This window comes from Microbacterium gilvum, from assembly GCF_039543865.1.
GTDB classification, from domain to species: domain Bacteria; phylum Actinomycetota; class Actinomycetes; order Actinomycetales; family Microbacteriaceae; genus Microbacterium; species Microbacterium gilvum.
Genome location: NZ_BAABKO010000004.1, coordinates 226,193 through 282,791, shown reverse-complemented (window position 1 = coordinate 282,791; position 56,599 = coordinate 226,193). Strand labels below are relative to the sequence as shown.

The 56,599-nt window shown below is 73.2% G+C and carries 49 protein-coding genes and 1 tRNA gene (2 of these 50 cut by a window edge); 28 read left to right on the top strand and 22 right to left on the bottom strand.

Translation table 11 applies throughout. The annotated features are described in order from the left end of the window. The 3 genes in view from ABD998_RS12510 to add are tightly spaced (each overlapping or abutting the next) and all read right to left on the bottom strand, a layout consistent with a single transcriptional unit that may run on beyond the window. A protein-coding gene (locus tag ABD998_RS12510; RefSeq protein ID WP_345439624.1) for an amidohydrolase family protein crosses the window boundary here: on the bottom strand, window positions 1–1,139 show its 5' portion. It extends 61 nt beyond the left edge of the window; only the first 1,139 of its 1,200 coding nucleotides appear in the window; the start codon lies at window positions 1,137–1,139; its stop codon lies off the left edge, out of view. Further along, the gene (locus tag ABD998_RS12505) at window positions 1,136–1,849 is read right to left on the bottom strand and encodes a GntR family transcriptional regulator (RefSeq protein ID WP_345439622.1); all 714 of its coding nucleotides are present in this window, start codon (window positions 1,847–1,849) and stop codon (window positions 1,136–1,138) included. Before ABD998_RS12505 ends, ABD998_RS12510 begins: the two co-directional genes overlap by 4 nt. Then, window positions 1,846–2,904 (bottom strand): adenosine deaminase, encoded by a 1,059-nt coding sequence (add, locus tag ABD998_RS12500; protein WP_345439620.1) that lies wholly within the window; start codon window positions 2,902–2,904, stop codon window positions 1,846–1,848. The genes ABD998_RS12505 and add overlap by 4 nt, the downstream gene beginning before the upstream one ends. Before the next feature lie 221 nt (window positions 2,905–3,125). Between add and ABD998_RS12495 the strand changes: the two genes are divergently transcribed. The 7 genes from ABD998_RS12495 to ABD998_RS12465 are packed head-to-tail and all read left to right on the top strand — an operon-like array spanning window position 3,126 to window position 10,324. Next, window positions 3,126–4,190, top strand: a complete 1,065-nt coding sequence (locus tag ABD998_RS12495) for an ABC transporter substrate-binding protein (protein WP_345439618.1) — start codon at window positions 3,126–3,128, stop codon at window positions 4,188–4,190. After that, window positions 4,187–5,011 (top strand): ABC transporter ATP-binding protein, encoded by an 825-nt coding sequence (locus tag ABD998_RS12490; RefSeq protein WP_345439616.1) that lies wholly within the window; start codon window positions 4,187–4,189, stop codon window positions 5,009–5,011. The genes ABD998_RS12495 and ABD998_RS12490 overlap by 4 nt, the downstream gene beginning before the upstream one ends. Continuing rightward, a complete protein-coding gene (locus ABD998_RS12485) occupies window positions 5,001–5,774 on the top strand; it encodes an ABC transporter permease (protein ID WP_345439614.1) in 774 nt (257 codons plus the stop codon). Before ABD998_RS12490 ends, ABD998_RS12485 begins: the two co-directional genes overlap by 11 nt. Beyond that, window positions 5,771–6,565: an ABC transporter permease gene (locus tag ABD998_RS12480; protein ID WP_345439612.1), complete on the top strand. Its 795-nt coding sequence runs from the start codon at window positions 5,771–5,773 to the stop codon at window positions 6,563–6,565. The genes ABD998_RS12485 and ABD998_RS12480 overlap by 4 nt, the downstream gene beginning before the upstream one ends. Window positions 6,566–6,579: 14 nt before the next feature. Further along, window positions 6,580–7,701, top strand: a complete 1,122-nt coding sequence (locus ABD998_RS12475; protein WP_345439610.1) for an acyl-CoA dehydrogenase family protein — start codon at window positions 6,580–6,582, stop codon at window positions 7,699–7,701. Beyond that, window positions 7,698–9,083 (top strand): NtaA/DmoA family FMN-dependent monooxygenase, encoded by a 1,386-nt coding sequence (locus ABD998_RS12470; RefSeq protein WP_345439608.1) that lies wholly within the window; start codon window positions 7,698–7,700, stop codon window positions 9,081–9,083. The genes ABD998_RS12475 and ABD998_RS12470 overlap by 4 nt, the downstream gene beginning before the upstream one ends. After that, window positions 9,080–10,324 carry an acyl-CoA dehydrogenase family protein gene (locus tag ABD998_RS12465; protein WP_345439606.1) on the top strand — a complete coding sequence of 415 codons (1,245 nt, stop codon included), beginning with the start codon at window positions 9,080–9,082 and terminating at the stop codon, window positions 10,322–10,324. Before ABD998_RS12470 ends, ABD998_RS12465 begins: the two co-directional genes overlap by 4 nt. A 9-nt stretch (window positions 10,325–10,333) precedes the next feature. On the opposite strand, the gene prfA is transcribed toward ABD998_RS12465, so the two are convergent. From prfA to argS, 8 genes are all read right to left on the bottom strand, one after another. Next, entirely contained in the window at window positions 10,334–11,407 is a 1,074-nt protein-coding gene (prfA, locus tag ABD998_RS12460) for a peptide chain release factor 1 (protein ID WP_345439604.1), read from the bottom strand. A gap of 1 nt (window position 11,408) precedes the next feature. Continuing rightward, on the bottom strand, window positions 11,409–13,565 hold the full coding sequence (gene rho, locus ABD998_RS12455; RefSeq protein ID WP_345439602.1) for a transcription termination factor Rho: 2,157 nt from the start codon (window positions 13,563–13,565) through the stop codon (window positions 11,409–11,411). Between the two features lie 156 nt (window positions 13,566–13,721). Continuing rightward, window positions 13,722–14,654, bottom strand: coding sequence for a homoserine kinase (gene thrB / locus ABD998_RS12450; RefSeq protein WP_345439600.1), 933 nt, complete (start codon window positions 14,652–14,654; stop codon window positions 13,722–13,724). Further along, window positions 14,651–15,739, bottom strand: a complete 1,089-nt coding sequence (thrC, locus tag ABD998_RS12445) for a threonine synthase (protein WP_345439598.1) — start codon at window positions 15,737–15,739, stop codon at window positions 14,651–14,653. Before thrC ends, thrB begins: the two co-directional genes overlap by 4 nt. A gap of 2 nt (window positions 15,740–15,741) precedes the next feature. Further along, entirely contained in the window at window positions 15,742–17,043 is a 1,302-nt protein-coding gene (locus ABD998_RS12440) for a homoserine dehydrogenase (RefSeq protein WP_345439596.1), read from the bottom strand. Then, entirely contained in the window at window positions 17,040–18,470 is a 1,431-nt protein-coding gene (gene lysA / locus ABD998_RS12435) for a diaminopimelate decarboxylase (RefSeq protein ID WP_345439594.1), read from the bottom strand. The genes ABD998_RS12440 and lysA overlap by 4 nt, the downstream gene beginning before the upstream one ends. A gap of 135 nt (window positions 18,471–18,605) precedes the next feature. Beyond that, on the bottom strand, window positions 18,606–19,373 hold the full coding sequence (locus tag ABD998_RS12430) for an LmeA family phospholipid-binding protein (protein ID WP_345439592.1): 768 nt from the start codon (window positions 19,371–19,373) through the stop codon (window positions 18,606–18,608). Between the two features lie 2 nt (window positions 19,374–19,375). Beyond that, window positions 19,376–21,046 (bottom strand): arginine--tRNA ligase, encoded by a 1,671-nt coding sequence (gene argS, locus ABD998_RS12425; protein WP_345439590.1) that lies wholly within the window; start codon window positions 21,044–21,046, stop codon window positions 19,376–19,378. Between the two features lie 60 nt (window positions 21,047–21,106). Here argS and ABD998_RS12420 point away from each other — a divergent pair, with 60 nt between their 5' ends. Both ABD998_RS12420 and ABD998_RS12415 read left to right on the top strand, forming a co-directional pair. Beyond that, window positions 21,107–21,934: an SGNH/GDSL hydrolase family protein gene (locus ABD998_RS12420; RefSeq protein ID WP_345439588.1), complete on the top strand. Its 828-nt coding sequence runs from the start codon at window positions 21,107–21,109 to the stop codon at window positions 21,932–21,934. A 16-nt stretch (window positions 21,935–21,950) separates the two neighbouring features. Then, a tRNA-Arg gene (locus ABD998_RS12415) sits at window positions 21,951–22,026 on the top strand. Between the two features lie 56 nt (window positions 22,027–22,082). Here ABD998_RS12415 and ABD998_RS12410 read toward each other — a convergent pair. The 3 genes from ABD998_RS12410 to ABD998_RS12400 are packed head-to-tail and all read right to left on the bottom strand — an operon-like array spanning window position 22,083 to window position 24,933. After that, window positions 22,083–22,976, bottom strand: coding sequence for a ThuA domain-containing protein (locus tag ABD998_RS12410; RefSeq protein WP_345439586.1), 894 nt, complete (start codon window positions 22,974–22,976; stop codon window positions 22,083–22,085). Further along, window positions 22,973–23,953, bottom strand: a complete 981-nt coding sequence (locus ABD998_RS12405) for a sugar phosphate isomerase/epimerase family protein (protein WP_345439584.1) — start codon at window positions 23,951–23,953, stop codon at window positions 22,973–22,975. The genes ABD998_RS12410 and ABD998_RS12405 overlap by 4 nt, the downstream gene beginning before the upstream one ends. After that, on the bottom strand, window positions 23,950–24,933 hold the full coding sequence (locus ABD998_RS12400) for a sugar phosphate isomerase/epimerase family protein (protein ID WP_345439582.1): 984 nt from the start codon (window positions 24,931–24,933) through the stop codon (window positions 23,950–23,952). The genes ABD998_RS12405 and ABD998_RS12400 overlap by 4 nt, the downstream gene beginning before the upstream one ends. Window positions 24,934–25,169: 236 nt before the next feature. On the opposite strand from ABD998_RS12400, the gene ABD998_RS12395 reads away from it, so the two are divergent. The 3 genes from ABD998_RS12395 to hrpB are packed head-to-tail and all read left to right on the top strand — an operon-like array spanning window position 25,170 to window position 31,679. Beyond that, a complete protein-coding gene (locus ABD998_RS12395) occupies window positions 25,170–27,491 on the top strand; it encodes a molybdopterin-dependent oxidoreductase (RefSeq protein ID WP_345439580.1) in 2,322 nt (773 codons plus the stop codon). Window positions 27,492–27,542: 51 nt separating this feature from the next. Then, window positions 27,543–29,069: a molybdopterin-dependent oxidoreductase gene (locus ABD998_RS12390; RefSeq protein WP_345439578.1), complete on the top strand. Its 1,527-nt coding sequence runs from the start codon at window positions 27,543–27,545 to the stop codon at window positions 29,067–29,069. 12 nt (window positions 29,070–29,081) lie between these two features. Next, window positions 29,082–31,679: an ATP-dependent helicase HrpB gene (hrpB, locus tag ABD998_RS12385; protein WP_345439576.1), complete on the top strand. Its 2,598-nt coding sequence runs from the start codon at window positions 29,082–29,084 to the stop codon at window positions 31,677–31,679. Window positions 31,680–31,886: 207 nt separating this feature from the next. Here hrpB and ABD998_RS12380 read toward each other — a convergent pair whose 3' ends face one another. Beyond that, complete coding sequence (locus tag ABD998_RS12380) at window positions 31,887–33,977, bottom strand: RecQ family ATP-dependent DNA helicase (RefSeq protein WP_345439574.1); 2,091 nt, start codon at window positions 33,975–33,977, stop codon at window positions 31,887–31,889. A 414-nt stretch (window positions 33,978–34,391) separates the two neighbouring features. Here ABD998_RS12380 and ABD998_RS12375 point away from each other — a divergent pair, with 414 nt between their 5' ends. Then, window positions 34,392–35,351 carry a hypothetical protein gene (locus tag ABD998_RS12375; RefSeq protein ID WP_345439572.1) on the top strand — a complete coding sequence of 320 codons (960 nt, stop codon included), beginning with the start codon at window positions 34,392–34,394 and terminating at the stop codon, window positions 35,349–35,351. A 167-nt stretch (window positions 35,352–35,518) separates the two neighbouring features. Here the strand turns inward: ABD998_RS12375 and ABD998_RS12370 are convergent, their stop codons facing one another. From ABD998_RS12370 to ABD998_RS12355, 4 genes are all read right to left on the bottom strand, one after another. After that, the gene (locus ABD998_RS12370) at window positions 35,519–36,634 is read right to left on the bottom strand and encodes an FAD-dependent oxidoreductase (RefSeq protein WP_345439570.1); all 1,116 of its coding nucleotides are present in this window, start codon (window positions 36,632–36,634) and stop codon (window positions 35,519–35,521) included. Between the two features lie 220 nt (window positions 36,635–36,854). Beyond that, on the bottom strand, window positions 36,855–37,739 hold the full coding sequence (locus ABD998_RS12365) for a CPBP family intramembrane glutamic endopeptidase (RefSeq protein ID WP_425562975.1): 885 nt from the start codon (window positions 37,737–37,739) through the stop codon (window positions 36,855–36,857). A 3-nt stretch (window positions 37,740–37,742) separates the two neighbouring features. After that, a complete protein-coding gene (trmB, locus tag ABD998_RS12360; protein WP_345439568.1) occupies window positions 37,743–38,468 on the bottom strand; it encodes a tRNA (guanosine(46)-N7)-methyltransferase TrmB in 726 nt (241 codons plus the stop codon). A 31-nt stretch (window positions 38,469–38,499) separates the two neighbouring features. Next, on the bottom strand, window positions 38,500–39,339 hold the full coding sequence (locus ABD998_RS12355) for a DUF3097 domain-containing protein (RefSeq protein WP_345439881.1): 840 nt from the start codon (window positions 39,337–39,339) through the stop codon (window positions 38,500–38,502). Between the two features lie 229 nt (window positions 39,340–39,568). On the opposite strand from ABD998_RS12355, the gene ABD998_RS12350 reads away from it, so the two are divergent. The 3 genes from ABD998_RS12350 to ABD998_RS12340 all read left to right on the top strand — a co-directional run bounded on the left by ABD998_RS12350 (window position 39,569) and on the right by ABD998_RS12340 (window position 43,324). Next, entirely contained in the window at window positions 39,569–41,590 is a 2,022-nt protein-coding gene (locus ABD998_RS12350; protein ID WP_345439566.1) for a TPM domain-containing protein, read from the top strand. A gap of 61 nt (window positions 41,591–41,651) precedes the next feature. Continuing rightward, entirely contained in the window at window positions 41,652–42,389 is a 738-nt protein-coding gene (locus ABD998_RS12345) for a PspA/IM30 family protein (RefSeq protein ID WP_345439564.1), read from the top strand. Window positions 42,390–42,502: 113 nt separating this feature from the next. Continuing rightward, window positions 42,503–43,324 carry an arginase family protein gene (locus tag ABD998_RS12340; RefSeq protein ID WP_345439562.1) on the top strand — a complete coding sequence of 274 codons (822 nt, stop codon included), beginning with the start codon at window positions 42,503–42,505 and terminating at the stop codon, window positions 43,322–43,324. Between the two features lie 34 nt (window positions 43,325–43,358). On the opposite strand, the gene ABD998_RS12335 is transcribed toward ABD998_RS12340, so the two are convergent. Further along, a complete protein-coding gene (locus ABD998_RS12335) occupies window positions 43,359–44,249 on the bottom strand; it encodes an NAD(P)-dependent oxidoreductase (protein WP_345439560.1) in 891 nt (296 codons plus the stop codon). A gap of 102 nt (window positions 44,250–44,351) precedes the next feature. Between ABD998_RS12335 and ABD998_RS12330 the strand changes: the two genes are divergently transcribed. From ABD998_RS12330 to ABD998_RS12310, 5 genes are all read left to right on the top strand, one after another. Further along, a complete protein-coding gene (locus tag ABD998_RS12330; protein WP_345439558.1) occupies window positions 44,352–45,410 on the top strand; it encodes a D-2-hydroxyacid dehydrogenase in 1,059 nt (352 codons plus the stop codon). Between the two features lie 28 nt (window positions 45,411–45,438). Continuing rightward, window positions 45,439–46,218: an IclR family transcriptional regulator gene (locus ABD998_RS12325; protein WP_345439556.1), complete on the top strand. Its 780-nt coding sequence runs from the start codon at window positions 45,439–45,441 to the stop codon at window positions 46,216–46,218. 176 nt (window positions 46,219–46,394) lie between these two features. Next, entirely contained in the window at window positions 46,395–47,798 is a 1,404-nt protein-coding gene (locus ABD998_RS12320; protein WP_345439554.1) for an MFS transporter, read from the top strand. Continuing rightward, entirely contained in the window at window positions 47,795–48,523 is a 729-nt protein-coding gene (locus ABD998_RS12315; RefSeq protein WP_345439552.1) for a fumarylacetoacetate hydrolase family protein, read from the top strand. The genes ABD998_RS12320 and ABD998_RS12315 overlap by 4 nt, the downstream gene beginning before the upstream one ends. 173 nt (window positions 48,524–48,696) lie before the next feature. Next, window positions 48,697–49,152 (top strand): Fe-S oxidoreductase, encoded by a 456-nt coding sequence (locus ABD998_RS12310; protein ID WP_345439550.1) that lies wholly within the window; start codon window positions 48,697–48,699, stop codon window positions 49,150–49,152. Here ABD998_RS12310 and ABD998_RS12305 read toward each other — a convergent pair. Together ABD998_RS12305 and ABD998_RS12300 are read right to left on the bottom strand one after the other, a co-directional pair. Further along, window positions 49,142–49,612, bottom strand: coding sequence for an SIP domain-containing protein (locus ABD998_RS12305; RefSeq protein ID WP_345439548.1), 471 nt, complete (start codon window positions 49,610–49,612; stop codon window positions 49,142–49,144). The two genes, ABD998_RS12310 and ABD998_RS12305, sit on opposite strands and share 11 nt — an antisense overlap. A 39-nt stretch (window positions 49,613–49,651) precedes the next feature. Beyond that, window positions 49,652–50,131: a carboxymuconolactone decarboxylase family protein gene (locus ABD998_RS12300; RefSeq protein WP_425562983.1), complete on the bottom strand. Its 480-nt coding sequence runs from the start codon at window positions 50,129–50,131 to the stop codon at window positions 49,652–49,654. A gap of 168 nt (window positions 50,132–50,299) precedes the next feature. On the opposite strand from ABD998_RS12300, the gene ABD998_RS12295 reads away from it, so the two are divergent. The 7 genes from ABD998_RS12295 to ABD998_RS12265 form a co-directional block, all read left to right on the top strand. Continuing rightward, window positions 50,300–51,226 (top strand): alpha/beta fold hydrolase, encoded by a 927-nt coding sequence (locus ABD998_RS12295; RefSeq protein ID WP_345439544.1) that lies wholly within the window; start codon window positions 50,300–50,302, stop codon window positions 51,224–51,226. Further along, window positions 51,223–52,716, top strand: coding sequence for an ABC transporter substrate-binding protein (locus ABD998_RS12290; RefSeq protein ID WP_345439542.1), 1,494 nt, complete (start codon window positions 51,223–51,225; stop codon window positions 52,714–52,716). The genes ABD998_RS12295 and ABD998_RS12290 overlap by 4 nt, the downstream gene beginning before the upstream one ends. Before the next feature lie 7 nt (window positions 52,717–52,723). Then, window positions 52,724–53,674, top strand: a complete 951-nt coding sequence (locus tag ABD998_RS12285) for an ABC transporter permease (protein ID WP_345439540.1) — start codon at window positions 52,724–52,726, stop codon at window positions 53,672–53,674. After that, the gene (locus tag ABD998_RS12280; RefSeq protein WP_345439538.1) at window positions 53,671–54,531 is read left to right on the top strand and encodes an ABC transporter permease; all 861 of its coding nucleotides are present in this window, start codon (window positions 53,671–53,673) and stop codon (window positions 54,529–54,531) included. Before ABD998_RS12285 ends, ABD998_RS12280 begins: the two co-directional genes overlap by 4 nt. 148 nt (window positions 54,532–54,679) lie before the next feature. Further along, on the top strand, window positions 54,680–55,477 hold the full coding sequence (locus tag ABD998_RS12275; protein ID WP_345439536.1) for an ABC transporter ATP-binding protein: 798 nt from the start codon (window positions 54,680–54,682) through the stop codon (window positions 55,475–55,477). Continuing rightward, a complete protein-coding gene (locus tag ABD998_RS12270; RefSeq protein ID WP_345439534.1) occupies window positions 55,470–56,267 on the top strand; it encodes an ABC transporter ATP-binding protein in 798 nt (265 codons plus the stop codon). Before ABD998_RS12275 ends, ABD998_RS12270 begins: the two co-directional genes overlap by 8 nt. Before the next feature lie 101 nt (window positions 56,268–56,368). Next, window positions 56,369–56,599 carry the start of an alcohol dehydrogenase catalytic domain-containing protein gene (locus ABD998_RS12265; RefSeq protein ID WP_345439532.1) on the top strand. 792 nt of this gene lie beyond the right edge of the window, so 231 of the gene's 1,023 nt are visible here — the first part of the coding sequence; the start codon lies at window positions 56,369–56,371; its stop codon lies off the right edge, out of view.

Genomic DNA, 56,599 nt, shown 5'->3' with positions numbered 1-56,599 from the left:
GAGGGATCGAGCACGTCGAGGTCCTCCCAGGGGCGGCCCCGGACGACCAGGAGATCGGCCGAGTACCCTCGCGCGATGCGCCCGACCGAGCCGCCGAGCCCGAGGGAGGCGGCGGCGTCGGACGTGCCGGCGACGAGCGTGCGCTCCGCCGACCATCCGAGCACGTCCCGCATGCGGCGCAGCTCCGCGTGCGCTCCCGTGTACGGGACGAGTCGCCCGTTCGCGTCGGTGCCGAGGACGAACCGCACGCCGCGGCGCGCGGCCTCGGCGAACACCGCATCGCGCTGCGCCACCACGGCGCGGGTCTGCCGGCGCGCGGCGGCGAGCAGCGGGTCGTCCCCCGCCAGGATGCGCTCGTGGACCGCGAGCGTCGGCGCGACCGGCACGCCGGCGGCGGCGAGCGCGTCGATCTGCCCTGCGGCGAGTCCCGTGGCGTGCTCGACGGAGTCCGCCCCGGCGCGGATCGCGACGTCGACGCCCTCGGCGCTGAGCGCGTGCGCGGCGACGCGGCGGCCGAGCGCATGCGCCTCGTCGACGATCGCGGCCGTCTCCTCGAACGTGTGGTTGCGCCACCCCACCTCGTCGCCGAGCGACAGGATGCCGCCGGAGGTGTAGATCTTGATCCCGTCGGCGCCGGCGCGCACCCACTCGCGGACGAGCCGCCTGCAGGCGTCGACGCCGTCGGCGACGGGAGGCCGGGCAGCCGCCCCGCGTGGAGTGAAGAGATCCCCGTGCCCCGCGGTCATGCTCACGGGTCCGTACGCGAGCAGCCTCGGACCGGGGACGACGCCGCTCGCGAGTGCCCGAGCCGCGGCGAACTGCGGCTCCGTCGCGTAGAGGTCGCGCAGCGTCGTGACGCCGTTCCGCGCGAACCGCAGGGCGCCGCCCGCGACGTGCAGCGCCTTGTCGGCCTCGCCCGTCGCGAGCGCCCATCCGGAGTCGGCCGGCTGCTCCCCCACCGCGACATCGAGATGCACGTGCGTGTCGACCAGCCCCGGGACCACCGAGAGCCCGCACGCGGGCACGCCGGGGTCGACGGCGATCTCGCCGAGCACGCCGTCGGCCCACGCGACCCCTCCCGCGCCGAGCAGGCGCTCGCCGTCCCAGATCTCGACGCCCGACAGCGCACCCGCGGTCATGACCAGGGCTCCGGGAAGCGGCGGACGACGGAGTACTGCACGATGTCGGGATGGTGCCGCTCGACGGCGTGGAACACGCGGCGCCCGGAGCGGAGCATCCCCACGATGGTCAGGACCATGCACGCCGTCCCCTCGGCGAGGCCGAGATCCGAGGCGACACGCCCTGCGGCGTTCTCGACCCCGGGCGTCGCGACCTCCCAGACGATGGGCTGCGACCACGCGTCGGCGACGAGGTCGAAGGCCGACGCGGCCGCGTCGAGCTCGCACGGCTCCGGCAGCACGATCGTGTTCTCCGCGAGCATCGCAGGGCGTCCGTCGGCCGTCCAGAGCTTGCGCGCGCGCAGGATGGGCGCGTCGGCCGGCTCCGACAGCACGTCGGCGAGCTCGGCGCCCAGCTCGCCCGTCGTGCTGTCGAGCAGGCGCACCTCCGGTCGGAAGCCGAGCCGGTCGAGCAGCTCGCTGTGCTCCACCTGCTCCTCGAGGCGGACGGTCATCCGGAGGGCGACGGGGTCGACGGTCGTCGCGGCGCCCTGATGCCGGCGGACGATCCCCTGCTGCTCCAGCGCCCCCAGCACGCGCCGCACCTGAGCCCGGTTGCCGCCGAGCCGGCGCGCCAGCTCGTGCTCGCCCGGGAGCGCCGCGCCCGCGCGGACGGTCTCCCGCGCGATCGCGAGGATCCCGCGGCGCAGCGCCTCGGAGTCGCCGGTCATGCGGCTGCCTCCTCCCGCTCCTGCAGGCGCGCGAGGGCGGAGGCCCGCTCGTCGTCGGTCGCGAAGCTCGCGAGGTGCGAGTCCCGCGCGAGTCGGAGGATGCGCGCGTCGTCCCAGCCGAAGGCGGCGGCGCACAGCGCCCATTCCGCCTCGAGGCGCGTGCCGAGCGCCGCCGGATCGTCGGTGTTCACCGTCACGCGCACGCCGGCGCGCGCGAGCGCGTCGACGGGATGGTCCTCGAGCCGGCGGAACAGCCCGAGCGCGAGATTCGAGGTGGGGCACACCCCCACGGCGATCTGCTCGTCCGCGAGCCGATCGACCAGTCGCGGGTCCTCGACGGCGCGCACGCCGTGGTCGATGCGCTCGGCGCCCAGGAGGTCGATCGCGTCGCGCACGCCCTCCGGTCCGCTCGACTCCCCCGCGTGGGCGGTGCGTCGCAGACCCGCCCGTCCCGCCGCCTGGAAGGCGCCGCGGAAGCGCCCTCCCGTGCGCCCGGAGACCCTCTCGTCGCCGTCGACGGAGACGCCGACGAGTGCGCGCGGTCTGCGCGCGACGACGGCCGACACGAGGTCCTCGGCGGTGGCCGCGTCCCATGTCCGCAGGATCGACGCGCACGTCCGCACGCGGCACAGCCCGTCGGCGGCTGCGGCGTCGAAGCCCGCGCCGAGCGCGTCGAAGAGCGCAGCGGGGTCGCTGCGCCAGGACGGCCAGTGCGCGGGATTCACGATGACATCGGCGTACACGATGCCCGACGCGCTCTGACGCGCCGCGAACCGGTAGGCGAGGCGCTCGAGCTGCTCCGCCGACGAGAACAGCGCTCCCTCCCAGTCGAGGAACCGCAGGAACGCCGACAGCGGCGAGGGGTGCGGCGGATCATCGTGGCTCGCGACGTCGAACAGGGTGGCAGCCGGCCCCGGCAGCCGGACACGCGCCTCACGCGCCGCCTCCAGCAGGTCCGCGAGCTCGATCGCCCCCTCGAGGTGGACGTGGACCTCGGCCTTGGGCAGCGCCCGGATGGCGGGAACGGTCGTGAGACCGGTGGAATCAGCGCTCACCCGGTGGGTCCCTCCTGCGTCTTCTCGTCGGAGCGCCCAGCATACAGCCTGTTGACAAGTTGTCTCGCAGCCGGCATCCCACCATGTGACACGCGGCGAAAATCCTTGTAACGCGTGGAAACATCGCGGCGTCGGCGACCGATCCCCTCGTACTGTTGCGCTACCTGTTGACACGTTGCGTCGACTGATCGGATGGTCGGCGCCCCCTCTGAGAGGCCGCCATGTCCCCCATCCGCAGCACCCGAGCTGCCCGCACCCTCGGCGCTTTCGCCGTCGCCGGCGTCGTCGCCGCCGCCCTCGTCTCGTGCGCGTCATCCGACGCGACGGCAGAGGCGTTCGGCGACGCCGACTACGGCGACATCACCGTCCAGCTCTCGTGGCTCAAGAACCACGAGTTCTCCGGCTACTTCGAGGCCGACAGCCGCGGCTACTTCCAGGAGGCGGGCTTCGACGACGTCGAGCTCGTCGCGGGCGGGATCGGCGGGGTGCCCGCGGCTTCCGCGCTCACGAGCGGGAGCGCGTGGATCGGCATCGCGTCGCCCACCGATATCGCCCAGGCGAACGCGGAGGGGGCGGATCTCCGCATCGTCGCGACGACGTACCAGAAGAACCCGTTCACGCTCGTCTCGGCAGACAGCGACCCCATCGACACGCCCGCCGATCTCGTCGGACGGACCATCGCGATCGCGGACTCGAGCGCCACCAACTGGGACGCCTTCCTCGCCGCGAACGACATCGACGCGGACGACATCGACCGCGTGCCCTACGGAGACGCGCAGAACGACCTCAAGCTCGGCAACATCGACGGCTTCATGGGATACGGCGACGGAGGGGCGCCGCTGCGCGCGACGGGCTTCGGGGCGCAGGAGTTCCTCCTCGCCGACTACGGCCTCGCCTACTCCGGGGAGGCGGTCGTCGTGACGGCCGAGACTCTCGAGAACGAGGGCGACGCGGTCGAGGCCTTCCTCACGGCCTATGCACGGGGCTGGAAGGACGCGTTCGACGATGTCGACGGGACGATCGACCTCGTCATCGACGACTACGGCAAGGACCAGAACTACGTCCGCGCCGACATCGAGCTCTCCTGGGAGCAGCAGGAGAAGCTCATCCTCACCGACGAGGCGCTCGAGAACGGCATCGGCACCATCAGCGACGACGCCGTCCAGCGGAACATCGACAGCCTGGCGCTCGTCGGCTACGACCTGGCGCCCGACGACCTCTTCGACACGACGCTCATCGCAGACGTCTACGCGGAGAACCCCGACCTCGTGATCGGCGTCGGATGACGTCGCCCACGCAGGCGTCCGGCCCCGCCTCGGCGGGGCCGGACGCCGGTCTGCACATCGCCGGCCTCCGCAAGTCCTTCGCGGGGCGTCGCGGAGTCGAGGCGCTCGCGGGCGTCGACCTCGACGTGCCGCGGGGCGGCTTCGTCTCGCTCATCGGTCCGTCCGGCTGCGGGAAGTCGACGGTGCTCCGCATCCTCGCGGGACTCGAGGAGCCGAGCTCCGGGACGGTCAGCGTGCACGGGGAGGACGTCGCCGGCGGACGCCGTCGAGACGACGTCGGCGTGGCGTTCCAGGATGCCGCCCTCCTCGAATGGCGGTCCGTCCGCCGCAACATCTCCCTCCCGCTCGAGCTCGCGGGCCGATCCCCCGACCGCGGCCGCGTCGACGACCTCATCCGGCTCGTCGGGCTCTCCGGCTTCGAGCACGCCAGGCCAGCGCAGCTGTCGGGCGGGATGCGGCAGCGGGTGTCGATCGCCCGCGCCCTCGTCGTGCAGCCTGAGCTCCTCCTGCTCGACGAGCCCTTCGGCGCCCTCGACGACATGACGCGGCAGCGGCTCAACCTGGAGCTGCAGCGGATCTGGTCGGAGCGGCCGTCGACCACGCTCATGGTGACGCACGGCATCCAGGAGGCCATCCTGCTCTCCGATGCCGTCGCGGTGATGTCGCACCGGCCGGGGCGCATCGTCGAGGTCGTGCCGATCGACCTCCCCCGCCCGCGCACGATCGAGGTCATCCGCTCTCCCGAGTTCCACGCGCTCAGCGACCGCCTCGTCGAGCTCCTCTTCCGCACCGCCCGCGACGCGGACGACCATGCGGCGTAGTGCGGCGGCGCGGTACGCGCTCGGGGCCGTCGGCTTCGCGATCGTCATCGCCGCCTGGTGGATCACCGCCGACACGACCTTCGGGGAGACGGGCGTCGTCCCATCGCCGCCCGACCTCGTGCGCCAGATCGCCGCCGACGGACCCGGATACTACGCCGCGCAGATCGGGGTCACCCTGTCGAGCGCACTGCAGGGATTCGCCTGGGGCGCGGGCATCGCGCTCGCGCTCGCTGTCGTCGTCATGCTCCTGCCGTCGCTCTCGGCACCCGTGGGCCAGCTCGCGCTGTTCGTGGAGTGCGCCCCGGCAGCGGCGATCGGCCCCGTCGTCCTCGCCGTCGTGCAGGGGCGCACGCCCTCCATCTTCCTCGCGGCGATCGCCGTGCTCTTCACGACGCTCGTCGGAGCGCTCCTCGGCTCGCGAGCCACGCGCCGCATCGAATCCGACATGATCGCCGCCTACGGAGGCAGCCGCTGGGACCTCTTCGTCAAGGTGAAGCTGTTCGCGGCGCTTCCCGCGACCCTCAACGCCCTCAAGATCGGCATCCCCGCCGCGATCCTCGGCGCCATCATCGGCGAGTACCTGGGCGGAGTCGACTCCGGGGTCGGCGTCGCGCTCGCCGTCGCGCAGCGGTCGATCCAGGTCGAGCGCACCTGGATCTTCGGCTTGAGCGCCGCCCTCGCGACGAGCCTCGGCTACGCGCTCATCGGGGCCGTCGCGCGCGTCGCGCTCCCCTGGGCGCACGGCGGGAGGAGGCTCGCATGACGCGGATCGCCGCATCCGTCGGCCGTCGCGCGGCCGTCTTCGCTGGCACCGTGATCGCGCTGCTCGTCGTCTGGCAGGTCCTCCTGGCGGTCACGGGCATCAGCCCGTTCATCGCGAAGTCGCCCATCGACGTCTGGTCGTACCTCTGGGCCGTGCCCGACGCAGCGGCGAACCGCGCGCTCGTGCTCGACGGTCTCGCCGTCACGGCCCACGACGCGGGCATCGGATACGTCGCGGGACTCGGCGGAGCCGCCGTCATCTCGACGCTCTTCGCCCTCTTCCCGGCGCTCGCGACCGCGTTCATGCCCGTCGCCATGGTGCTGCGCACCTTCCCGCTGGTGGCCCTCACTCCGCTGATCGTGCTCGTGTTCGGCCGCGGCGACGCCGGTCTCGCCGCGATCGGCTTCATCGTCGTGTTCTTCTCGGCGCTCGTCACGATCTCGTTCGGGATCGCGGGCGCGTCTCCGCAGGCGCTCGACGTGGTCTCCGTCTTCGGCGGCCGACGGTGGGCGCAGATCTGGAAGGTCGGGCTCCCCTCCGCGGTGCCCGCGCTCTTCACGGCCGCCAGGCTCGCGATCCCGCAGTCGCTCTCGGCTGCCCTCATCGCGGAGTGGCTCATCACGGGCGAGGGAGCCGGATCGCAGCTGATGCGCGCGGCCGGCACATCCCAGTACGCGGCGCTGTGGGCCACGGCGACCGTCTTCATCCTCGCGACCACGGTCGTGTACACCCTCGTGACGACGCTCGAGGAGCTCGTCCTCGCCCGGTTCTCCGGACCGGGTGCGCCCTGACACGGAAGGAACCCATGACCGTCACCGATGCGCTCGTCCGCGACGACGAACGGCACCTGCGCGACCGCCTCGACGAGCTGCTCCCCGCGTTCGCCTCCGACGCGGCCGAGAACGACGAGCACGCCCGGCTGCCGGAGGCGGCGCTGCGCCGGCTCCACGCGGAGGGCTTCGACGCGGCCGCGCTCCCGCAGCACCTCGGCGGAGGGGGCGCGTCGTACTCCTTCTTCGGCGAGGTCGTGCGCGCCCTCGCGGAGGCCGACCCCGCCGTGGCCACGATCTGGACGATGCACCTCGGCGCCGCGGTGGGTCTCGCACAGCTGACGGCGGACTCGCTCGGCTCCTACTACGCCGACGCGCTGCTCGCGGGAGACCGCTTCGCGAACGCGCTCTCCGAGCCCACGAGCGGCAACCGCTTCCTCAATCCCCAGCAGGAGGCCTCCCCCGTGGAAGACGGTCACGTGCTCGACGGGGCGAAGCGGTTCGTGTCGGGAAGCGAGATCGCCGACCACCTCCTCGTCAACGTCGCGATCGACGGTGCTCCGGCGTTCTTCGGCGTGGAGCCCGACGCCACGATCACGGTCATCCCGATCTGGGACTCGCTGGGCCTGCGCGGCACGCGCAGCCAGCTGCTGTCCTTCCACGGCACACTCCTGCGCGCCGACCGCCGAGGGGCCGCGCCCGGTCCCGACCATCGGAACTACGTCGGCGCCGGCCTCGCGGGCATCTCCCTCGGCATCGCCGACGCCGCTCTCGGCGCGCTCGTCGCGCATGCCCGCTCGCGGGTCATCGCGGGCCGGCCGCTCGCCGAGCAGCAGTGGGTCGAGTACGCCGTCGCCGACCACCACAGCCGCATCGAGGCGGTGCGCGCCTACTGGCGCCAGGCGCTCAGGCAGGCCGACGCGGGCGATCCCGCGCACGCGGGGGGCTTCGACCGCGCCAAGCTCCTGGCCAACCGCGTGGCCGTGGAGACGGCTCAGCTCGCCGTGCGCGTCGGCGGTGCGAGCGGCTATCTGCGCACCTCGCCGATCCAGCGTCATCTGCGCGACGCGGAGGCGGGTCAGCTGATGGCCTACTCGACGGAGGTGCTGTCCGGAGTGATCGGCAAGCAGGTGCTCGGCACGGAGACCGCGCGATGACCCGCCGCCGTCCCCTCATCTTCAGCGCATTCAACGAGTTCGTGCTGTCGCACCACGATCACGGGTCATGGCGGCGCGCCGACTCGCGGCAGACGGAGCTCAACACGGCCGACGCGTGGGTGGATCTCGCCCGCCTGCTCGAGCGCGGCCGCTTCGACTTCCTCTTCTTCGCCGACGTCCTCGCGCCGTACGACATCTACCGGGGCAGCAGGGACGCGGCGATCGCCACGGGGATGCAGACGCCCGTGAACGACCCGGCCGTCCTCATCCCCATCCTCGCCCACGCGACGACGGACCTGTCGTTCGTGCTGACCGAGAACATCCTCCAGGAGCCCCCCTACACCTTCGCCCGCAAGATGTCGACGCTCGACCACCTCTCCGGCGGCCGCATCGCGTGGAACATCGTGACGAGCTTCCTGCCCGGGGCAGGGCGGAACCTCGGCCATGACGGCCTGCCGAGCCATGAGGAGCGCTACGGGCGCGCCGAGGACTACGTCACGGCCGTCTTCAAACTGTGGGAGGCCAGCTGGGAGGACGACGCCGTCGTCGCCGATCGCGTGCGCGGCGTCTATGCCGATCCGTCGAAGGTCCACACGATCGACCACGTCGGTCCGTACTACACCGTGCCGGGTCCTCATCTCACGGAACCGAGCCCGCAGCGGACGCCGTTCCTCTTCAACGCCGCCGCATCGGGAACGGGCATCGGATTCGCCGGAGCCAACGCGGAGGTGCTGTTCACGTCGGGGGGCCGCGAGCAGGCGCCCGCGAGCGTGCGCCAGCTGCGCGCCGCCGCCGTCGCCCAGGGGCGCGCCGCCAGCGACGTGAAGATCCTCGGCGGGCTCGGGGTCGTCGTCGGGAGCACGGAGGAGGAGGCGCGCCGCCTGGACGCCGAGCTGCGGGAGACGCAGACGCTCGAGTCGATCCTGGTCAAGTTCAGCGGCTTCTGGCAGGAGGACCTCGACCGGTATCCCGCGCATGCGACCGTGGCGGAGATCCTCGCATCGACGGATCCCGGTCCGCTGCTGCGTCAGGTGCTCGGCTCGGCGCCGGACCCCGACGCCGACTTCGCGACGTTCGCCCGGTGGGCCGCGAACCGGCACGCCGTCGGCACGCCCGAGCAGATCGCCGACGAGATCGACGCCTGGCAGGACGCGGGAGTCGACGGGCTCAACCTGCAGTACCTCGTGTCGCCCGGATCGTTCGCCGATTTCGTCGACCATGTGCGTCCGGTGCTCGTCGACCGCGGCACCATGCGAGCCGACTACGGCTCAGGCACGGCGCGCGAGCGGGTCACCGACGGCGGCCCGTTCCTGCCGGAGAGCCATCCCGCCCGGCGCCACCGCGCCGCGCTCGCGCGTCGTCGAGAGGAGGACGCGCGATGACCTCCGATGCCGACCTCAGGGCGCGCTTCGCACCGCTGTTCGCCGAGATCGCGGATGGCGCCGCCGCGCGCGAGCGGGCGCGGGACCTGCCGCGGGACGCCGTGCGGGCGCTGCGTCGCGCAGGGTTCGGGGCGCTCCGGCTCCCCGTCGACCGCGGCGGGCACGGTGCCAGCCTGCGCCAGCTCCTCCTGCTCCTGCGCGATCTCGCCGCCGCCGATTCGAACATCCCCCAGGCCCTCCGCCAGCACTTCTTCCAGGTCGAGGTGCTGCTCCGCGACGCGGACCAGGACGAGAGCCGCCGCTGGCTGGAGCGCGTCGCGGCCGGCGACCTCTTCGGAAGCGCCACGACGGAGCCGCGGGGTTCGGCGATCGGCGAGGTGCGGACCATCCTGTCCCGCACCTCGACGGGCGCGTTCCGGCTGGACGGTCGCAAGATCTACGGGACGGGCAACGCCTACGCGCAGTGGCTGCCGGTCGGCGCGGTCGACGAGGAGGGCGCGCCGGTCGTGCCCGTCATCCCCGCCGACCGCGAAGGCGTGGAGATCGTCGACGACTGGAACGGCTTCGGACAGCGCCTCACGGCGACCGGGACGACCGTGTTCCGGGACGTCCGGGTGTCAGAGGACGAGGTGCGCCGCTTCCCCGCCGGCGGACCGGCCCGCGGCGGCGCAGGGCTGCACCAGGCGGTCCTCCTCGCCACCCTGGCGGGGATCGCGGAGTCGGCGGCGCGGGAGACGGCCGGGCAGCTCCGCTCCAAGACGCGTGTGTACTTCACGGGGACGGGAGAGCTCCCCCGCCACGATGCGGTGGTGCAGGAGCACGTCGGCCGTCTCCGCGCCGCCGCCGACGCGGTCGGCTGGATCGTCGACGGCGTGGCGCGCCGCATGGAGGAGGCGTGGGACCTCTGGCTCGACCGCGACGCCGATCCGGCGGCCGTCGACGCGGAGTTCGTCGAGGTCGAGCTCGCGGTCGCCTCGGCCCAGGTCGAGATCTCGCAGCGTGTGCTCGACGTCGCGGCGCACGCGCTCGACGTGCTGGGCGCGTCGTCGCTCGACGCCGATCTCGGTCTCGACCGGCATTGGAGGAACGCCCGCGCGGTCGCGTCGCACAACCCCTACCCGTTCAAGGCGCGACTGCTCGGCGATCACGCCCTCAACGGCGCCGAGCCCGCCGCGTTCGCGGTGGGACGGGACGTGGGCGACCGGCCGGACGCCTCCGACCGCCGCGGCGACGGCCGCTGACCGACGGCGTCAGTCGCCGATCGACGCGAGCCGCTCGGCCTCGTCGGCCTCGATGCACGAGGCGACGACGGGGCCGAGGGCGCCGTCCATGACCTGGTCGAGGTTGTACGCCTTGTACCCGGTGCGGTGGTCGGCGATGCGGTTCTCCGGGAAGTTGTACGTCCGGATGCGCTCCGAGCGGTCCATCCCGCGGATCTGCGATCTGCGCGCGTCGCTCGCGGCGGCCGCGAGCTCCTCCTGCTGACGCGCGAGCAGGCGTGCGCGCAGCACGCGCATGCCCGCCTCGCGGTTCTGCAGCTGCGACTTCTCGTTCTGCATCGACACGACGATGCCGGTCGGCACGTGCGTGATGCGCACGGCGGAGTCGGTCGTGTTGACCGACTGCCCTCCGGGCCCCGACGACCGGAACACGTCGATCTTCAGGTCGTTCGGATCGATGTGGATCTCCTCGGGCTCGTCCACCTCGGGGAAGACGAGCACACCCGTCGTCGACGTGTGGATGCGCCCCTGCGACTCGGTCGCGGGCACGCGCTGCACGCGGTGCACGCCCCCCTCGTACTTCAGGTGCGCCCACACGCCCTGGGCGGGGTCGTTCGAGGAGCCCTTGATCGCCAGCTGCACGTTCTTGAAGCCGCCGAGATCCGACTCGTCGCGCTCCAGCAGCTCCGTCTTCCAGCCCTGCGACGCGGCGTACTGCGTGTACATGCGCAGCAGGTCGGCGGCGAACAGCGCGCTCTCGGCTCCGCCCTCGCCCGCCTTGATCTCCATGATGACGTCGCGTGCGTCGTCGGGGTCGCGCGGGATGAGGAGCCGGCGGAGGCGCTCCTGCGCCTCCGCCAGGCTCTCCTCGAGCGCCGGGACCTCGGCCGCGAACGCCTCGTCCTCGCGGGCGAGCTCGCGCGCGGCGTCGAGGTCCTCACCCGCCGCCGTCCATGCCTCGTGCGCCTTCACGATGCGCGAGAGCTCGGCGTAGCGCCGGTTCACGCGCTTCGCCCGCGCGGCGTCGGCGTGCACCTCGGGGTCGGAGAGCTCTCGCTCGACCGCGCGGTGCTCGTCGATCAGGGCTTGGACCGACTCGAACACGTCAGCGGATGTCGTTCTCGTGACCCGAGCCGCGACCGCCCGTCTGGGGGATCGACTTCTGCATCTGCACGAGGAACTCGACGTTCGACTGCGTCTCCTTGAGCTTGTCGAGGATGACGCCGAGCGCGTGCTGCTGGTCGAGCCCGGCGAGGGCGCGACGCAGCTTCCACGTGATCTTGACCTCGTCGGGCGAGAGCAGCATCTCCTCGCGGCGCGTGGACGACGCGTTGACGTCGACGGCGGGGAAGATGCGCTTGTCGGCGAGCTGGCGCGACAGGCGCAGCTCCATGTTGCCTGTGCCCTTGAACTCCTCGAAGATCACCTCGTCCATCTTCGACCCGGTCTCGACGAGCGCCGTGGCGAGGATCGTGAGCGAGCCGCCGTTCTCGATGTTGCGCGCCGCGCCGAAGAAGCGCTTCGGCGGGTAGAGCGCCGACGCGTCCACCCCGCCCGAGAGCACGCGGCCCGAGGTCGGCGCGGAGACGTTGTAGGCGCGGCCGAGGCGCGTGATCGAGTCGAGCAGCACGACGACGTCGCGGCCCAGCTCGACGAGGCGCTTGGCGCGCTCGATCGCGAGCTCGGCGACCGTCGTGTGGTCCTCCGCCGGGCGGTCGAAGGTCGAGGCGATGACCTCGCCCTTGACCGACCGCTGCATGTCGGTGACCTCTTCCGGCCGCTCGTCCACGAGGACGACCATGAGGTGCGCCTCGGGGTTGTTGAGCGCGATGGCGTTCGCGATCTGCTGCAGCACGATCGTCTTGCCCGCCTTGGGGGGCGCGACGATGAGCCCGCGCTGGCCCTTTCCGATGGGGGCGACGAGGTCGATGATGCGCTGCGTGAGCTTCTCCGGCGCCGTCTCGAGACGCAGGCGCTCCTGCGGGTAGAGCGGTGTGAGCTTGCCGAACTCGACGCGGGTCGCTGCGTCCTCGACGGAGAGCCCGTTGATGGAGTCGACCTTGACGAGCGCGTTGTACTTCTGACGGCCCGACTGCTCGTTCTCGCGCGGCTGCTTGATGGCGCCGACGATGGCGTCGCCCTTGCGCAGGTTGTACTTCTTCACCTGGCCGAGCGAGACGTAGACGTCCTGCTGACCGGGCAGGTAGCCGGTCGTGCGCACGAACGCGTAGTTGTCGAGGACGTCGAGGACGCCCGCGATGGGGATGAGGACGTCGTCGTCGCCGATCTCGGTGTCGAACTCGTCATCCGCACCGCCGCGGCGCTTGTTGCGCGCGCGTCCGCGGCCGTTCGCCTGATCCTGGTTCTGACCCTGGTTCTGGTTCTGGTTCTGGTTGCGGTTCTGGCCCTGGTTCTGGCGTCCGCCGCGCTCCGGACGGTCGGACTCGTCCTCCTTGGGCTCCTCCGCACGCTGCTCGTCCGAGGCGGCGTCCGACGCCGCTCCGCGGCCCCGGCCGCGGCGGTTGCGGTTGCGGCCACGACGCGCGGTGCCCTCCTCGGGCTTGGAGTCGCCCTCCGCCTTGTCGGCGTCGGACGCGTCCGACCCGCCGTCCGTCGCGGCCTCGGCGCCATCCGTCGCGGCCTCGGCGCCCTCCGCCGCGGCCTCGGCGCCATCCGTCGCGGCCTCGGCGCCCTCCGCCACGGTCTCGGCGGCCGGCTCCTCCACGGCCGCGGATGCCGCATCGGCGGACAGCGCGTCGCCCTCGGCCGCGGGAGCCTCCTCGGGCGCCTCGACGGCCGCGTCGTCGGCGTCCGTGGACGCCTCCGCCTGCGCGGCGGCTTCGGCCTGCGCCGCGGCCTCGGCGGCAGCGGCGGCCTCCGCCTCGATGACCTTCTTGGCGCGGCGCGGCGCACGCTTGCGCACGGGCTTCGCGGGCGCCTCCTCGGCAGCGGGCTCGGCGGCGGCATCCGCTGCGGCCTCGGCCGCCGCGGGCTCGGCGGCGGCATCCGCTGCGGCGTCGGCCGGCGCGGGCTCCTCCGCAGGCGCGGAGGCCGCGTCAGCGGGCGCCGTCACCTCGGCGGGCGCCGTGCCGGCCGACTTGGCGCGGCGCGGCGCACGCTTGCGCACGGGCTTCGCGGGCGCCTCCTCGGCAGCAGGCGTCTCTGCCGACGTCTCCTGCTGGGCGGTCGCCTGCGCTCCCGCGTCTTCGGCGGGGTTCGCGGCGACGACGTCGTCGTTCTGGATCTCGGAGTGGGACTCCACGAGGGCTCCTGTCGGTGTTGCGTGGCATGACCCGAACCGCACAGGCGGGATTCGCGTGACGCGCGCCACGACGCGCGTCCATCCCGGGTCCGATCGGGTCGGATCCTCGGGAGCGTGCGGGGGCTTCGCAGAATTGCGACGGTGGTTTCGAACGTGCTACCGAGCACCCACCGGGTTGGTCCTCACTGTACCACCCTTGAAATCGACCGCGAGCATGTGCGCCTCCCACGGGGTGTCCGCCACGCTCAGGACCAGCTCTGCGGCCTCAAGGCGCCGGCCGGGGCCGTCCGCGAGCACGAGCACGCTCGGCCCCGCGCCGGAGACGACGGCGGCGAACCCCGCGCCGCGCAGCGCCCGCACGAGGCGGTTGGTCTCGGGCATCGCCTCGGCCCGGTAGTCCTGGTGGAGCTTGTCCTCCGTCGCCGCGAGCAGCAGCTCGGGGCTCTGGATGAGGGCGGCGATGAGCAGCGCGGAGCGCGACACGTTGAACACGGCGTCCTCGCGCGGCACCTGCAGCGGCTGCAGGCTGCGGGCGAGCGAGGTCGACATCGTCGTCTCCGGGACGAAGACGACGGGCGCGACGCCGCGGTGCACGAGCAGCTTCTTGTGCTGCGGGCCGTGCTCGTCGGTCCACGCGATCGTGAGTCCCCCGAACAGCGCCGGCGCGACGTTGTCGGGATGGCCCTCGATCTCGACCGCGAGGCGGAGCAGGTCGTTCTCCGACAGCTCCGCCTCGCCCTCGAGGAGTCCCTTCGCGGCGAGCACGCCCGCCGTCACGGCGGCGGCCGACGATCCGAGGCCGCGGCCGTGGGGCACGCCGTTGCGCGCGACGATCCGCAGACCGGGCGCCGTGCGCCCCTGGTCGGCGAACACGTGGCGGATGACGCGCACGATGAGGTGCGACTCGTCGCGGGGGATCTCCTCCGCGCCGGATCCGGTCACCTCGATCTCGAGCTCGCCTGCAGGGAGAGCCGTGACGACGAGCTCGTCGTAGGCCGACAGCGCGAGACCCAGGGTGTCGAATCCCGGGCCCAGGTTGGCGCTCGTCGCAGGCACGCGGACCTGCACGGAGCGCCGGGCGGTCGTCACGCGGGCGCTCCCACGGGCGCGAGGCCGAGCACCTCGGCGACGTCGCCGGTCGCGGCGTCGACGACGGTCGGCGAGACCTCGGAGCCGTCCTCCTGCTTGAGGGCCCACTGCGGGTCCTTCAGGCCGTGGCCCGTGACCGTGATCGTGACGCGCGATCCCGCGGGGATGACGCCCGCCTCCGACCGCTCGAGGAGGCCAGCGACGCCGATCGCCGACGCGGGCTCGACGAAGACTCCCGCCGTGCTCGCGAGCAGCTTCTGCGCGGCGAGGATGGCGGTGTCGGAGATCGCGCCGAAGTAGCCGTCCGTGCGGTCGCGCGCCTCGAGGGCGAGCTCCCACGATGCGGGGTTGCCGATGCGGATGGCCGTCGCGATGGTCTCGGGGTTCTTCACGACCTCGCCGCGCACGATGGGGGCTGACCCCTCGGCCTGGAAGCCGAACATGCGCGGCACGCGCGTCGTCGTCCCCGCCTCGGCGTCCTCGATGTAGCCGCGCGAGTACGCCGTGTAGTTGCCCGCGTTCCCGATCGGGATGAAGTGGAAGTCGGGAGCGTCGCCGAGCTGCGACGCGATCTCGTACGCCGCGGTCTTCTGGCCCTCGATGCGGTCGGGGTTGACCGAGTTCACGAGGTGCACGGGGTAGCTCTCGGAGAGCTCGCGGGCGATCTCGAGGCAGTCGTCGAAGTTGCCGCGGATCTGGATGAGCTGCCCGCCGTGCACGACGGCCTGGCTCAGCTTGCCCATGGCGATCTTGCCCTCCGGCACGAGCACGGCGGCCGTGATGCCCGCGTGCGCGGCGTACGCGGCGGCTGACGCCGAGGTGTTGCCCGTCGACGCGCAGATCACGGCCTTCGCGCCGTGCTCGACGGCGCGCGAGAGCGCGACCGTCATGCCGCGGTCCTTGAACGAGCCCGTCGGGTTCATCCCCTCGAACTTGATCCAGACATCCGCCCCTGTGCGCTGCGACAGCGCGGGCGCGGGGATGAGCGGCGTTCCGCCCTCCCCCAGGGTCACGACGGTCGACGCGTCGGTGACGCCCAGACGGTCGGCGTACTCGCGCATCACTCCGCGCCAGACGTGGGCCATGGTCATTCTCCTTCCACGCGCAGCACGCTCGCCACACGCTCGACGACGGCACTCTCGGCGAGGCGCGCGACGGTGTCGCCGAGCGCCTGCTCACGAGCCCTGTGGGTTCCGATCACGATGCGGGCGGTGCCCTCGTCATCGACGGTCTGCTCGACGGTCGCCGCTGACACGCCGCCGTCGACGAGGATGCCCGCGATCGTCGCGAGCACGCCGGGCTCATCCGACACCTCGAGGGTGATCTGGTAGCGCGTCATGATGCGGCCGATGGGGGCGGTCGGCAGGCTCTGCCTCGGCGACTCGCCCACGCCGACGCCGCCCGCGATGTGGCGGCGCGCGGCCGAGACGACGTCGCCGAGCACGGCCGACGCCGTCTGCACGCCGCCGGCGCCGGCACCGTAGAACATGAGCGGGCCGGCCGCCTCCGCCTCCACGAAGACGGCGTTGTTGCCGCCGTGCACGCTTGCGAGGGGGTGCTCCCGGCTGATGAGGGCGGGATAGACGCGCACCGAGATCGCCTCGTCGTCGGCGCTGCCGGCGAGACGCTCGCACACGGCGAGCAGCTTGATGACGAAGCCCGCGCGGCGCGCGCCCTCGATCATGTCGGCCGTGACGTTCTCGATGCCCTCGCGGTGCACGTCGTCCATGGACACGCGGGTGTGGAAGGCCAGGCTCGCGAGGATGGCGGCCTTCTGCGCGGCGTCGTGCCCCTCGAGGTCGAGGGTCGGGTCGGCTTCGAGGTACCCGAGGTCGGTCGCGATCGCCTGCGCCTCCTCCGCAGACAGGCCCTCGCGGTCCATCTTGTCGAGGATGAAGTTCGTCGATCCGTTGACGATGCCGAAGATGCGCGCGATCCGGTCGCCCGCCAGGGAGTCCTTGAGCGGGCGGATGATCGGGATGGCGCCGGCGACGGCCGCCTCGTACGAGACGGAGGCGCCCACCTGGTCGGCGGCGTCGAAGATCTCGGCGCCGTGCGTCGCGAGGAGCGCCTTGTTGCCGGTGACGACGTCGGCGCCCGAGTTCAGCGCCGTGAGGATGTGGGTGCGGGCGGGCTCGATCCCGCCCATCAGCTCGATGACGATGTCGGCGCCGACGATGAGGCTCTCGGCGTCGGTCGTGAGCAGCTCGCGGGGCAGCTCGACGTCGCGGGGCGCGTCGGGGTCGCGCACGAGGATGCCTGCGAGCTCGAGGCTCGCGCCGCTGCGCTCGGCGAAGTCGTCGCCGTGCTCGAGCAGCAGGCGTGCCACCTGCGATCCGACGGAACCGGCGCCCAGCAGGGCGACCCTCAGCGTGCGGTGGTCGATCATCCTTCTCCCTCCCCGGCCGGTCGGCCGGTGCCGGAATCGAGGCCCGTGTCGCGGGCGAGCAGGTCCTCGATGGTCTCGCCGCGCACGATGACGCGGGCGACGCCCCGCGAGACCGCCACGACGGGCGGGCGCGGGATGTGGTTGTAGTTGCTCGCGAGCGGCGCCGTGTAGGCGCCCGTCGCGGGGACCGCGAGCAGGTCGCCCGGCGTGACGTCGCCCGGCAGGTACTCGTGGTCGACGACGATGTCGCCCGACTCGCAGTGCAGGCCCACGACGCGGGCGAGGGCGGGCGCCCCCGTGCCCTCGCGCGAGGCGAGGCGAGCGGAGTACTGGGCGCCGTACAGGGCGGGGCGCGCGTTGTCGCTCATCCCGCCGTCGACGCTCACGTAGAGGCGCTGCGCGTCTCCGCTCTCCGTCTGCACGGTCACCGGCTTGACGGTTCCGACCTCGTAGAGGGTGACCCCTGCCGGGCCGACGATGCTGCGCCCCGGCTCGAACGCGAGCACGGGGAGCGGGATGCCACGCGCCTGGCACTCCGCGGCGACGACGTCGACGATGCCGTCGGCCAGCGCGGCGATCGGCGAGGGGTCGTCGACGCGCGTGTACGCGATGCCGAAGCCGCCCCCGAGGTTCAGCAGCGGCACCTCGCCGCCTGCCCGGAGGCGCTCGTGCAGCTCGATCACACGGGAGGCCGACTCGCGGAATCCGGCGACGCCGAAGATCTGGGATCCGATGTGGCAGTGCAGGCCGGCGAAGCGCAGCCGCGGAAGCTCTCGGATGCGCGCGACGGCGCGCTCAGCCGCGTCGAGGGCGAACCCGAACTTCTGGTCCTCGTGCGCCGTCGCGAGGAAGTGGTGGGTCTCGGCGTGCACGCCGCTGTTCACGCGCACGAGCACGGACTGCTCGGCGTCGAGGCGCTCGACGATGGCGGCGAGCCTCTCGATCTCGATCTCGGAGTCGACGACGATCGTGCCGACGCCCGCCGTGACGGCGCGCTCGAGCTCCCACACCCGCTTGTTGTTGCCGTGGAAGCCGATGCGCGCGGGGTCGACGCCCGCGGCGAGGGCGACGGCGAGCTCTCCCCCCGAGCAGACGTCGACGCCGAGGCCGGCGTCGACGACCCACCGCGCGATCGCCGTGGAGAGGAACGCCTTGCCCGCGTAGTACACGCGCGCCGTGCCGCCGTGGCGGGCGGCGGCATCCGCGAACGCACGCAGCGTCTCGACGGCGCGCGCCCGCACGGCGTCCTCGTCGATCACGAGGACGGGCGTGCCGTAGTGCTGCGCGAGGTCGACGGCGGACGCGCCGGCGACGACGAGCGCCCCCTGGGCGTCGCGATGCGCCGACTCGGGCCAGACAGCTGGCGCGAGGTCGTTGGGGTCGGCGGGGGTCGTGAGCCATTCCGGCGCGAGTGCGGACGAGGACACGGGTCACCAATCAGTGGATGGGGGTCGGCCGCGGCGCGGTGTGCTCACGCTGACGCGGTGACTGAGATTCTATGGCACCGGCCGCGCCGCTCGCGGCGCGGCCGACGCGGGGCGACCGGCGGCGACCGACCCCGCTCACGCGCACCGCGCCGCGGCGAGCGCGTCGAGGTCGGCGAAGACGCCGTCCGAGAAGGTCAGGCCGATCTCGAGACGGCCGTCCGAGACGTCGGCCGCCGTCACGTCGAGGCCGTCGGGAAGGGCGTCGCCCCGGCACAGGGTGAGCGGCTGAGCGAGCGCGCCGAGGTCGATCGGAGCCTGCGCGAGGGTATCGGCGGTGAGCTCGAGCGCGCCGATCCGGATGGCGTCGGGCGTCAGCACGACGTCGCCGTCCGCGACGCCGGGCACAGCGGTGAACTCCAGCGGGAGCGACGCGCCGAAGATCGTCAGCTCGGCGGAGAACTCGGCGGCCGGACCGGGGAGCTCCACGGCGATGTCTCCCCAGCTCGTCCACGCTCCGCCTGCCGTGGAGAGGAGCGCGTCGACGTCGTCCGCGTCCATCGAGATGCGCGCGGTGCCGCCGAGGGCAGAGAGGTCGTCGCCCGAGACCGGGACGCCGTGCGCCCGCACGGCGACGTCGCCTGTCAGCCCTTCGAACGCGACGTCGTCGGCCGAGATGGCGAGGTCGTCGAGCCGCCCCGCCAGCAGCTGCGGCAGGACGAGCCCTCCGACGGCCACGTCGACCGGGTGGTCGGCCGGCAGCGCGAGCTCCGTGACGACCGCCTCGCGGACGCGGTCCTGCACGACGGCTCTGGCGATCGCGTCGCCGACGAAGAACGCCGCGACCGCCGCGACGACCACGGCCCCCGCGATGAGCAGGGTGCGGGCAGTGCGGCGGCTGGCCATCGTCACATCCGCTCTGGCGCGCTCACGCCGAGCAGGTCGAGGCCGTTGCGCAGCACCTGGCCCGTGGCGTCGTTGAGCCAGAGGCGCGTGCGGTGCACGGTCTCGAGCGGCTCGTCGCCCTTGGGCGTCACGCGGCACGTGTCGTACCAGCGGTGGTAGAGGCCGGCGAGCTCCTCGAGGTAGCGCGCGATGCGGTGGGGCTCGCGCAGCTCGGCCGCGAACGCGACGAGCCGCGGGAACTCCTGCAGCGCGCCGAGCAGGGCCGACTCGGTCTCGTGCACGAGCAGCTCGGGGGCGAACTCCGACCTGTCGACACCCGCGTCGGCCGCGTTGCGCGCGACGTTGACGGTGCGCGCGTGCGCGTACTGCACGTAGAAGACGGGGTTGTCGTTCGTGCGCTTGCGCAGCTGCTCGGGGTCGAGGGCGAGGGGCGAGTCGGCGGGATACCGCGCGAGCGAGTAGCGCAGCGCGTCCGCCCCGATCCACGAGATGAGGTCGTCCATCTCGATGATGTTCCCCGCGCGCTTCGACAGGCGCGCGCCGTTCACCGAGACGAGCTGCCCGATGAGCACCTCGATGTCCTTCTGCGGGTCGTCGCCGGCCGCGCCGGCGAGTGCCTTGAGGCGGTGGACGTAGCCGTGGTGGTCGGCGCCCAGCAGGTAGATCTTGTGCTGGTACCCGCGGTCCGACTTCGAGAGGTAGTAGGCGGCGTCGGCGGCGAAGTAGGTGTAGATCTCGCTGTCCGAGCGGCGCACGACGCGGTCCTTGTCGTCGCCGAACGTCGTCGTGCGCACCCACACCGCGCCGTCCTCGTCGAACACGTGGCCCTGGGCGCGCAGGCGCTCGACGGCGTCGTCGATGAGGCTCGTGCCCGCGCCCTCCGCCTTCGCGTGCAGCGTGCGCTCGCTGAAGAAGACGTCGAAGTGCACGTGGAAGGCCTCGAGCGACGCCTTGATCTCCTCGAGCTGCCGGGCGTAGCCGATCTCGCGGGCGAGCGCGAGCTGCTCGCCCGCGCCGAGCTGCAGCAGGTCGGGCCGCTCGGCCAGGACGTGCGCGGCGAGGTCGGCGATGTACTGCCCCGGGTACCCGCCTTCGGGCGTCGGCTCGCCCTTCGCGGCCGCGAGCACGCTCGCGCCGAACTTGTCCATCTGCGCCCCGGCGTCGTTGATGTAGTACTCGCTGACGAGGTCGGCGCCGCTGGCCTTGAGCACGCGCGCGATCGAGTCGCCGAGCGCCGCCCACCGGGTGTGGCCGATGTGGAGGGGGCCCGTGGGGTTCGCGCTCACGAACTCGAGGTTGATCGTGTTGCCGGCCTGCGTCTCGTTGCGACCGTAGGCGGTGCCCGCATCCACGATCGTCTTCGCGAGGGCGCCCGCGGCGGCCGCATCGAGGCGGATGTTGATGAACCCGGGCCCCGCGACCTCGACCGAGGCGACGCCGTCGACGGCGGCCAGCCCGTCGGCGATGTCCTGCGCGAGCTCTCGCGGGTTCGCGCCCAGCCGCTTGGCGAGCTTCATCGCGATGTTCGTCGCCCAGTCTCCGTGATCGCGGTTCTTGGGGCGGTCGAAGACGATGTCGGCCGCGGCGACGTCGAGGGGCTCGCCGGGTCGGCGCCGCTCCGCGATGGGCGTGAGCACGGCGAGCAGGGCGGCGGCGAGGGCGTCGGGAGTCATAGCGTCACAAGTTTATGACGACGCGCGCTGGGAGCCCGTCGCGTGCTTATCCTCGTTCGCATGAGCGCGGACCGCCCGATCCGCCGACTCGCCGCGCTGGTCGCCGCGATCGGCCTCGCCCTCGCGGCCGTCGCCGCGCTCGCGCTGTGGCGTCCGTGGGCGGCGCCGTCGGCCCCGCCGGCCGCCGCGGCCGAGGGCACGGTCGTGCAGCCCGCGCCGCTCGCCGTGCCGGACGACGCCACCGTCCTCGTGTTCGGCGACTCCTGGACCTACGGTTCGGCCGCCACCGCCCCCGAGGGCGGCTACGCCTACCGCCTCGGCGAGCTCGAGGGATGGGCCGAGACGATCGTCGACGGCGTGCGCGGCAGCGGTTACCTCAAGCCGGGCATCGACGGCCCCGACTTCGGCGATCGGATCGCCGCGCTCGACCCCGACCTCGACCCCGACCTCGTGATCGTGCAGGGCTCGATCAACGACCGCCGGCAGGACCTCTCCCGGTACTCCGACGCCGTCACAGCCGCGTGGGACGACCTCGCGGCCGTCTACCCCGACGCGCAGATCGTCGTCCTCGGGCCGGCCCCGCAGGTGCTCCCCGTCGAGGAGGCGACGGCCGAGATCGACCGCCGACTCGCCCAGCTCGCCGGCGCGCGCGGATGGTGGTACCTCTCCCCCGTGCAGGGGGAGTGGATCACGGCCGCCGACTACGCGTGGATCATCGACACGTCGGAGGCCGGAGCCGACCATCCCTCGGACGACGGGCATGCCTACCTCGCCGAGCGGGTCGCCGCGGCGCTCGACGCGCTCGCCCAGCCGGTCGTCGTGGAGGCGGCGGACGAGCAGCCGGAGCCTGCCCTGCCCGACGTGTACGAGGCACCCTCCGAGCGCTGATAGCCTTGATCGGCACGCCTCCGTAGCTCAGGGGATAGAGCGCCGGTTTCCGGTACCGTAGGTCGGGGGTTCGAATCCCTCCGGGGGCACCAGCGTGCGAAGGCCCTGCTCGACGAGCAGGGCCTTCTGTCGTTCCGCTGCGCGCGTGTCAGCCCTCGCGGGCGTAGTACGGCCAGGGCAGGAAGCGGCGATCGCCGCGGCGATCGGGTCCCGTCAGCGTCACCTCTCCCGTGGCCGCCCACTCGACGCCGCGCGGGAACATCCTGATGAACTCGATGCGGCGGAACGTGTCGATGTCGTGCCCGATCGTGATCGTGAACGACCTCCCGGCCCCGTACTCGTTGATCCACGCGATCGGCTGGTCGGTGTCGATGCCCGGCAGCGCCGCGATGCCCTCGGGAGGGATGTCGACCGGGTAGTGCGCCATGGGCCATACGGGCGCCTTCTCGTACGCCTCCAGGTCGTCGAACGTGGTGAGGAGGACCCGCGCGCCCTCGTACAGCTGCACCCCCGTGAGGATGTCGTCGCCCGTGACCGTCCACCGCTCGCTGATCCCCTCGGTGATCGGATGGCGCGGCTCGACCGTGTCGAGCTGGGCCTCGCCCCACGGGCGGGGGCGCAGCCCCGTCTCCCACGCGCTGAGCTTGGCCCCCCGCATGACGTTGTACTCCTCGGGATACCCCCACGAGTCCTCCTGGGCGGCGGAGCCGTGGAACCAGACGATCCCCTTGCCGTCGTCGTGCACGAACCTCAGCAGAGCAGCGTCGGTCTCGGCGCCGAAGCCGACCGCCCTGTCGAAGTAGCCGTCGCGCCCCTCGAAGACGACGATGACGACGTCGTACCGGTCGATGACATCGGCGCCCAGCCCCCGCGGGTCCTCCACGACACGCACGCGGAACCGGCCGGTGTCCTCCAGCAGCGTCGTGAGCCACTGGTTGTGCTGGCGGAAGCTGCGCGCCTCGTTGTCGTGCTCGCGGGTCATGTGCCCGGAGAGGATGAGGACGTTCAGCACGCCGGCGGAGGAGGCGGGCACGGCGCTCATGCCGCGCCTCCGACGATCGGCCGGAGCACGTTCTGGACGTACCATCCGCTCACCATCGCGCTCTCCGCGGGGTGCGGGCTCTGATCCGACTCCACGACGATCCACCCGCCGTACCCGATGTCGTGCAGCGCGTGCGCGACACCCTCGAAGTCGACCAGCCCGCCCTCGTCGGTCGGCTCGAAGAACCACCGACCGATACGCCGCTCGCCGCCCTCCGTGCGCACGAACTGCTCGGCGTGCGGGGTGAGCGCCTCGGATTCGCCGACCGTCTCGCGGGCGTCCTTCAGCTGCACGTGGCGGATGCGCGACGGGTGCCGCCGCAGGAAGGCCACCGGGTCGATCCCCGCGATCGCGAACTCGGCCGTGTCGACGGCGAAGCCGACAGGGGCGCCGTCCGTCGCCTCGACCAGCCGCTCGAGACCGTCGCCGATCCGCAGGGCGGAGAGGAAGTCGACGTGGAGCGCGAGCCCGACGCCCTCGGCCTCGACCGCGGCCCCGACGTCGGCCCACGCGGCGGCGAGCGCGGCGATCTGCCCGTCGTCGAGCGCGCCGGTCTGCCACGCGGATCCGACGGGGCGGACGACGAGCGTGTCGCCGCCGAGTCGGACGAGCGCCGCGGCGAACCACCTGGCGGTATCGACGATGCGCGGAACGCCGGCGGGGTCGAGCGGGTCGTGGCCGCGCCCCATCTCGACGTCGAACCCGATCGCGGGGTCGTAGACGTAGCTGCTCACTCCGTCGAGCGCGCAGGCGGCGAGCACGTCGCGGAACTGCTCGAGCGACCCGTACAGATCGCGGATCTGGTCGGGGGTGCCGAGCGGCTCCCAGGCGCCGAAGCTCTCGGCCGTGAGCTCGACCGCGCCGAACCCGCTGATCGAGACGGTCTTGAAGGCCCGCTCGTGCTCGCGCCGGCGCACGAACGCGTCGATGTTCGTGTCCCACTGGTTGACGGCATAGCTCCATCGCGCGCCGCTCATGCGGAGGCCTCCTGGTAGATGCGGTCGAGCACGTTCTTCGCGTACCAGCGCGAGATCGCCGTGCTCTCGGCGTAATCGCCGCCGAGCTTGTCTGCCTTGTCGTGCTCGACGGAGATCCAGCCCGAGTAGCCGTGGCCGCGCACCGAGCGCATCATCGCCTCGAAGTCGACGAGCCCCTCGTCGGTGCCCATCTCGTAGAACCACTTCTCGGTCGTCACGGCCGACACCTCGGCGTCGGGGAAGCGACGGTAGTCGTCGTTGACGTCCTTGTGCCGCGTGTCCTTGAAGTGGAATCCGCTCACGCGCTCGTGATGCGCCTCGTAGACCGCGACCGGGTCGACGTCGGCGATGCAGTGCTGCGCCGTGTCGACGAAGAACTTCACGTATCGCGGATCGGCGTACCCGTAGAAGGCGTCGATCTGACGCCTCGTGCGGATGCCTGCATAGAACTCGTGATGGCACGTCAGGTTCACGCCGTACTGCTGCGTGATCTCCCCCACGCGCCCCCAGACATCGGCGGCATGCTTGAGGCCGTCGTCGGGCACGCCGTGCTCGTCGAAGTACCGCGACCCGGGCATGACGATGATGTTGTCGAGCTGGATCCCCGACCACCGGTCCATCGTGACGCGGAAGTCCTCGATGATCGTGGCGTGGGTGGACGGCACCTCCGGCGCGTAGCGGTCGGGCGTGTAGTAGACGCCGTGGAACGTGTTCACGATCCGCTCGAGCCCCTGCTCCTGCACGAACTCCTGGTAGTTCGCCACCGACCCGTACTGCTCGAGGATCTGCCAGTAGCGGAAATCGAACGTGTCGATGGCGTCGAACCCCACGGCCGCCACCTGCCGGAGGAAGCGGGTCATCTCGAGCCGCGAATGCCATTGGTCGCGCGGTCCGGCTGGTCCGTTCTTGCGCCAGTGGTCCATGTAGCTCCACTTGACGGCGCGGGGCGCTGCGCCCTCTGCCGGCACGTCTGTCGTCACATCAACTCCTTCGTCGATCCCGCCTCCTCGCCACGCACAGGCGACGGTGGGAGGAGGTCGGAGTCCAGCCTCACAAGCACCGTCGCCATCAGGAACCTCGAATCGCTTATCGCAGCGCATCAGTGTCGTCGATACCCGCACCCCGCATGCGCGCCTCCTCCCTCCTCCGGTGCGTCCGCGTGTCACCCCGTGCAACACGCCGATCGCGGCGCGTGCGCGCCGCGTAGCCTCGCGACGTGACCGTCAGCGAGACCAGCGCCCACTGGGGCACGTACCGCGTCGAGGTGTCGGCGGACGGCCGCCGCATCCTCGCCGCGACGCCATACGACGACGATCCCGACGCGTCGCCCGCGATCGGGAACGTCGCGGACGCCCACGACGCGCCGTCGCGCGTGCGCCGTCCGGCCGTCCGCCGCAGCTGGCTCGAGAACGGCCCGGGCGCCGACGCGTCGCGAGGCCGGCCGGGAGACGCGTTCGTGGAGGTCGACTGGGACACGGCGCTCGAGCTCACGGCTCGCGAGCTCGAGCGGGTGCGCGGCGTCCACGGCGACTCCGCGGTGTTCGGCGGCTCGTACGGATGGGGCAGCGCCGGGCGCTTCCACCATGCCCAGAGCCAGCTGCACCGGTTCCTGAACCTCACGGGCGGCTACACGCGCTCGGTCAACTCGTACTCGCGCGGCGCGAGCATCGTGCTGCTGCCGCATCTCGTCGGCCGCGCGGCCGACCTCGATCTGCGCGCCCGTCCCGTGCCGTGGCACGAGATCGAGGAGCACACCGACCTCCTCGTCACCTTCGGGGGCCTGCGCCGCTCGAACACGTGGGTCGTGCCGGGCGGCCACGACCGGCACATCGCCTCCGGGAGGGCTCGGCGGATGGCCGGTTCCACGCACGTGGTGTCGCTCTCGGCGCTGCGCGACGACGCCTTCCACGACGTGGGCGCGGAGTGGATCGGCGTCATGCCGGGAACCGACACCGCCGTCCTCCTCGCCCTCATCCACGTCCTGGATGCCGAGGGGCTCGCCGACGAGGGGTTCCTCTCGCGGTTCACGACCGGCGCGGAACGCATCCGCCGGCAGGTCAGGGGCGACGACGACGGCGTCCCGAAGACGCCGGAGTGGGCGGAGTCGATCTCGCGGACGCCGGCCGCGGCCATCCGCGATCTCGCCCGGCGGATGGCCGCGGGGCGCACGCTCGTCAACGTGGCGTTCTCGCTGCAGCGCGGCGAGCACGGCGAGCACGCGGTGCACGCCGCGCTCGCCCTCGCCGCGTTCCTGGGGCAGATCGGGCTGCCGGGCGGCGGCTTCGCGCACGGCTACGGATCGATGGGCGACTACGGCGTCGGCGTCGTCGGGGCGAAGCTGCCCGTCTTCGATCAGGGCGTCAACCCCGTGGACGCCTTCATCCCGTGTGCGCGCATCTCCGACCTGCTGCTCCACCCCGGTGAGGCGTACGCGTACGACGGGCGGACGCTGCGCTATCCCTCGATCGCCCTGGCCTACTGGGCGGGCGGCAACCCTTTCCACCATCATCAGGACCTCGGCCGGCTCCGCGCCGCGATCGCCCGCCTCGAGACGTTCATCGTGCACGAGACGCACTGGACGGCGACGGCGAAGCACGCCGACATCGTCCTCCCGGCGACGAGCACGCTCGAGCGCGACGACGTCGCGGCGGGCGCGGGCGACCGCCGGCTGCGCGCGGTCCGGGCGGCGGCGACGCCCGTCGGCGAGGCGCGGGACGAGTTCCGCATCCTCTCGGGCCTCGCCGACCGGCTCGGCCGGGGAGAGGCGTTCCACGAGGGCCGCGACGCGGGCGCCTGGCTGCGCCACCTCTACGAGCGCTGGCGGGAGGCGCCGCAGAGCCCGCCGGCGCCTCCCTTCGACGAGTTCTGGGAGGAGGGTGGTGCGCCGCTCCCCCAGGACCCCTACCCGGACGCCGTCTTCTCCCGCTTCCGCGCCGACCCCGCGGCGCACCCGCTGGAGACTCCGAGCGGGCGGATCGAGCTGCACTCCGACGTGATCGCCGGTTTCGGCCTCGTCGAGGTCCCCGGCCATCCCGTGTGGACGGAGCGCACGCAGTGGTGGGGCGCGCCGGATGCCGCGACGTTCGACATCCACCTCCTCTGCAACCAGCCGAGTCACCGCCTGCACTCGCAGCACGACATGGGCGCGGCGAGCCGCTCGACGAAGGTGGCGGGCCGTGAGCCGCTTCGTCTCCATCCCGACGACGCCGCGGCCCGGGGCATCCGCGCGGGAGACGTCGTGCGCGTGCGATCGCCACGCGGCTCCCTGCTCGCGGGCGCCGTGCTCACCCACGACGTGCTGCCCGGCGCCGCGCAGATGTCCACGGGCGCGTGGTTCGACCCGTCGCGCCCCGACATCGCCGACTGCATCGCCGGCAACGTCAACGTGCTCACGCACGACGTCGGCACGACGCCCCTCTCGCAGGGCTCGAGCGGCGCGCACGTGCTCGTCGCCGTGGAACGCTGGGACGGCGAGGTGCCGCGCGTCGCGGCATACGATCCGCCGGCTTTCGCGCCGCACGCGGCCATCGCGCAGTAGCCTGGCCATCCGATCGGCGCGCCGCGCCGAATCAGGGACATGAGGCCGAGGATGCGCACACGCCGGTACCCGCTCGCCGCGATCGCCGGCGTCGTCAGCGCCGCGGTGTTCCTCGCCGCGGCCGAGCTCGTCGCGCTGCTCGCGGCGAAGGAGGCGAGCCCGCTGCTCGCGCTCGGCGGATTCGTCATCGACATCGTCCCCCAGCCCGTCAAGGAGCTCGCGATCGCCGTGTTCGGCGCGATGGACAAGGTCGCGCTGCTCGCGGGCCTCGGCGTGGCCGTCGCCGTCGCCGCCGTGCTCGCCGGCATGCTGCAGCTCCGCTTCCCTCCCTCGGGCCTCATCGTGATCGGCGCGGCCGGCGCCGCGACGCTCGCGACGACCGTGACGCGCCCGGGTGCGACAGCGCTCGCCTGGGCGCCCTCCGTCGTCGGGGTCGTCGCGGGCGGTGTCGTGCTCGTCGCCCTCATCCGTCGGCTGCGTCCTCCCTCGTCGGCGCCTGAGGAGGGCGTCGACCGCCGCGGCTTCCTGCTCATCGCGACGATCGCGGGCGCCTCCGCCCTCGTCGTCGGCCTGGGCTCGCGCGCGCTCAACGGCGTCACGACATCGATCACGGCCATCCGCGAAGCTCTGCGCCTGCCCTCTCCGCGATCGCGCGTCACGATCCCCGACGGCGCCGAGCTGGATGTCCCCGGGCTGTCGCCGCTCTTCACCCCCAACGCCGACTTCTACCGCGTCGACACGGCCCTGACGGTGCCGACGGTCGATCCGGCGGAATGGCGCCTCATCGTCGACGGGATGGTCGGGGAGCGCATCGAGCTGACGTTCGACGACCTCCTGGCGATGGGGCTCGACGAGTACGCCGTGACCCTGACGTGCGTGTCGAACGAGGTCGGCGGCGGGCTCGTCGGCAACGCGCTGTGGCAGGGCGTGCCCGTTCGCGACGTGCTCGCGCTCGCGCGCCCGCAGGAGGGCGCCGACATGGTGCTGTCGACGAGCGTCGACGGCTTCACCGCGTCGACTCCGCTGACGTCGCTCACCGACGACGCGATCGACGCCATCCTCGCCGTCGCGATGAACGGCGAGCCGCTGCCGCTCGAGCACGGGTTCCCCGTGCGGATGGTCGTGCCCGGCCTCTACGGGTACGTCTCTGCGACGAAGTGGGTCACCGAGTTGACGGTCACGACGTTCGCGCAGGACGAGGCGTACTGGACGCCGCGCGGCTACAGCGCGAAGGCCCCCATCAAGATGTCGTCGCGCATCGACACCCCTCGCTCGGGGACGCCCGTCGACGCCGGGACCGTCGCGGTCGCGGGCGTCGCATGGGCCCAGACGGTCGGCATCTCGCGCGTCGAGGTGTCGATCGACGACGGCGACTGGCAGGAGGCCGAGCTGTCGGCGCCCGTCAACGAGGACACCTGGGTGCAGTGGAAGCTCGCGTGGGAGGCCGAGGCGGGCACGCACTACATCGCCGTGCGGGCGACCGACGCCGACGGCAACCTGCAGATCCAGGAGCGCGCCCCCATCGCCCCGGACGGCGCCAGCGGATGGCAGCGCACCCTCGTCACGGTACGGGGCTGAGATGATCTCGGGGTGACGTCCCCCGCCCCGCACCGCTTCGACCTCGCCCGCATCGGCGCCGGGCTCCCGGTGTCGACGGCCGCGGCGGAGCTGCGCACCGCGGCCCGCCGCGGAGCGATGGTCGTGACGGCGCCGCCCGGCACCGGCAAGACGACGTTCGTGCCGCCGCTCCTCGCGGATCTCCTCCCGGGCTCGGTGATCGTGACGCAGCCGCGACGTGTCGCCGTGCGCGCCGCCGCCCGCCGTATCGCCGCACTCGACGGATCCGCCGTCGGCGACGCCGTCGGCTTCACGGTGCGCGGCGAGCGGATCGTCGGCCCGGCGACGCGCATCGAGATCCTGACACCGGGTGTCCTGCTGCGGCGTCTGCTCGACGACCCCGAGCTCGAGGGCGTGTCGGCGGTCGTCCTCGACGAGGTGCACGAGCGCTCGCTCGACGGCGACCTGCTGCTGGGGCTCCTCGCCGAGGTGCGCGCACTGCGAGACGACCTGATCGTCGTCGCGATGTCGGCGACGCTCGACGCGGCGGGCCTCGCCGGGCTGCTCGGCGCAGACGGCGCTCCGGCGCCCGTCGTCGATGTGCCGTCGCCTCTGCATCCCCTCGATGTCGCTTACGCACCGCACACGGGGCCGCGTGTCGACGAGCGCGGCGTCTCGCCGGCGTTCCTCGCGCACGTCGCGGACGTCGCGCGGACCGCCGGCGATGACGGCGACGCGCTCGTGTTCGTCCCGTCGGCCCGCGACGTCGACGCCGTCGTGCGCATGCTCGGGGCGGGAGACCGCGAGGTGCTGCCGTTGCACGGGCGGCTGCCGTCGCGCGAGCAGGATCGCGCCACGGGAGGGCGCACGGGCGCCCTGCCCCGCACGATCGTGACGACGGCGCTCGCGGAGAGCTCGCTCACCGTCCCCGGCGTGCGGCTCGTCGTCGACGCGGGTCTCGCGCGCGAGGTGCGCCGCGATCGTGCCCGCGACATGACGGGCCTCATCACGGTGAGCGCGTCGCGTGCCGCCGCCGAGCAGCGCGCCGGGCGCGCCGCGCGCGAGGCGCCGGGCCGCGCCATCCGCCTCTACGGCGAGACCGATCTCGCCCGCTTGGCGCCGACGGCGCCGCCCGAGATCGCCTCGGCCGACCTCGTGGACGCCGCGCTGCTCCTCGGGGCCTGGGGCACGCCGGCGGGGCGCGGGCTCGCGCTGCTCACCCCGCCGCCGGGCGACGCGATGACGCGCGCCCTGGCCGTGCTGCGCGACCTCGGTCTCGCCGACGCCGAGGGCCGCCCGACGCCGCTCGGACGCCGCATCGCGGCGCTCCCCGTCGGCGTGCGCGACGTGCGGGCGCTGCTCGACGGCGCCGTGCGCCTCGGCGATGAGCGGCGTGCCGCCGAGGTCGTCGCCGCCGTGTCCGACGACCACCGCGCCCCCGATGCGGACCTGCCGGGTCTGCTGCGCGGGCTCCGCGACGACCGGGTGCCGGGCGCCGGGCGCTGGCGACGCGAGGCGACGCGGCTCGCACGGGTCGCGGCGGGGGCGGCGGACGCGGGCGGCGCCTCAGGGCCGGGGGCATCCGTGGGCGGCGCGGGCGGCCCGCGTGCGGGCTCCGAGCCCCGCATCCCCTCGCCGCAGGCGCCGAGTCTCGCCGATGCGGCCGGAGCCATCGTCGCCCTCGCACGCCCCGAGTGGATCGCCCGCCGCACGACGGCGGGGTCGCGGAGCTACCTGCTCGCGAGCGGCACACGGGCCGCGGTTCCCGAGGGCTCGGGGCTCGTCGGATCGGAATGGATCGCGGTCGCCGAGGTGCAGCGCGCCGAGGGCCGTGCCGCCGACGGAACGGGCGCCGTCGTGAGGCTCGCCGCCCCGATCCCCGAGGACGAGGCGCTCGCGATCGGCGCGCCGCTGGCCGCCTCGGAGCGCATCGCCCGCGTCGAGGGCGGCCGCGTGCGGGTCCGCGTGGAACGGCGGCTCGGAGCCATCCCGCTGTCGTCGACCCCCGCGACGCCCCGGCCCGACGACCTCGCACCGGCGCTCACAGCGCACCTGAGCGAGGTCGGGATCGGCTCCCTCCCCTGGACGGACGCCGCGACTGCGCTCCGGGCGCGGATGGCGATGCTGCACCGTGAGCTCGGCGCCCCGTGGCCCGACGTCGGAGAGCAGGCGCTGCTCGCGACCGCCGACGACTGGCTGGCACCAGACCTCGCACGAGCTGGGGCCGCGCTCGATCGCGTCGACACGACGTCCGCCCTGCGCCGTCTGCTGCCGTGGCCGGAGGCAGCGCGGTTCGACGAGCTGGTGCCCGAGCGCCTCGCCGTGCCGTCCGGATCGCACGTCCGCATCGCCTACGGCGAGCGGCCCGTCGTGGCGGTCAAGCTGCAGGAGGTGTTCGGCCTCGATCGCACGCCGCGGCTCGTCGACGGTCGCGTTCCCGTGCTGTTCCACCTGCTGTCGCCCGGGCGGCATCCGCTCGCCGTGACCGACGACCTGGCATCGTTCTGGAACGGGCCGTACCAGGACGTGCGCCGGGAGATGCGCGGCCGTTACCCGAAGCATCCCTGGCCGGAGGACCCGTGGAGCGCCGTCGCGACGGCGAAGACGAACCGGCGCCTGCGCGAGGGCTGATCCCCGTCGGGGTCGCGCAGGAGACAGCCGGAGTCGCCGCGGCTCTCCTGCGGTGCGGAGCAGCGGACGCTGCGCAGGAGATGCATCCAGCCACGCCACCACCCGCTCGGGAATCACGCGAGCCGGCCGACGGCGCTCGCGCGGGGTTCCTGCGGTACGTCCGCTGAGCACCCGCGCAGGCCCAGGCTCAGCCGCGCAGGGCCAGGTTCAGCTGCGCAGGGCGAGGGCGAACGGCAGCACCGCCGTCGCGCCGGCGCGACGCAGCTCACGGGCCGCGAGCGCGAGCGTCCAGCGGCTGTCGGCGAGGTCGTCGACGAGCAGGATGGGACCCGCCGGCACCTCGATGCCCTCCGCGGCCATCCGCCCATGCAGATCGGCGACGCGGAAGGCGCTGTTGCCGCCGGGACGGCCGGTCGGCGCCGCGGGGTCGAGCGCGAGCGCCCCGACATAGGGCAGGCGGCCGATGCCCGCGAGCCCGCGCGCCAGGGATTCGACGAGGAGCGGGTGCGAGCGCGACGGAACGGAGACCACCGCCACGGGGCGCTCCGACCATCCCCAGTCGGCCAGGACGCGGACGCAGGCGTCCAGAAGTCGCGCGGGGACCTCCTGATCGGGCGCGCCGGCGGCGAACAGCTCGCGGAGGGCACCGCCCCATCCGAGATCGGTGAGGCGTGCGAGGGCGCGCCCCTCGTCGGCCTGCTCGTCCGCGGGGATGCGCCCCTTGAGCGGCACGCCGAGACGGTCGAGACCCGACGGCCACTGCCGGCGCGGCTCGATCGGCACGCCGACGCGGTCGAGCGCCGAAGCCGCCGACGCCGCGACGCCCTGACCGATCTCCGCGGTCAGCCAGGCGCCCGCGCAGTTGTCGCAGCGCCCGCAGGGCGACGCGGTGTCGTCGTCGAGGCGGCGCTGCAGGAACTCCATGCGGCAGCCGGTCGTCGTCTCGTACGCGAGCATGTCGTCCTGCTCGGCGCGGCGCTCGGCGGCGATGCGCCCGTAGCGTTCGGCGTCGTACGTCCACGCGTCGCCGGTCGCGGACCATCCGCCCTTCTCGCGGCGCACGGCGCCGTCGACGTCGAGCACCTTGAGGAGCAGCTCGAGGGGCGTGCGGCGGATGTCGACGATCGCCTCGAGCGCGACGGTCGACAGCGGCCGGTCGGATGCGGCGAGCGCCGACAGCACGCGCTCGGCCCGGTCCTGGTCGGGCATCGAGGCCGTCGCGAAGTAGTGCCAGATGTCGCGGTCCTCCGGGCCCGGCAGCAGGACGACGTCGGCGGAGTCGGTCGCGCGGCCCGCGCGGCCGACCTGCTGGTAGTACGCCACGGGAGACGACGGCGCGCCGAGGTGGAGCACGAACCCGAGGTCGGGCTTGTCGAACCCCATGCCGAGGGCGCTGGTGGCGACGAGCGCCTTCACCTCGTTGCGCTTGAGCATGGCCTCCGACTCGGCGCGCTCGTCGGCGTCGCTCTGCCCCGTGTACGCCCGCACGGCATGGCCGTGGTCGCGCAGCAGCCGCGCGGTGTCGTTGGCCGCGGCGACCGTGAGCGTGTAGATGATGCCGGAGCCGGGCAGCTCGTCGAGGTGGCTGAGAAGCCAGGCCAGGCGCGCCGTCGCGTCGGGGAGGCGCAGCACGCCGAGCCGGAGCGACGCGCGGGCGAGGGGGCCGCGGATCGTCGTGACGCCCTCGGCTCCGAGCTGGTCGACGACGTCGGCGACGACGCGGCTGTTCGCGGTCGCCGTCGTCGCCAGCACGGGTACGGAGTCGGGCATCTGGGCGATGAGGTCGCGCAGGCGGCGGTAGTCGGGGCGGAAGTCGTGACCCCAGTCGCTGATGCAGTGCGCCTCGTCGACGACGAGCATGCCGATGCGTCGGACGAGCGCGGGGAGCTGCTCGTCGCGGAACGACGGGTTGTTGAGCCGCTCGGGCGACACGAGCAGCACGTCGACCTCGTCGGCCTCGAGCCGGGCGAGCACGTCGGTCCACTCGTGCGCGTTCGTGGAGTTGATGGCGACCGCCCGCACCCCCGCCCGCTCGGCGGCCGCGATCTGGTCGCGCATGAGCGCGATGAGCGGCGAGACGAGCACGGTCGGCCCCGCACCCTGGTCGCGCAGCAGCCGTGTCGCGACGAAGTAGACGGCCGACTTTCCCCATCCGGTGCGCTGCACGACGAGCGCGCGGCGGCGACCGCCGACGAGCGCGTCGATCGCCTCGAACTGGCCGTCGTGGAACACCGCGTCATCGCGGCCCACCAGTCGGCGGAGGGCGGCGAGGGCGGCGTCGTGGAGGGAGGGGGTCATGCCTCCACCCTCGCACGGAGCGGGGACACCGGGTGCGGCGGCCCCACTCCTCGGGCTCCCCCTCCTCGCCGGTGGGTGGAACGCGCCGTTTTCCCCCGTGCCATCCGGCGGAAACCGCCCAGGAACGATCGCGGGTCGACGGGAATCACCCACTCGCGGCGCCGGACGGATCGGAACCGCATCACGGCACCGGCGCGGCGCGCCACGTTCGCCGTGTGCACAGGCCGCGGAATCACGCCCGCGCGCGTGGGCGGTATCCGCTGCTCTCCTGGATTCACCTGACGCCGGTGGATGGATAACGCCGCTTTCCCGCCGTCATCACGACGGAAAGCGCCCACTGGCGTGTCGTGGGCGCCCCGGAACGGCTGTGGAGAGCGCCGGCGGCGCCTCGCCCGAACCGGCGAGCATCGAGGGATGCGCACCCCGTCCCCGCTTCCCTCCGAGCTCTCCGACCGCCCGTTCGCCGTGGGAGAGGCACGGAGCGCCGGCGTGTCGGAGTCACGGCTGCGACGGTCCGACCTCGCCGCACCGTTCCGCGGAGTGCGTTGTCCGGCCGACGACCCCGCTGTCGGTGACGCCGACGCAGACGCTGCCGCCGAATCGCTCTGGGAGCGGCTCCATGCGATCGCCCTCGCCCGCATCCGCGCCTTCGCCGTGCTGGTCGACGAAGGCGTGGCCGTCAGCCATCTCAGCGCAGCGATCGTCCACGGTCTCCCCGTGCCGGCGCGGCTGCTGCACGACCCGCTCGTTCACGTCGCGGTGACGACGCAGGCGCGACGGCGCCGTCGCAACGGCGTCGTCTTCCACCTGGTCGTGCCGAAGCGCCAGCGATCGCAGATCTCCGACGGGATCCAGGTAATCAGCGCGGTCGACACGTGGTGCATGATGGCAGCCGAGCTGACGCTGACCGAGCTGGTCGTGATGGGCGACGCGCTCGTCTGCCGGAAGCACCCGCCCGCGACGATGGACGAGCTGTCACAGGCCGTGCACGGATTCGCCGGTCGTCCGGGTGCGAAGAAGCTCAGGGCGGCACTCGCACTCGTGCGTCCGCGCACCGACTCGCCCGCCGAGACCGAGCTGCGGCTCGCGATCCTCGCCGCAGGGCTGCCGGAGCCGGAGATCAACGTCTGGGTCGTCGATCGGAAGGGCCGTCGGCTGAGGCTCGGAGACCTCGTCTACGTCGCCGAGCGCATCCTCATCGAGTACGACGGACCGCACCACTTCGCCGACCCCGCTCAGCAGAGGAAGGACATCGACGCACTCGACGCGGCTGCGGCAGACGGATGGCGCGTCATCCGCGTGCACGTCGGACATCGACGCGCAGGATTCCGGCCCGCGGTGGCGAGGATCCGCGCCGCGCTCGCGTCGGCATAGCGTGCCCTCGACCGGGCGATCCTGCTCCCTCGCGTCCAGGCGAAGCGGCGGCGCGTCCACGCACCTGGGCGCTTTCGACCGCTCCGCCCGTGGGAAAGCGACGCGTTCCACCCACTGGCGCGCAGGTCGCCCGTGCCCGCGCCACCACCCGGGCGTCCGCGACCGCCTCAGCGGCGAAGCGCGAAGAAGGGGTCGGGGCGTCCGGTGCCGGTCGCGAGGGCGGCGAGGTGCTCTCCCAGCGCGGGGGCGAACTTGAAGCCGTGGCCGGCGAACCCGGCCGCCACGACGATCGGCCCCGCGGTGTCGAGGATGAAGTCCTCGCTCCTGCGCGACGTGTAGGTGCAGCTGATCGGCTCGAACCGGTCGGGGTCGGCACCGGGCATCCACTCGCGCACGTACTGCCGGAGCGCCGCGACGACGTGCGGGACGGGCTCGAACGTGCGCGTCGCGGGCGTGACCTCGGGGCCGACGGCGTGCCATCCGACCTTGAGCCCCTCGCCCGGCGACACGAGTCCGTAGATCGGCCCGAGCCACTCGAAGCCGGACGGCTCCGCACGGTGGTTGAAGCTCGGCCATCCCGAGCCGTCATCGCCCGCGGCGAGCGCGAAGTGGGCCGGGTTCTCCTCCGTCACCCGCAGCGGCGGCAGGGTGACGACACCGTCGAGCAGCTGCGACGACCACGCGCCCGCCGCGACGATCGCCCGCCGAGCACGCACCGTGAGATGCCCCGCGACGGCCTCGACCGCGTCGCCGCCGAGCACGCGCACCCGCTCGACGCGCGCGCCGTGACGGACCACGCCGCCCTCGCGCGCCGCGATCGCGTGGAACGCCTTCACGGCGCGCTCTGCCCACAGCCGTCCGCCCGCGGGGAGGAAGAGCGAGTCGCTCGCGAAGCGCATGCCCGGCCAGCGCCGCGCCGCCTCGTCGGCGGGGATGGTCTCGACGGCGAAGCCCGCCGCGGCCGCCCGCTCGCGCAGCAGGTCGGAGCCAGGGAACGGCCCGCGGTTGACGATCCCGGTCTGCTCGAGGATGGTCTCCCCCGCCTCCGCCTCGAGCTCGCGCCACAGCGGGAGTGCGCGCTCGAGCAGCCGGAGATAGGCGGGCTCCGCGTAGGACGGGTTGAAGTTGCGGGTGGAGGCGTGCGACGCGCCGGCGGCGTGCGCCGGCTCGTGCGCCTCGAGCAGCGCCACCTCGCGGCCCGCGCGCGCGAGCGCCCATGCCGCGGAGGCGCCGACGACCCCGCCCCCGATCACGACCGTCTCGACGTCGATCCGCTCCGCCATCCGCCGTCCTTCCGCCGTCCTCGATCCATCCTCCTGCATGCGCCGCCGCACGACGCCCATGCGGACACACCGCAGGAGATCCCGCCCGGATCCATCCCAGCGCCCGCGTGATTCCGGCCACGGGCCGCCCGACGGCCGCGGAACTCCTGCGATGTGTCCGCAAGCCGAGCCGAGGCCGCGCCCGGCGCAACCCGAGCCCACCGCCGCCGTCCGCCCGGCGTCACACGAGGAAGATCGGAACCGCCCCCGGGTTGTGCGCGTGGACGAGCACGAGGAAGACGACGGCATCGAACAGCAGGTGCACCGTGACGACATAGGCGAGCGACCGGGTGCGGAGGAAGATCCACCCCTGCAGCAGCGCGAACGGGATGGTCAGCACGGGCCCCCAGGCGCGGTAGCCGAGCTCCCACAGGAAGGAGACGAACACGATCGCCTGCAGCGCGTTCGCGACGGCGACCGGGAAGTGCCGCAGCAGCAGCGCGAACACCGTGCAGATGAAGAACAGCTCGTCCCAGATGCCCACCGCGCCGACGCCGACGAAGAGCCGCGAGATGAGGTCGGGGGTGTCGACGACGGGCCAGTTGCGGTAGACGCCCGACGTCACGAAGTAGAACGGCAGGATGAACCAGCCGAGCGCGAGCACGGCGGCGAGCCAGCCCCACTGCATCGCCGTCCACCGCCCGCCTCCGCGCCAGGGGAACCGGACGGCGCGATCCCGGTACGCCCACCGCGACACCGCATACGGCACCGCCACTGCCCCGCCCAGCGCCACCGTGAACCGCACCATGGCGGCGTCGTCGAGCTCGGCCGCGAGCGGGATGGCCGACACGACGAGCAGCCCGAGCGCGATGAGCGAGAGATCCCGAGCGAGGGATGGCCCCGTCCCGGCCGGCGCCGCCCCGCCCGCGACGCGCCAGGGCGCGATGCCCTGGGTCCGGTCGGCGACGACCGCGACGGCGATCCCCGCGGCCAGCAGCAGCCACCCGAGCCACGGCGCCCGCAGCACGAAGAACGCCGGCGCGGCCAGGCACACGAGGAGGGCGGCGGCGAGCATCGGGACCCGGAGCGGGCGCTGCTCCCCTCGCGCGCGGCGTCCTGCGGCCATCCGTCAGCCCCGGGCGATGCGGCGGTAGACGAGATCGCGGATGTCGCGGCCCTTGTCGATGCCCTTGCGCTCGAACGCCGTCATGACGCGTCCGTCGAAGCGATCGGCCCACTCGCCGTCGAACGCGCGCTCGAACTCGGGCGCCGCGTCGAGCACCTCCCGCATCTGCAGCGCGTAGTCCTCCCAGTCCGTCGCCAGCCGGAGCAGCCCGCCGTCGCGGAGCGCCCGGCCGGACTGAGCGCCGAAGCCGTCGCGGACCATCCGCCGCTTGTTGTGCTTCTTCTTGTGCCACGGGTCGGAGAAGAAGATCCAGACCTCGTCGACCGACGCCTCGGGGAGGAGGGTCTCGAGCACCTCGGGTGCGTTGGCCTCGACGAGCCGCAGGTTGCGCAGGCCCGCCGCGTCGGCGTCGAGCATGGTCCGGGCGAGCCCGGCGCGGAACACCTCGATGGCGAGGAAGTCGCGCTCGGGCGCGGATGACGCGGCGTGCACGATGGCGTGCCCCTGGCCGGAGCCGATCTCCACGACGAACGGCGCCTCGCGTCCGTACGCCTCGGCGGGGACGAGGCGCGCGTCGGGGTGGACCGAGGTCGACGCGATCGCGCGCGGCACGTCGATGACGTAGCGGGGGGCGAGCTCGGCCCACGCGCGCTCCTGCGCCTCCGACATCCGCCCGCTGCGGCGGACGAACGAGACGGGATGGTCGCGGAACGTGCGGTCTTCGGGCATGGTCCCAGGGTACGTTCCGCGAGGACGCGGCCTATTCCGCCGGCTCGGTGACGAAGTCGATGAGCTCCTCGACGCGGCCGAGCAGCTCCGGCTCGATGTCGCGGAACGTCGAGACGCGCGAGAGGATGCGCTGCCACGCGAGGCCGAGGTCCTCCTTCGTCTCGGCAGGCCATCCGAGCCCGCGGCAGATGCCGGTCTTCCAGTCCGTGCCGCGCGGGACGACGGGCCATCGGGCGATCCCCACGGCCTGCGGCTTGACGCACTGCCAGACGTCGACGAATGGATGGCCGACGATGCGCACGTGCCGCCCGTGGGGTCCGCGCGCGATCGCCTCGGCGATGCGCGTCTCCTTGGAGCCCGGCACGAGGTGGTCGACGAGCACGCCGTAGCGGCGGGTCCGCGACGGCGGCTCGGCGCGCAGCAGGTCGTCGAGGAGGTCGACGCCCTGCAGGAACTCGACCGTGACCCCCTCGACCCGCAGGTCGGCTCCCCAGACCTTCTCGACGAGCTCGGCGTCGTGCTTGCCCTCGACGAGGATGCGGCTGGGCAGCGCGACCCTGGCGCGCTGGTCGTCGGCGACGAACGACCCCGACGCCGTGCGGCGCCGGCCCTGCGGCTGCGTCTTCGGCACGACGAGCGCGACCGGCTCCCCGTCGATGAGGAACCCCGCGCCGAGGGGGAAGACCCGCGTGCGGCCCTTCCAGTCCTCGAGCTCGACGCTGCCGTTCTCGACGCGCGTGATCGCCCCGCAGTAGCCGTCGCCCGCCACCTCGACGACGAGGTCGATCTCGGCGGCGACCGGCCGCGACGTCTTCCTGCCGGCCTCGCGCCATCCGGCCGCGAGCACGTCGGCGCCGTACCTGTCCTCCATCACCCGTCCATCCCACCACGAGGCCCCGACGACGGCGGGCCGCATCGCCGTGACGCCCCTCCCGCAGCTCGGCGGGGCGACCGTCCACCGCGACCGCGGGCCGCCGGGCCCGGACCCCGGCGACTCCGATGAATCCGCTGTGGGCGCAACCCGCGGGTTCCCCCGCATGCCGCCCGATGCATAGGATCGGTCTCGCGGGGCCGAGACGGCCCGCGGAGGGGATGTCGCCATGCGGGCACGGTGGACCGCGGTGCTGTGCGCCGGACTCACGATCCTGATCGGCGGGACGGCGACGGCGGCGCTCGCCGAGACGCCGGTCGCCCTCGGCTCCTCCCGCGTCTACGACGGCTCCGACGTGCTCACCGACAGCGAGGAGCAGGCGGCGGACGCGCGTCTGCGTGAGCTGTCCACGGAGGAGGGCGTCGACCTGTGGGTCGTGTACGTCGACGACTTCGAGAGCCCGTCCGACCCGCTCGCATGGGCGGATGAGACGGCGAACCGCAACAGCCTCGGCGACGGCCAGTACCTCCTCGCCATCGCGACGGATGGCCGGGCGCTCGCCCTCTCGTACCCCCCTTCCGGGTCGGTCGGCGAGGCGAGGGTGAGCGAGATCGAGGCCGCCGTCGGCGCGGCGCTCGCCGACGACGACTGGGCGGCGGCCGTCGACGTCGCGGCGGACTCCTTCATCTCGCGTGGTGGCGGCGGCGCGTGGCCGTGGATCATCGGGCTCGTCGTCGTGGCGGGCGTCGTCATCGTCGTCGTGCTCCTCTCCCGCAGGCGCCGCACACCGGCCGTCGACACCGGGAGCACTCCCCCCGACGCGGTCCCCGTCGAGGAGCTGCAGCGCCGGGCCGCCTCGCTCCTCATCGCCACCGACGACGCCGTGCGGACGAGCGAGCAGGAGCTCGGATTCGCGATCGCGCAGTTCGGCGAGGGCGCGACGGGCGAGTTCCGCGAGACGCTCGCCGCGGCGAAGGCCTCGCTCGCCAGGGCCTTCGAGCGGAAGGCGCAGCTCGACGACCACGAGAAGGACGCCGAGTCGGATGTGCGCGCCTGGAACGGCGAGATCATCGCCCTGTGCGAGCAGGCGAACGCCGCCCTCGACGAGAAGGCCCAGGGCTTCGCGCAGCTGCGTCAGCTGGAGCAGAACGCGCCGGAGGCGCTCGCCCAGGTGCAGGAGAAGCGGAGCCAGGCCGACGGCGTGGTCGCGGAGGCGCGGCAGGAGCTCGCGACGCTCTCGGCGCGCTACGCGCCTGAGGCGCTCGCGTCCGTCGCCGACAACCCGGAGCAGGCGCAGGCGCGTCTCGCGTTCGCCGACGAGCAGCTCGTCGCGGCTCAGCAGGCGATCGGAGCGGGGAAGGGCGGCGAGGCGGCCGTCGCCATCCGCACCGCCGAGCAGGCGATCGCCCAGGCACGCGGTCTCGACACCGCCGTCTCGCAGCTCGGCGCGTCGCTCGCCGAGGGCGAGAAGCAGGCGGCCGCCCTCATCGCCGAGCTCGAAGGCGACGTCGCCGCGGCCAAGCAGCTCCCGGATGGCGACGGCCAGGTCGCCGGGGCGGTCGCGCGCACCGAGCAGCAGATCGCCACGGCCCGCGAGAACCTCGCGGGCGCGGGGCGCCGGCCCCTCCTCGTGCTGGAGGCGCTGCAGAAGGCCGACGACGAGATCGACCGCGTCATCGCGGGGGGCCGCGAAGCTGCCGACCGGCAGCACCGTGCGACGCAGCTGCTCTCGCAGACCATCCTGCAGGCGCGCAGCGCCATCGCCTCCGCCGAGGAGTTCATCGCGGCACGGCGCGGCGGCGTGGGAGCCGACGCGCGCACGCGGCTCGCACAGGCCGGCGCCGACCTCGCACGCGCGGAGGGCCTGCAGCAGGCCGACCCCGCCACGGCCCTGAGCCACGCGCGGAACGCGCTCCAGCTCGCGAACGACGCGATCGCGTCGGCGCAGCGCGACGTGGGCTCGTTCGAGACGCGCTACCCGACCGCCACGCGGTCGTCGGGCGGCGACGACTTCCTGGGCGGGCTCCTCGGCGGGCTCATCGGCAGCTCGATGGGCGACCGCCGCTCGGGCTCCGGATGGGGCGGCGGCGGCCTCTTCGGCGGCGGCGGCGGATGGAGCGGCGGAGGCGGAAGCCGTTCGCGCGGCGGCTCGTTCGGCGGCGGTCGCAGCAGCAGCCGCGGCGGCCGCTCGGGCGGGCGCTCCTTCGGAGGCGGCGGCCGATCCGGACGCAGCGGAGGTCGCCGATTCTGAAGACGAACGCTCCCGCACCCCGCATCCCCCCGACACCGACCCCAACCGAAAGGGAACACCGATGACCAAGCAGTCGATCTTCGGACGCATCTCGACCCTCATCAAGGCGAACGTCAACGCCCTGATCGACCAGGCCGAGGACCCGGAGAAGATGCTCGACCAGCTCGTGCGCGACTTCACGAACAACATCGCCGACGCCGAGGCCGCCATCGCCGAGACGATCGGCAACCTGCGTCTGCTCGAGCGCGACACGGCGGAGGACCGCCAGACCGCGACCGAGTGGGGCAATAAGGCGCTCGCGGCGAGCCGCAAGGCCGACGAGCTGCGCGCGACGGGCAACACCGCCGACGCCGACAAGTTCGACAACCTCGCGAAGGTCGCGCTGCAGCGCCAGCTCTCGGCCGAGAACGAGATCAAGGCCGTCGAGCCGCAGCTCGCGCAGCAGACCGAGGTCGTCAACAAGCTCAAGGACGGCCTCAACGGCATGAAGGTCAAGCTCGAGCAGCTGAAGGGCAAGCGCGCCGAGCTGCTCGCGCGCGCCAAGACCGCCGAGGCGCAGAACCGCGTGCACGACGCCGTCAAGTCGATCGACGTCATGGACCCGACGAGCGAGCTCGGCCGCTTCGAGGACAAGGTCCGCCGCCAGGAGGCGCTCGCGGCCGGCAAGGCCGAGATCGCCGCATCGAGCCTCGACGCCCAATTCGAGTCGCTCGAGGACATCGGCGAGCTCACCGAAGTCGAGGCGCGCCTGGCTGCGCTGAAGTCGGGCGGCCAGCCGCAGGGCCAGCTCGGCGCCTGACCAGCGCCCCGACGACGCCGTCCTCCTCCGGGAGGGCGGCGTCGTCGCGTCCGCGGCTGCTCTCGCCGCGCCGACCGGTCGCGCGCAGGCCCGGCCGGGAGGAGGATGGGGAGATGGCTCGCTTCCTCGTCGTCCCCCAGTGGCAGGGATCGCCCTCCGCCCGCGCGATGGCGTTCATCGACGGCGCCGAGATCATCGCCGGCGACCTCCCCCGTGCCGCGTGCACGACCATCGAGGTCCCGCTCGAGGCGGGCGATGCGATCGGCACGGGCGTCGCGCGTGCGAGCGCGCTGCATCGCATCCGCGACGCGGTCGCCGCCGATCTGCAGGCGAACGAGTCCGACGGGCACGTCGTGGTCGTGGGCGGAGACTGCGGAGTCGCCGTCCCCGCCGTAGCCCACGTCGCCGGGGATGATCTCGCCGTGGTGTGGTTCGACGCGCACGGCGACCTGCACGAGCCCGACACGTCGCCGTCCGCCGCGTTCGCGGGGATGGCCCTGCGCGCGGTCCTCGGCGGCGGCCATCCGTCGCTCTCGCTCGGCGAGCGCGCGATCGCGCCGGAGCGCGTCGTGCTGGCCGGCGCCCGTGCGCTGGAGGACGAGGAGGCCGATTACCTCGACGGGAGCGGCATCGCGCACCTCTCGGCGGCGACGTTCGAGGCCGGCGAGCTCGTGGAGGCCGTCGCGGCGACGGGGGCGGCGCGCGTGTACGTGCACGTGGACCTCGACGTGCTGGACCCCGCCCATGTCACGGGGGTCGCCGATGCGCAGCCGTTCGGGCTCGCGCCGTCCGATCTCGTCGCGGCGATCGCCGCGCTGCGCGCCGTGCTGCCCCTCGCCGGCGCGTCGGTGACGGGGTTCGCCCCCACGACTCCGGCCGCCGCGGTGGACGACATGGGGACCATCCTCCGCATCATCGGCGCCCTCGCCCGGTGACGCCGGCCGGATGCCGTCTGGCCTCCGGCGCGCCTCAGCGCTCCTCGACGAGCCGGCGCGCCACGGCGAGATCGTCGTCTCCGAGACCGCGCGCAACGAGCTCGTCGAACGCGGCGCGCAGGGCAGGCAGGAGCACCGGACGGGTGTCCGTCGCGTCGGCCACGTCGCCGGCGAAGCGGAGGTCCTTCACCATGTACTTCGCCACGCCGGACGGGCTGTAGTCGCGTTCCACGAGCTTGTCGCGGCGGCTGCGCAGCAGGTTCGACCCCGCGTATCCCCCGCCCAGCAGGTCCCAGAGCGCGGCGGGATCGATGCCGCTGCGGTCCGCCAGCACGGTCGCCTCGGCGAGCGCGAGCATGGTCGCCGACACGACGAGCTGGTTGCACGACTTCGCGACCTCGCCCGCGCCGAGCGGTCCGAGCCGCACGGGCGTCCCGCACGGGGCGAGCACGCGCGCGGCGAGCGCCGTGTCCTCCACCTCGCCTCCGAGCATGATCGACAGCCTCCCCGCGATCGCGCCGTCCTCCCCGCCCGAGACGGGGCTGTCGACGACGCGCACCCTGCCATCCGTCTCGGCGGCGAGCCGGTCGGCGAGCGCGCGGACGGCGGTGGCCGAGGACGTCGAGCCGATGAGCAGGAGCAGCGGTCCCCCGATCCCGGCGAGCAGGCCGTCGTCGCCGGCGAGCGCCTGCTCGAGCTCCGGCAGGTCGGGCAGCATCGAGAGCACGACATCCGCCTCTGCGGCGAGCGCGCGCGGCGTGTCGTGCCAGCTCGCCCCCGCCGCCTCGAGGTCGCCGTGCCGGCGAGCGCGGCCGGTGATGGCGAGGGCGCCATGGGCGGCGAGCAGATGGGCCGCCATGGGGCGCCCCATGGCGCCGAGGCCGATGACCCCGACACGGGGCCCGGTGCGAACGTCGTCGGTCATGCGCCTCAGCCTAGCCGCGTTGTTCAGGATATGGAACGACGTTCAGATCATTGGCCGGTTCGGTATGCTGGGCCGACACCGTTCCCATCGAAGAGGATGACCATGACCGAGAGCACCGGACGGCTGCGCGCCGTCGTCGCCGCAGACCTCTCCGAGGAGCTCTGCCAGGAGATCGAGCGCCTCGAGCCGCGACTCGAGGTGGTCCGCGATCACCGACTGTACCGGCCCATGCGCTGGCCGGCCGACTGGGGTGGCGACCCCGCCCACGTGCGCACCGACCAGGAGCAGTCCGCCTTCGACGCGCTCGTCGACAGCGCGGACATCCTCTTCTCCCTCCCCGACACCGACCCCGGCGCGCTCGCGCGCACCGTGCGCGCCAATCCGCGCCTGCGATGGGTGCACGTCATGGCGGCAGGCGGGGGCGCGCAGGTGAAGGCCGCCGACCTCACACGCGAGGAACTCGACCGCGTCGTCTTCACGACGAGCGCAGGCGTCCACGGATCGACGCTCGCGGAGTTCGCGGTGTTCGGCGTGCTCGCGGGGGCGAAGGACCTCCCTCGGCTGCAGCGGGCCCAGGCCGACCGCGCATGGGACGACCGCTGGACGATGCGCCACCTCGACGAGATGACGGTGCTCGTGGTCGGACTCGGCGGCATCGGCGCTGCCGTGGCGCAGCGGTTCGCGGCGTTCGGGTCGACGGTATGGGGCACGAGCCGATCGGGACGCCCCGTCGACGGCGTGGACCGGCTCGTCCCTCTCGACGAGCTGCACGCTGCCGCGGGCGCGGCCGATGCGATCGTCGTCACGCTCCCCGGCACCGATCAGACCACTCACCTCGTCGGCGAGGAGCTGCTGCAGGCCGCGAAGCCCGGCGTGATCGTCGCGAATGTCGGCAGGGGCACCGTGATCGACGAGAGGGCGCTGCTCTCGGCCCTCGACGACGGCCGCGTGTCGTTCGCGGCCCTCGACGTGTTCGAGGTGGAGCCGCTGCCGCAGGAGAGCCCGCTGTGGAGCCATCCGCGCGTGCTCGTCAGCCCGCACACGGCCGCGCTGTCGACGCAGGAGGACGCCCGCATCGCCCGGCTCTTCGCCGACAACGCGCGTCGTCTGCTGGATGGCGAACCCCTGCGTAACGTGGTGGACACCGTCGAGTTCTACTGAGCCGGCTCCGCCGGCGCGAAGGAGCGCCATGCCCATCGCCCCCGACCGGGATCCCGCCCCGGCCGTCTCGCGCGCCCTGCGCATCCTCTCCGCCCTCGAGGCGTCCGAGGGCGTCCCCATGACCCTGAGCGAACTCGCGCGCGCGGTCGGGATCGCGAAGTCGTCCGCGGCCAACCTCTGCGCGTCGCTCGAGGAGGGCGGGATGATCGAGCGCGACGCGCGGGGCTTCCGCCTCGGGCGGCGGACCGCCGAGCTCGGCGGCGCCTTCGCGATGCAGTTCAACCAGGTGCGCGAGTTCTTCGCGATCTGCTCGGCCTCGGCCGAGCTCCATCGCGAGGTCGTGCAGATCGCCATGCTGGACGGCACCGACATGCTCTACCTCGCCCGGCACGAGGGTCGGGCGCCGCATCGCCTCGGTACGCCGCTCGGATCGCGGCTTCCCGCGGCGCAGAGCGCGACGGGTCGCGCCGTGCTGTCGACGATGGACGACGCCGACGTCGCCGAGCTGCTGAGCGATGGGGCGTTCGCGAGTGTGACGGATCGGAGCGTCCCATCGCTGTCCGCCCTGCTGCCCCTCCTCGCCGAGACCCGGGAGCGCGGGTACGCGATCGACGAGAGCAGCTCGTTCGCGGGCATCACGGGCGTCGCCGTGCCGCTGCCGCCCTGGAACCCGAGCGATCCGCCGCTCGCGATGGGCGCGGCGCTGGGCGCCGACGACGCCGACGGCGAGCGCGTGGCCCGCGTCGGGGGCGCACTGCTGGCCGCGGCAGCCCTCCTCACCAACCCGCTCGCGAGCCGGTCGGCTTGAGGCGCCTGTTTCGCCGCGATTCGCGGCGAACGTGACCGGTTTCGCCGCGAATCGCGGCGAAGGCCGCTGCCGCGCGCCCACAATCGGGCCATTCGTCCAGCATGTTGCACACCGTTCGGCATGTGGTACGTTGTCGAGGTCCCGCCACCCGCGGAGATCTCATCGAAGGAGATGACGTGAGCACAGCCTCGAACCCGACGAGCTTCCAGGACGATCCGGAGTACGCCGCAAATCTGCGCAGGGCCACGCTGGCCTCGAGCGTGGGCAGCGCGCTGGAGTACTTCGACTTCGCCCTTTACGGCCTCATGACCGCCCTCGTCTTCAACCGCCTGTTCTTCGATCCGGCCGACCCCGCGATGGGCATCATCGGCGCCTTCGCCGTCTACGGCGTCGGGTTCGTCGCCCGGCCGTTCGGCGGCTTCTTCTTCGGCACGATCGGCGACCGCCTCGGGCGCAAGTGGGTCCTCGTCGTCACCATCCTGCTCATGGGCGGCGCGTCGACCGCCATCGGCCTCCTTCCCACCTACGAGGTCGTCGGCGCATGGGCGGCCGTCCTCCTCGTCGTCATGCGGCTCCTGCAGGGCTTCGGCGCCGGTGCCGAGCAGGCCGGCGCGACGGTGCTCATGGCGGAGTACGCGCCAGTCCGGCAGCGCGGCTTCTTCGCCGCGCTCCCCTTCATCGGCATCCAGGCGGGCACGCTGCTCGCCGCTCTGGTGTTCTCCGGGCTGTCGCTCATGCCGGAGGACGCGTTCCTCTCGTGGGGATGGCGCGTGCCCTTCCTCGCCTCGTTCCTCCTCATCCTCATCGCGCTGTTCATCCGGATGCGCCTGCGCGAGACGCCGACGTTCGTCGAGCTGGAGAAGCACGAGCAGGTCGCGGCACACCCGTTCCGCGACATCTTCACGACGGGCATGCCGGGCGTCATCACGGGCATCGGCCTGCGGATGGCCGAGAACGGCGGCTCGTACATCTTCCAGAACGTGTCGCTCGCGTTCGTAGCGGGCACCTTCATCGCCAACCCCGTCGACCGCGGCATCGCCACGTGGGGCGTGACGATCGGCTCGCTCATCGGCATCTTCACCGTCCCGCTCACGGGCTGGATCTCCGATCGCGTCGGCCGGCGCCCGGTCTACCGCTTCGGCGCCGTGTTCATGCTCCTGTTCGCCTTCCCCGCATGGTGGATGCTGTCGCTCGGCGACCCGTTCCTCACGGTCGCGGTCATCGCAGTGGGCATCGGCGTCGCGGTCAACTCCATGCTCGGCCCGCAGTGCGCGCTGCTGCCCGAGATGTTCGGCAACCGCCACCGCTACCTCGGCGTCGCCATGGCGCGCGAGATCTCCGCCGTGCTCGCCGGCGGCCTCGCGGGCGTCCTCGGCACGTGGCTGCTCACCCTGACCGACGGAAACTGGGTCGTCATGGGCCTCTACCTGGCGACGCTCGCCGCCATCACGACGGCCTCGACCTTCCTCATCCCGGAGACGCGCAGCCGCGATCTGCTCCGCGTCCAGGACGCCGTGCGCGTGTCGACGGACGAGAAGGACACGGGCCTCGTCTCGGTCGTCGTGGCGGACGGCCGATGAGGCTCGCGCGCATCGCCCTCCCGACGGGCGCCGCCGTGCACGCCGTGCCGGTCGACGGCGGATGGCAGCCCGTCGCAGACCCGTACGAGGTGTTCGCGCGCGGGGTCGAGCCGGAGCCCGTCGGCGCCGTCTTCGCCGACGCGCAGCTCCTCCCCGCCGCCGCCCCGACCGTCGTGGTCGGCATCGCCCAGCCCGCCGAGCCCGGCGGCGCGATCGGCGCCTGGCTGAAGAGCCCGCGCACCGTCGCCGCGAGCGGCGCGCAGGTGACCGCGCGCCGCGACGCCGGCCGCACCGTGATCGAGGGCGAGGTCGCCGTCGTCATCGGCCGATCCACGCGGGGGCTGACCGCCGCGACCGCGCGCGAGTACGTCCTCGGTGTCACCGCCGTGAACGACGTGTCGAGCCCCGACCGGCCGGACATCCGCAACTTCGAGGTCAAGGGCGGCGAGGGGTACACGCCGCTCGGGCCGTGGATCGACACGGCGGCGGACCCCGAGACGGCCGAGCTCATCGTGCGGATCGATGGGGTGGAGCGGGTGCGCACGGGAGCGCGCGAGCTCCCGGCGTCCGTCGCCGAGTGCCTCGCCTACGTCGCAGCCTGGGTCGAGCTCGGGCCCGGCGACGTCGTCATGACCGGCGCACCGCGGTCGGCGTTCCCCATCGAGCTGCCCGCGGTCGTCGAGATCACGGTGGCCGGCGTCCCGCTCGTCAACCGCTTCGTGTGATCCCCGCCCTGGCTGACCCCGGGCCGGGTCATCCCGGCCCGGGTTATCCCCGCCCGGGTTTCGCCCCGAAACGCGGCGAAACCCGCAACAGCCGCCCCGAAACGCGGCGACACCCGACCCGGATCATCGCGACATCCGCAACAGTCGCCCCAAAACGCGGCGAAGATGGACGCATGCGCATCACCTTCCCCTCAGGGCCGGTCCCGCGGCACTGGCGCGAGATCGCCGAGCTCAAGGTCGCGGAAGGACGGCGCGTCGACGCGCGGATCCCGCGCTGGCTGCTCGACTCGCCCGTGAGCCGCGTCGGCTACTGGTGGGGCACGGCGCTCGGATGGCTGTGGGGCGGGCTCTGGTCGAGGGGCCGCGTGGAGCGGCGAGGCGGCCTCCTCGTCTTCCAGGGCATGCCGCGCGGCACGTTCCCGCGCGGCGGCGTGTGCGTCGGCGGCTGCTTCCTCACGGGGCGGCGGCCATCCGACCGGGTGCTCCGCCACGAGGCCGTGCACGTGCGCCAGTGGCGCCGCTACGGCATCCTCATGCCCGTCCTCTACCTGCTCGCCGGACGCGACCCGCTCCGCAACCGCTTCGAGATCGAGGCCGGCCTGGAGGACGGCGGCTACGTCAGCGGATGAGGGCGGCGAACGCGTCGGGCACGTGGATGGCCGACGCGGGCGTCCCCACGATCTCTGTGAGGTGGTCGACGATGTCGGCGGTCCCGAGGAACCCGCCGAGCAGGGTCACGCGCGTCGCGTCGTCGCCCGTGCACATCATCTCGTCCGCCCATGCGGTGACGGCCCGCGACAGCGCCTGGCCGGGGGCGCACGCCCTCCCCGTGCCGGGGGCGCCGGAACGGCTCGAACGGTCGAGCCAGGTCACGATCATCCGCGCGGGTGCCGCGATCGGCGCGATCCACGACGCATCGGGCACCTCGATGAAGATGCGACCCGTCGAGCAGATCGGCAGCGTCGCGACGAGCAGCTCGAGGTCGACGAGCGCGTGCTCGTCGGCCGTGATGAGGTGCTGCACGCGCGCGTGGCGCGACGCACGGCAGGCCTTCGCGCCGTGCTCGGGGGTCGTCTCGATGCTCTCCATGACACCCCCATCCTACACGCTCGGAAGGGTTGCCTTACCTCAGGCGGCGGGGTTCGGATCCCTCGGCGGGACGGGGTAGCGCCCCGCGATCGCGAGCCGGTTGAAGGCGTTGATCGAGATCGCCAGCCAGCTCACCGCGACGTACTCCTGCTCGCTCAGCACGCCGCCGACACGGTCGTAGACGTCGTCGGGGATGCCGTCGCGGTGGATGAACGTGTGCGCCTCGGCGAGCTCGAACGCCGCCCGCTCGCGCTCCGTGAAGACGCCCGACTCGCGCCACACCGCGAGCTGAGTGAGCTCGTCGGCCCCGAGTCCCGCCCGCGCCGCGCGGTCCGCGTGCACGCGCACGCAGTACGCGCATCCGTTCAGCTGCGAGCAGTGCAGGAGGACGAGCTCCTTAAGACGGTCGTCGATCCCGTGCTCGCGCGCGACGCGGCCCACGGTCTTCGAGAAGGCGTCGAGAGCCTGATACGCCTCGATCGCCGACTTCGCGAGGTGCACACGCTGCTCCGCCATGATCCGACCCTACCCGCGCCGCACGGGGAGCGACCGCGGAATACCCCGCGCCCGCGCGGCATTGTTACCGGACGAGTCCGAACGCGCCGTGCCCGAGTTCCCGTGCCGCGGCGCCGCTCGGCAGAATGGACGAGGGCGCGGACGGCGTCCTCCAGACAGCCGAGGAGCACCGTGGTCAGCGTGCACGCGACATCCGACGAGTTCGCGTTCCTGCCGGAGCAGGCGGCCCTGCAGGGGCGCCCCGTCCCCGAGGTTCGCCGCCGAGCGCTCACCCTGCCCGACGGGCGCACGCTCAGCGCGCTCGCGGCGGGCGACGCGGCGGCGGGCGCGCCGCGCGTCGTCCTCCTCCACGGGGCGGGCCTCAACGCCCACACATGGGACAGCACGGTCATCGCGCTCGGCGCGCCCGTGCTCGCGGTCGACCTGGCGGGTCACGGCGACTCCTCGTGGCGCGACGACGCCGCCTACGCGCCCCGGGTGCTCGCGGACGACGTCGCGGCGGCGATCGAGGAGTGGGCGCAGGCGCCCGTCGTCCTCGTCGGCCAGTCGCTGGGCGGCCTCACGGCGGCGGCCGTCGCCGCGCGACGCCCGGATCTCGTCGCGCGCCTCGTCGTCGTCGACATCACGCCCGGGATCGACTCCTCCGCCGGGCCGGCGGCGCTGCGCCGCTTCTACGAGAGGACCGTGTTCGACTCGCACGACGCGCTCGTGGAGCACGCGCTGTCCTTCGGCCTCGGCGGATCCCCCGCGCAGGCCAGGCGGGGCGTGGTCCTCAACTCGCGGGTGCGCGACGACGGGCGCGTGGAGTGGAAGCACCACTACGCCCGCCTCATCGCCGACGGTTCCGCGGGTGCGGCGCTCTCCCCCGACGACGGATGGTCGGATCTCGCTGCCGCGACCGCGCCCATCACCCTCGTGCGGGCGACGGAGGGCTTCGTGTCGCCGGCCGACGCCGACGACTTCGCGCGCCGGACCGGCGGCGACGTCGTCGTCCTGGACGCGCCCCACAACGTGCAGGAGGTCGCGTTCGCGGACCTCGCAGCGCTCATCTCGCGCCTCGCCGACCCGGCGCAGGTCGCACAGGAGGAGGAAGCATGACCCGCACCATCCGCGCCGCCGCCGTCGCCGCGCTCGCCGTCCCCGCGCTCGTGCTGGCGAGCTGCGCGGCGTCCCCCGATGCGGAGCAGCCGGAAGCCGACGCCAGCCTGCGCGTCGGGCTCGTCCTCGAGCCGACCAACCTCGACATCCGCCGCACCTCGGGCGCGGCGCTCGAGCAGATCCTCGTCGACAACGTCTACGAGGGCCTCGTCACGCGCACGCAGGAGAACGAGGTCGTCCCCTCGCTCGCCACCGCATGGGACGTGTCCGACGACGGCCTCGTGTACACGTTCGCGCTCGCCGACGGAGTGGCCTTCCACGACGGCGAGCCGCTCGACGCGCAGGACGTGGTCTCGTCGCTGCAGCAGGTGGTCGACGACGAGAGCATCGTCGGGCACACCGAGCTCGCCGCCGTCGCGTCGATCACCGCCCCCGACGAGTCGTCCGTCGAGATCGCGCTGTCGACGCCCGACCAGAACCTCCTGTTCGCACTGACCGGGCCCGCGGGACTCGTCTTCGAGGAGGGCGACGACACCGACCTGCAGACGTCGGCCAACGGCACGGGGCCGTTCTCGCTCGCGGAGTGGAACCAGGGCGACAGCATCGTGCTCGCCCGCAACGACGACTACTGGGGCGAGCCGGCCGGCGTCGCCGAGGTCGTCGCGAGCTACATCCCCGACTTCACGGCCGGCGTCAACGCGGCACTCGACGGCTCGCTCGACGTGCTCACGGCCGTCGACCCGCAGCTCGCCCCGCAGCTCGACGGCCAGAACGGGTTCACGTTGACGACGGGAAAGACGACAGACAAGTACGTGCTCGCGTTCAACAACGCCGCCGCTCCCCTCGACGACGTCCGCGTACGCGAGGCGCTGCGCCTCGCGATCGACCACGACGCCCTCATCGAGGCCGTGGGCGCCGGCACGCCGCTGTACGGCCCGATCCCTGAGCTCGACCCCGGCTACGAGGACCTGTCCGACGTGGCGCCCCACGACCCGGAGCGCGCGCAGGAGCTGCTCGCCGAGGCGGGCGCGGAGGGCCTCGAGCTCGAGCTCACCATCCCCTCCTTCTACGGCACGACGGCGTCGACCTTCCTCGTCTCCGCGTTCAACGACATCGGCGTCGAGCTCACCGTGAACCCCGTCGAGTTCTCGGTGTGGCTGCAGGATGTGTACACCAACGGCGACTACCAGCTGAGCTTCGTCAACCACGTCGAGCCGCGCGACTTCGCCGCCTGGGCGGACCCCGACTACTACTTCCACTACGACGACGCCGAGGTGCAGGACCTGTACGCGCAGTCGGTCGCCGCGCTCGACCCCGACGACTCCGCCGACCTGCTCGCGCAGGCCGCCCGGATCGTCTCGGAGGACCACGCCGCCGACTGGCTCTACGCGGGCGAGACGATCGTGGCGGTCGGCGACGGCGTCGAGGGGTTCCCCGTCGACTCGATCAACTCCCGCCTCGACCTCGCCGGCGTCACCCTCGCGGGCTGATCCCGACGTGATCCGCTACGCGCTGACGAGGCTCGCGCTGCTCGCGCTGGGCCTCGTCGTCGCGAGCGTCCTCGTCTTCGCGACGCTTCGCGTCCTTCCCGGCGACGTCGCGCAGCTCGTCGCCGGGACGGAGGGCACCCCCGAGCAGGTGGCGGCCATCCGAGAGAGCCTGGGCCTGGAGCGCCCCCTTCTCGCGCAGTACGCCGAATGGATGGCCGGGGTCGCGACGGGCGACCTCGGGAGATCGCTGCTGACGGGCGCGTCGGTCGCCGACGAGCTGGCGCGCAAGGCCCAGATCACGGTGCCGCTCGGACTCCTCTCGCTCCTCATCGCGCTCCTCGTCGCGCTCCCCTTCGGCGTGCTCTCGGCGGTGCGGCGGGGGCGCCCCTCCGGAACGGCCATCAGCGTGGCCGCGCAGCTCCTCGCCGCGGTCCCCGTCGTGTGGGCCGGCATGATGCTCGTCGTCGTGTTCGCGATCGCCCTCGGATGGCTGCCCGCCCAGGGCTTCCCCAGGGGAGGGTGGGCCGACCCCGCCGCGGCGCTGCGCTCCCTCCTGCTGCCTGCCCTCACCATCGGCGTCGTCGAGGGTGCGCTGCTCCTGCGATTCGTGCGGAGCGCCACGCTGCAGGCGATGGGCCAGGACCACGTGCGCACGGCCGCGGCGAAGGGGCTCACCCGCACACAGGCGCTCGTACGCCACGGGCTGCCGTCGGTCGGCCTCTCGATCGTCACCGTGCTCGGCCTGCAGATCGCGGGGATCGTGGTGGGCGCCGTCGTCATCGAGCAGGTCTTCAACCTCCCCGGCGTCGGCCGCATGCTCGTCGCCGACGTCGGCGCGCGCGACCTCGTCAAGGTGCAGGGCGAGCTCCTCGCCCTCACCGGCCTCGTGCTCGTCGTCGGCTTCGTCGTCGACCTCGTGCACCGGCTCGTCGATCCCCGGCAGCGGGAGGCGGCATGAGGAGGCTGTGGGCCATCGGCACGGGCCGGTTCGGGCTCGTCGTCGCGGTCGCGATCGCGGCCACGGCGCTCGTCTCCCTCGTGTGGACGCCGTTCGATCCGCGCACGGTCGACCTCGCCATCCGCTGGACGGGGCCGGGATGGCCCCACCTGCTCGGCGGAGACGGCAACGGCCGCGACATCCTCAGCCTGCTCATGGTGGGCGCCCGGACGACCGTGCTCGTGGCGGTCGGATCGGGTGTCGTCGCCACCGCCGTCGGCGTGCTGCTGGCCGCGCTCGGCGCCCTCACGGCGCGCCCCGTGCGGGAGGCGGTCGCCGTGCTCGTCGACATCCTCATCGCCTTCCCCGTCCTGCTCATCGCCATGATGCTGTCGGGGGTGTGGGGAGGGTCGCTGTGGGTCGTCGTGTGGTCGGTCGGGATCGGCTTCGGCGTGAACATCGCGCGCGTCGCGCGCGTGGAGCTTCGCCGCGTGCAGCGCAGCGACTTCGTGCTCGCCGCGCGGGCGTCGGGGCTCACACCGGCGCAGATCCTCGTGCGGCATCTGCTCCCCAACGTCCTCCCCGTCTTCATCGTGCAGCTGTCGTGGTCGATGGCGGCCGCGGTGCTCGCGGAGGCCGGCCTGTCGTACCTCGGGTTCGGGGCGCCTGTGACGGAGCCGAGCTGGGGCCTGCTCCTCGGCGAATCGCAGCGCTACATCGCCCTCCACCCCCTCTCCGTGCTCTGGCCGGGCCTCGCGATCACCGTCACGGTGCTCGCTCTCAACCTCCTCGGCGACGCGCTGCGCGAGGCGACCGACCCCACGCTGCGCCGCGGCGACGCCAAGCCGCAGGCGCACGAGCCGACGGTGATCGCATGAGCACATCCGCGTGTCGAACGCTCATCCGTTCTCGCGCTTTCGCGTGGCCTCTCGTCCAACGGATATCCGTTGGACGAGAGCACACGCGAGTGGGGGGAATCAGGTGTGCGCCGGGCGATCGGATGGCCGTTCGAGGGGAGCGCACGGCATGACCCTCGAGGTGGACGGGCTCTCGATCGAGGTCGGGGGGCGACGCGTCGTCGACGGGGTGTCGTTCTCCGTGGCCGACGGCGCCAGGCTCGGGCTGATCGGCGAGTCGGGCTCCGGCAAGTCGCTCACGGCCCTCGCCGTCGTCGGGCTTCTCCCCGACGGCGCGACGGCGACCGGCAGCGTGCGCTGGAACGGCACGGAGATCCTCGGGATGGCCGACCGCGACCTCGCGCGCCTGCGCGGGGACGAGATCGGGATGGTGTTCCAGGAGCCGCAGACGGCGCTCAACCCCATCCGCACGGTCGGACGGCAGATCGCCGAGTCGGTCCGCATCCACCGTGGGGCGGGCCGCCGCGAGGCCGCCCGCATCGCCGCCGCCGAGGCCGCGCGCGTCGCCCTCCCCGACCCCGAGCGCCTCGTCGCGCGGTATCCGCACCAGCTGTCGGGAGGTCAGCGGCAGCGCGTCGCGCTCGCCATGGCGCTCGCCTGCCGCCCCCGCCTCCTCATCGCCGACGAGCCGACGACCGCGCTCGACGTGACCATCCAGGCGGAGGTCCTGCGGCTGCTGCTCTCGCTCGTCGCGGAGGACGGCATGTCGCTCGTCTTCATCACGCACGACCTCGCCGTGCTGTCGCAGGTCGCCACGCACGGCGTCGTCCTCGAGCACGGGCGCGTCGTGGAGGCGGCGCCCGTGGCAGACCTGCTCACCGCCCCCGCCCATCCCGTCACGCGCGCGCTGCTGCGCGACGCGACCGCGACGCTGTGGCGGCCGAAGGGAGGAGAAGCGGATGGCTGACGTCCTCCTGCGCGCCCGCGCGCTCGAGCGGAGCTATCCGTCACCGCGCCCGCATCCGTTCGCCCCGCGGCGCGACGCGGTCGCGCTGCACCCCGTCGACCTCGACATCCGCCGCGGCGAGTCGGTCGGGATCATCGGCGAGTCGGGATCGGGCAAGTCGACCCTCGTGCGCCTGCTGCTCGGGCTCGACATCCCGACCGGCGGCACGGTCGAGTACGGCGGGCGCGCGGTCGACGCGCGAGCGCGGGCGCGCTCGCTGCACTGGCTGCGCCGGGCCACCGGCATCGTGTTCCAGGACCCGTACGCGTCGCTCGATCCGCGGATGACGGTGGAGCGCATCGTCGCGGAGCCGCTGTGGGCGCTCGGCGTCGACGTCGACCGGCCGGCGCGCGTCCGCGAGCTCCTGGCGCGGGTGGGCCTCCCCGCCGACGCGGCCGGGCGCCATCCGCACGAGTTCTCGGGAGGTCAGCGGCAGCGCATCGCGCTGGCCCGCGCACTCGCCCACGGCCCCGAGACCCTCGTCGGCGACGAGCCGCTCTCTGCGCTCGACGTCACCGTGCGCGCGCAGATCCTCGCCCTCCTCGGCGAGCTCCGACGCGATGACGGGATGACGCTCGTGCTCGTGTCGCACGACATCGGCGTCGTGCAGAACCTGTGCGACGTCGTCGTCGTCATGAAGGACGGGCGCATCGTCGAGCGGGGGCCGACCGAGCGCGTCCTCGGCGATCCGCAGGACCCGTACACGCGGCGCCTCCTCTCCGCCGTGCCCGTCATCGATCCGCGCGGCTGACCGCGTCTTCACGAGGCGTTCACCCGCGCGCCATCGGAGGGACGCCCGCCGCCCATAGCGTGAGGCCGCTCAGCGCCGTGCCGCGGGGCGGGAAGGCCGGGATGAGGCAGCAGCGCGGCGCCCTGCGCACGACGACGTCCGCCGCCATCCGGGGAGAGGACGGCACGCGCACGATCGAGATGCCGATCCCGGATGCCGCCGCGGGCGAGCTGCTCGTCCGGATCGACCTCGCCACCCTCTGCGGGCGCGACCGCCGCGGTGCTCCCGGCACCGCGCACGTGCCGGGGCACGAGGGCGTGGGGCGCGTCGTCGCCGCCGGCCACGGCGCGCCG

What these genes read in the sequence shown, in the direction of transcription:
- ABD998_RS12305 (WP_345439548.1), bottom strand. Translation starts at nt 49,612, where the DNA reads ATGGAGAGCATCGAGACGACCCCCGAGCACGGCGCGAAGGCCTGCCGT.
- ABD998_RS12375 (WP_345439572.1), top strand. Translation starts at nt 34,392, where the DNA reads ATGCGCACCCCGTCCCCGCTTCCCTCCGAGCTCTCCGACCGCCCGTTC.
- ABD998_RS12310 (WP_345439550.1), top strand. Translation starts at nt 48,697, where the DNA reads ATGCGCATCACCTTCCCCTCAGGGCCGGTCCCGCGGCACTGGCGCGAG.
- thrC (WP_345439598.1), bottom strand. Translation starts at nt 15,739, where the DNA reads ATGGCCCACGTCTGGCGCGGAGTGATGCGCGAGTACGCCGACCGTCTG.
- ABD998_RS12390 (WP_345439578.1), top strand. Translation starts at nt 27,543, where the DNA reads ATGCGCACACGCCGGTACCCGCTCGCCGCGATCGCCGGCGTCGTCAGC.
- ABD998_RS12315 (WP_345439552.1), top strand. Translation starts at nt 47,795, where the DNA reads ATGAGGCTCGCGCGCATCGCCCTCCCGACGGGCGCCGCCGTGCACGCC.
- ABD998_RS12335 (WP_345439560.1), bottom strand. Translation starts at nt 44,249, where the DNA reads ATGACCGACGACGTTCGCACCGGGCCCCGTGTCGGGGTCATCGGCCTC.
- ABD998_RS12365 (WP_425562975.1), bottom strand. Translation starts at nt 37,739, where the DNA reads ATGGCCGCAGGACGCCGCGCGCGAGGGGAGCAGCGCCCGCTCCGGGTC.
- ABD998_RS12380 (WP_345439574.1), bottom strand. Translation starts at nt 33,977, where the DNA reads ATGACCCCCTCCCTCCACGACGCCGCCCTCGCCGCCCTCCGCCGACTG.
- ABD998_RS12275 (WP_345439536.1), top strand. Translation starts at nt 54,680, where the DNA reads ATGACCCTCGAGGTGGACGGGCTCTCGATCGAGGTCGGGGGGCGACGC.
- ABD998_RS12345 (WP_345439564.1), top strand. Translation starts at nt 41,652, where the DNA reads ATGACCAAGCAGTCGATCTTCGGACGCATCTCGACCCTCATCAAGGCG.
- ABD998_RS12370 (WP_345439570.1), bottom strand. Translation starts at nt 36,634, where the DNA reads ATGGCGGAGCGGATCGACGTCGAGACGGTCGTGATCGGGGGCGGGGTC.
- ABD998_RS12490 (WP_345439616.1), top strand. Translation starts at nt 4,187, where the DNA reads ATGACGTCGCCCACGCAGGCGTCCGGCCCCGCCTCGGCGGGGCCGGAC.
- ABD998_RS12480 (WP_345439612.1), top strand. Translation starts at nt 5,771, where the DNA reads ATGACGCGGATCGCCGCATCCGTCGGCCGTCGCGCGGCCGTCTTCGCT.
- ABD998_RS12405 (WP_345439584.1), bottom strand. Translation starts at nt 23,953, where the DNA reads ATGAGCGGCGCGCGATGGAGCTATGCCGTCAACCAGTGGGACACGAAC.
- ABD998_RS12270 (WP_345439534.1), top strand. Translation starts at nt 55,470, where the DNA reads ATGGCTGACGTCCTCCTGCGCGCCCGCGCGCTCGAGCGGAGCTATCCG.
- ABD998_RS12355 (WP_345439881.1), bottom strand. Translation starts at nt 39,339, where the DNA reads ATGGAGGACAGGTACGGCGCCGACGTGCTCGCGGCCGGATGGCGCGAG.
- ABD998_RS12410 (WP_345439586.1), bottom strand. Translation starts at nt 22,976, where the DNA reads ATGAGCGCCGTGCCCGCCTCCTCCGCCGGCGTGCTGAACGTCCTCATC.
- ABD998_RS12485 (WP_345439614.1), top strand. Translation starts at nt 5,001, where the DNA reads ATGCGGCGTAGTGCGGCGGCGCGGTACGCGCTCGGGGCCGTCGGCTTC.
- ABD998_RS12495 (WP_345439618.1), top strand. Translation starts at nt 3,126, where the DNA reads ATGTCCCCCATCCGCAGCACCCGAGCTGCCCGCACCCTCGGCGCTTTC.
- ABD998_RS12465 (WP_345439606.1), top strand. Translation starts at nt 9,080, where the DNA reads ATGACCTCCGATGCCGACCTCAGGGCGCGCTTCGCACCGCTGTTCGCC.
- ABD998_RS12430 (WP_345439592.1), bottom strand. Translation starts at nt 19,373, where the DNA reads ATGGCCAGCCGCCGCACTGCCCGCACCCTGCTCATCGCGGGGGCCGTG.
- ABD998_RS12440 (WP_345439596.1), bottom strand. Translation starts at nt 17,043, where the DNA reads ATGATCGACCACCGCACGCTGAGGGTCGCCCTGCTGGGCGCCGGTTCC.
- ABD998_RS12350 (WP_345439566.1), top strand. Translation starts at nt 39,569, where the DNA reads ATGCGGGCACGGTGGACCGCGGTGCTGTGCGCCGGACTCACGATCCTG.
- ABD998_RS12340 (WP_345439562.1), top strand. Translation starts at nt 42,503, where the DNA reads ATGGCTCGCTTCCTCGTCGTCCCCCAGTGGCAGGGATCGCCCTCCGCC.
- trmB (WP_345439568.1), bottom strand. Translation starts at nt 38,468, where the DNA reads ATGCCCGAAGACCGCACGTTCCGCGACCATCCCGTCTCGTTCGTCCGC.
- argS (WP_345439590.1), bottom strand. Translation starts at nt 21,046, where the DNA reads ATGACTCCCGACGCCCTCGCCGCCGCCCTGCTCGCCGTGCTCACGCCC.
- ABD998_RS12470 (WP_345439608.1), top strand. Translation starts at nt 7,698, where the DNA reads ATGACCCGCCGCCGTCCCCTCATCTTCAGCGCATTCAACGAGTTCGTG.
- ABD998_RS12420 (WP_345439588.1), top strand. Translation starts at nt 21,107, where the DNA reads ATGAGCGCGGACCGCCCGATCCGCCGACTCGCCGCGCTGGTCGCCGCG.
- ABD998_RS12280 (WP_345439538.1), top strand. Translation starts at nt 53,671, where the DNA reads ATGAGGAGGCTGTGGGCCATCGGCACGGGCCGGTTCGGGCTCGTCGTC.
- ABD998_RS12290 (WP_345439542.1), top strand. Translation starts at nt 51,223, where the DNA reads ATGACCCGCACCATCCGCGCCGCCGCCGTCGCCGCGCTCGCCGTCCCC.
- ABD998_RS12325 (WP_345439556.1), top strand. Translation starts at nt 45,439, where the DNA reads ATGCCCATCGCCCCCGACCGGGATCCCGCCCCGGCCGTCTCGCGCGCC.
- ABD998_RS12505 (WP_345439622.1), bottom strand. Translation starts at nt 1,849, where the DNA reads ATGACCGGCGACTCCGAGGCGCTGCGCCGCGGGATCCTCGCGATCGCG.
- ABD998_RS12475 (WP_345439610.1), top strand. Translation starts at nt 6,580, where the DNA reads ATGACCGTCACCGATGCGCTCGTCCGCGACGACGAACGGCACCTGCGC.
- ABD998_RS12330 (WP_345439558.1), top strand. Translation starts at nt 44,352, where the DNA reads ATGACCGAGAGCACCGGACGGCTGCGCGCCGTCGTCGCCGCAGACCTC.